50 protein-coding genes and 1 pseudogene (1 of these 51 running past the window's edge) are annotated in these 56,273 nt (G+C 71.9%); 25 read left to right on the top strand and 26 right to left on the bottom strand.

Annotation, left to right across the window (positions count from 1 at the left end):
• A protein-coding gene (locus AB0912_RS20170) for a helix-turn-helix domain-containing protein (RefSeq protein WP_366701519.1) crosses the window boundary here: on the top strand, positions 1-579 show its 3' portion. Its footprint begins 72 nt before the window's first position; only the last 579 of its 651 coding nucleotides appear in the window; its start codon lies beyond the left edge, outside the window; its stop codon occupies positions 577-579.
• Between the two features lie 82 nt (positions 580-661).
• Here the strand turns inward: AB0912_RS20170 and AB0912_RS20165 are convergent, their stop codons facing one another.
• The 3 genes from AB0912_RS20165 to AB0912_RS20155 all read right to left on the bottom strand — a co-directional run bounded on the left by AB0912_RS20165 (position 662) and on the right by AB0912_RS20155 (position 3,723).
• Complete coding sequence (locus AB0912_RS20165) at positions 662-1,234, bottom strand: YbhB/YbcL family Raf kinase inhibitor-like protein (RefSeq protein WP_366701517.1); 573 nt, start codon at positions 1,232-1,234, stop codon at positions 662-664.
• A gap of 96 nt (positions 1,235-1,330) precedes the next feature.
• Positions 1,331-3,001, bottom strand: a complete 1,671-nt coding sequence (locus AB0912_RS20160; protein ID WP_366701631.1) for an MFS transporter — start codon at positions 2,999-3,001, stop codon at positions 1,331-1,333.
• Positions 3,002-3,261: 260 nt separating this feature from the next.
• On the bottom strand, positions 3,262-3,723 hold the full coding sequence (locus AB0912_RS20155; RefSeq protein WP_366701515.1) for a MarR family transcriptional regulator: 462 nt from the start codon (positions 3,721-3,723) through the stop codon (positions 3,262-3,264).
• A 403-nt stretch (positions 3,724-4,126) separates the two neighbouring features.
• Between AB0912_RS20155 and AB0912_RS20150 the strand changes: the two genes are divergently transcribed.
• Positions 4,127-4,546, top strand: a complete 420-nt coding sequence (locus AB0912_RS20150; RefSeq protein WP_366701629.1) for a GNAT family N-acetyltransferase — start codon at positions 4,127-4,129, stop codon at positions 4,544-4,546.
• A 134-nt stretch (positions 4,547-4,680) separates the two neighbouring features.
• Here AB0912_RS20150 and AB0912_RS20145 read toward each other — a convergent pair whose 3' ends face one another.
• Positions 4,681-5,874: a GNAT family N-acetyltransferase gene (locus AB0912_RS20145; protein ID WP_366701513.1), complete on the bottom strand. Its 1,194-nt coding sequence runs from the start codon at positions 5,872-5,874 to the stop codon at positions 4,681-4,683.
• 793 nt (positions 5,875-6,667) lie between these two features.
• Here AB0912_RS20145 and AB0912_RS20140 point away from each other — a divergent pair.
• Positions 6,668-7,981: an MFS transporter gene (locus tag AB0912_RS20140; RefSeq protein WP_366701511.1), complete on the top strand. Its 1,314-nt coding sequence runs from the start codon at positions 6,668-6,670 to the stop codon at positions 7,979-7,981.
• Between the two features lie 119 nt (positions 7,982-8,100).
• Entirely contained in the window at positions 8,101-9,141 is a 1,041-nt protein-coding gene (locus AB0912_RS20135; protein ID WP_366701509.1) for a hypothetical protein, read from the top strand.
• Between the two features lie 141 nt (positions 9,142-9,282).
• Here AB0912_RS20135 and AB0912_RS20130 read toward each other — a convergent pair whose 3' ends face one another.
• Both AB0912_RS20130 and AB0912_RS20125 read right to left on the bottom strand, forming a co-directional pair.
• Entirely contained in the window at positions 9,283-10,131 is an 849-nt protein-coding gene (locus AB0912_RS20130; protein WP_366701507.1) for an NAD(P)H-binding protein, read from the bottom strand.
• Positions 10,128-10,550: a nuclear transport factor 2 family protein gene (locus AB0912_RS20125; protein ID WP_366701505.1), complete on the bottom strand. Its 423-nt coding sequence runs from the start codon at positions 10,548-10,550 to the stop codon at positions 10,128-10,130. Before AB0912_RS20125 ends, AB0912_RS20130 begins: the two co-directional genes overlap by 4 nt.
• Positions 10,551-10,783: 233 nt before the next feature.
• On the opposite strand from AB0912_RS20125, the gene AB0912_RS20120 reads away from it, so the two are divergent.
• Entirely contained in the window at positions 10,784-11,365 is a 582-nt protein-coding gene (locus tag AB0912_RS20120; protein WP_366701503.1) for a TetR/AcrR family transcriptional regulator, read from the top strand.
• Between the two features lie 152 nt (positions 11,366-11,517).
• On the opposite strand, the gene AB0912_RS20115 is transcribed toward AB0912_RS20120, so the two are convergent.
• Positions 11,518-12,105 carry a TetR family transcriptional regulator gene (locus tag AB0912_RS20115; protein ID WP_366701501.1) on the bottom strand — a complete coding sequence of 196 codons (588 nt, stop codon included), beginning with the start codon at positions 12,103-12,105 and terminating at the stop codon, positions 11,518-11,520.
• 96 nt (positions 12,106-12,201) lie between these two features.
• Between AB0912_RS20115 and AB0912_RS20110 the strand changes: the two genes are divergently transcribed.
• Positions 12,202-13,245: an NAD(P)-dependent alcohol dehydrogenase gene (locus AB0912_RS20110; protein WP_366701499.1), complete on the top strand. Its 1,044-nt coding sequence runs from the start codon at positions 12,202-12,204 to the stop codon at positions 13,243-13,245.
• Positions 13,246-13,275: 30 nt separating this feature from the next.
• Here the strand turns inward: AB0912_RS20110 and AB0912_RS20105 are convergent, their stop codons facing one another.
• Positions 13,276-14,019: a VOC family protein gene (locus tag AB0912_RS20105; protein WP_366701497.1), complete on the bottom strand. Its 744-nt coding sequence runs from the start codon at positions 14,017-14,019 to the stop codon at positions 13,276-13,278.
• Between the two features lie 333 nt (positions 14,020-14,352).
• Between AB0912_RS20105 and AB0912_RS20100 the strand changes: the two genes are divergently transcribed.
• Positions 14,353-16,545 carry an MMPL family transporter gene (locus AB0912_RS20100; RefSeq protein ID WP_366701495.1) on the top strand — a complete coding sequence of 731 codons (2,193 nt, stop codon included), beginning with the start codon at positions 14,353-14,355 and terminating at the stop codon, positions 16,543-16,545.
• Positions 16,546-16,706: 161 nt separating this feature from the next.
• Here the strand turns inward: AB0912_RS20100 and AB0912_RS20095 are convergent, their stop codons facing one another.
• Both AB0912_RS20095 and AB0912_RS20090 read right to left on the bottom strand, forming a co-directional pair.
• Positions 16,707-16,994, bottom strand: a complete 288-nt coding sequence (locus AB0912_RS20095) for an STAS domain-containing protein (RefSeq protein ID WP_366701493.1) — start codon at positions 16,992-16,994, stop codon at positions 16,707-16,709.
• The gene (locus tag AB0912_RS20090) at positions 16,994-21,232 is read right to left on the bottom strand and encodes a SpoIIE family protein phosphatase (protein WP_366701627.1); all 4,239 of its coding nucleotides are present in this window, start codon (positions 21,230-21,232) and stop codon (positions 16,994-16,996) included. The genes AB0912_RS20095 and AB0912_RS20090 overlap by 1 nt, the downstream gene beginning before the upstream one ends.
• 261 nt (positions 21,233-21,493) lie before the next feature.
• Between AB0912_RS20090 and AB0912_RS20085 the strand changes: the two genes are divergently transcribed.
• Together AB0912_RS20085 and AB0912_RS20080 are read left to right on the top strand one after the other, a co-directional pair.
• Complete coding sequence (locus AB0912_RS20085; RefSeq protein WP_366701491.1) at positions 21,494-21,661, top strand: hypothetical protein; 168 nt, start codon at positions 21,494-21,496, stop codon at positions 21,659-21,661.
• A 135-nt stretch (positions 21,662-21,796) separates the two neighbouring features.
• Positions 21,797-22,153: an STAS domain-containing protein gene (locus AB0912_RS20080; RefSeq protein WP_366701489.1), complete on the top strand. Its 357-nt coding sequence runs from the start codon at positions 21,797-21,799 to the stop codon at positions 22,151-22,153.
• An 18-nt stretch (positions 22,154-22,171) separates the two neighbouring features.
• On the opposite strand, the gene AB0912_RS20075 is transcribed toward AB0912_RS20080, so the two are convergent.
• Positions 22,172-23,005: an endonuclease/exonuclease/phosphatase family protein gene (locus AB0912_RS20075; protein ID WP_366701487.1), complete on the bottom strand. Its 834-nt coding sequence runs from the start codon at positions 23,003-23,005 to the stop codon at positions 22,172-22,174.
• 439 nt (positions 23,006-23,444) lie between these two features.
• Between AB0912_RS20075 and AB0912_RS20070 the strand changes: the two genes are divergently transcribed.
• The 4 genes from AB0912_RS20070 to AB0912_RS20055 all read left to right on the top strand — a co-directional run bounded on the left by AB0912_RS20070 (position 23,445) and on the right by AB0912_RS20055 (position 28,978).
• Positions 23,445-25,208: an endonuclease/exonuclease/phosphatase family protein gene (locus tag AB0912_RS20070; RefSeq protein ID WP_366701485.1), complete on the top strand. Its 1,764-nt coding sequence runs from the start codon at positions 23,445-23,447 to the stop codon at positions 25,206-25,208.
• A 29-nt stretch (positions 25,209-25,237) separates the two neighbouring features.
• Positions 25,238-27,208: a phosphocholine-specific phospholipase C gene (locus AB0912_RS20065; protein WP_366701483.1), complete on the top strand. Its 1,971-nt coding sequence runs from the start codon at positions 25,238-25,240 to the stop codon at positions 27,206-27,208.
• 182 nt (positions 27,209-27,390) lie between these two features.
• On the top strand, positions 27,391-27,969 hold the full coding sequence (locus AB0912_RS20060; RefSeq protein WP_366701481.1) for a dihydrofolate reductase family protein: 579 nt from the start codon (positions 27,391-27,393) through the stop codon (positions 27,967-27,969).
• 115 nt (positions 27,970-28,084) lie between these two features.
• Entirely contained in the window at positions 28,085-28,978 is an 894-nt protein-coding gene (locus tag AB0912_RS20055; RefSeq protein ID WP_366701479.1) for a GNAT family N-acetyltransferase, read from the top strand.
• Positions 28,979-29,155: 177 nt separating this feature from the next.
• Here AB0912_RS20055 and map read toward each other — a convergent pair whose 3' ends face one another.
• Positions 29,156-29,926 (bottom strand): type I methionyl aminopeptidase, encoded by a 771-nt coding sequence (map, locus tag AB0912_RS20050; RefSeq protein WP_366701477.1) that lies wholly within the window; start codon positions 29,924-29,926, stop codon positions 29,156-29,158.
• A 66-nt stretch (positions 29,927-29,992) separates the two neighbouring features.
• Between map and AB0912_RS20045 the strand changes: the two genes are divergently transcribed.
• On the top strand, positions 29,993-30,295 hold the full coding sequence (locus AB0912_RS20045; protein ID WP_366701475.1) for a helix-turn-helix transcriptional regulator: 303 nt from the start codon (positions 29,993-29,995) through the stop codon (positions 30,293-30,295).
• A gap of 156 nt (positions 30,296-30,451) precedes the next feature.
• On the opposite strand, the gene ltaE is transcribed toward AB0912_RS20045, so the two are convergent.
• Positions 30,452-31,585 (bottom strand): low-specificity L-threonine aldolase, encoded by a 1,134-nt coding sequence (gene ltaE / locus AB0912_RS20040; protein WP_366701473.1) that lies wholly within the window; start codon positions 31,583-31,585, stop codon positions 30,452-30,454.
• A 345-nt stretch (positions 31,586-31,930) separates the two neighbouring features.
• On the opposite strand from ltaE, the gene AB0912_RS20035 reads away from it, so the two are divergent.
• Positions 31,931-32,452, top strand: a complete 522-nt coding sequence (locus tag AB0912_RS20035; protein ID WP_366701471.1) for a hypothetical protein — start codon at positions 31,931-31,933, stop codon at positions 32,450-32,452.
• Positions 32,453-32,663: 211 nt separating this feature from the next.
• Here AB0912_RS20035 and AB0912_RS20030 read toward each other — a convergent pair whose 3' ends face one another.
• Together AB0912_RS20030 and AB0912_RS20025 are read right to left on the bottom strand one after the other, a co-directional pair.
• A complete protein-coding gene (locus AB0912_RS20030) occupies positions 32,664-33,689 on the bottom strand; it encodes a DUF6745 domain-containing protein (RefSeq protein ID WP_366701469.1) in 1,026 nt (341 codons plus the stop codon).
• A 180-nt stretch (positions 33,690-33,869) separates the two neighbouring features.
• Complete coding sequence (locus AB0912_RS20025; protein ID WP_366701467.1) at positions 33,870-34,196, bottom strand: hypothetical protein; 327 nt, start codon at positions 34,194-34,196, stop codon at positions 33,870-33,872.
• Positions 34,197-34,384: 188 nt separating this feature from the next.
• Here AB0912_RS20025 and AB0912_RS20020 point away from each other — a divergent pair, with 188 nt between their 5' ends.
• The 6 genes and pseudogenes from AB0912_RS20020 (at position 34,385) to AB0912_RS19995 (ending at position 40,749) form a co-directional block, all read left to right on the top strand.
• Positions 34,385-35,353 (top strand): STM4015 family protein, encoded by a 969-nt coding sequence (locus AB0912_RS20020; protein WP_366701465.1) that lies wholly within the window; start codon positions 34,385-34,387, stop codon positions 35,351-35,353.
• A gap of 41 nt (positions 35,354-35,394) precedes the next feature.
• Positions 35,395-36,465, top strand: a pseudogene (locus AB0912_RS20015) (STM4014 family protein); the annotation flags it as partial.
• Positions 36,466-36,967: 502 nt separating this feature from the next.
• On the top strand, positions 36,968-37,774 hold the full coding sequence (locus tag AB0912_RS20010) for an STM4013/SEN3800 family hydrolase (RefSeq protein ID WP_366701625.1): 807 nt from the start codon (positions 36,968-36,970) through the stop codon (positions 37,772-37,774).
• On the top strand, positions 37,771-39,147 hold the full coding sequence (locus AB0912_RS20005) for an STM4012 family radical SAM protein (protein WP_366701463.1): 1,377 nt from the start codon (positions 37,771-37,773) through the stop codon (positions 39,145-39,147). Before AB0912_RS20010 ends, AB0912_RS20005 begins: the two co-directional genes overlap by 4 nt.
• 7 nt (positions 39,148-39,154) lie before the next feature.
• A complete protein-coding gene (locus AB0912_RS20000) occupies positions 39,155-40,009 on the top strand; it encodes an STM4011 family radical SAM protein (RefSeq protein ID WP_366701461.1) in 855 nt (284 codons plus the stop codon).
• Positions 40,010-40,023: 14 nt separating this feature from the next.
• Positions 40,024-40,749 (top strand): transporter substrate-binding domain-containing protein, encoded by a 726-nt coding sequence (locus AB0912_RS19995; protein ID WP_366701459.1) that lies wholly within the window; start codon positions 40,024-40,026, stop codon positions 40,747-40,749.
• 109 nt (positions 40,750-40,858) lie between these two features.
• On the opposite strand, the gene AB0912_RS19990 is transcribed toward AB0912_RS19995, so the two are convergent.
• Positions 40,859-41,578 carry a TetR/AcrR family transcriptional regulator gene (locus AB0912_RS19990; protein WP_366701457.1) on the bottom strand — a complete coding sequence of 240 codons (720 nt, stop codon included), beginning with the start codon at positions 41,576-41,578 and terminating at the stop codon, positions 40,859-40,861.
• Positions 41,579-41,697: 119 nt separating this feature from the next.
• Here AB0912_RS19990 and AB0912_RS19985 point away from each other — a divergent pair, with 119 nt between their 5' ends.
• Together AB0912_RS19985 and AB0912_RS19980 are read left to right on the top strand one after the other, a co-directional pair.
• Complete coding sequence (locus AB0912_RS19985) at positions 41,698-42,915, top strand: saccharopine dehydrogenase C-terminal domain-containing protein (RefSeq protein WP_366701455.1); 1,218 nt, start codon at positions 41,698-41,700, stop codon at positions 42,913-42,915.
• Between the two features lie 107 nt (positions 42,916-43,022).
• Entirely contained in the window at positions 43,023-43,769 is a 747-nt protein-coding gene (locus AB0912_RS19980; RefSeq protein WP_366701453.1) for a DUF1838 family protein, read from the top strand.
• A 101-nt stretch (positions 43,770-43,870) separates the two neighbouring features.
• On the opposite strand, the gene AB0912_RS19975 is transcribed toward AB0912_RS19980, so the two are convergent.
• From AB0912_RS19975 to AB0912_RS19955, 5 genes are all read right to left on the bottom strand, one after another.
• Positions 43,871-44,842 (bottom strand): GNAT family N-acetyltransferase, encoded by a 972-nt coding sequence (locus AB0912_RS19975; protein ID WP_366701451.1) that lies wholly within the window; start codon positions 44,840-44,842, stop codon positions 43,871-43,873.
• 150 nt (positions 44,843-44,992) lie between these two features.
• A complete protein-coding gene (locus AB0912_RS19970; RefSeq protein WP_366701450.1) occupies positions 44,993-46,570 on the bottom strand; it encodes a peptidoglycan-binding protein in 1,578 nt (525 codons plus the stop codon).
• 456 nt (positions 46,571-47,026) lie between these two features.
• Entirely contained in the window at positions 47,027-47,776 is a 750-nt protein-coding gene (locus AB0912_RS19965) for a D-Ala-D-Ala carboxypeptidase family metallohydrolase (RefSeq protein ID WP_366701448.1), read from the bottom strand.
• Positions 47,777-47,828: 52 nt separating this feature from the next.
• Positions 47,829-48,254 (bottom strand): hypothetical protein, encoded by a 426-nt coding sequence (locus AB0912_RS19960; protein WP_366701446.1) that lies wholly within the window; start codon positions 48,252-48,254, stop codon positions 47,829-47,831.
• 69 nt (positions 48,255-48,323) lie between these two features.
• Positions 48,324-48,722, bottom strand: coding sequence for a hypothetical protein (locus AB0912_RS19955; protein WP_366701444.1), 399 nt, complete (start codon positions 48,720-48,722; stop codon positions 48,324-48,326).
• Positions 48,723-48,901: 179 nt separating this feature from the next.
• Here AB0912_RS19955 and AB0912_RS19950 point away from each other — a divergent pair, with 179 nt between their 5' ends.
• Both AB0912_RS19950 and AB0912_RS19945 read left to right on the top strand, forming a co-directional pair.
• Positions 48,902-49,915: an ArsR family transcriptional regulator gene (locus tag AB0912_RS19950; RefSeq protein ID WP_366701623.1), complete on the top strand. Its 1,014-nt coding sequence runs from the start codon at positions 48,902-48,904 to the stop codon at positions 49,913-49,915.
• 118 nt (positions 49,916-50,033) lie between these two features.
• Positions 50,034-51,374 (top strand): DUF1254 domain-containing protein, encoded by a 1,341-nt coding sequence (locus AB0912_RS19945; RefSeq protein WP_366701442.1) that lies wholly within the window; start codon positions 50,034-50,036, stop codon positions 51,372-51,374.
• Here the strand turns inward: AB0912_RS19945 and AB0912_RS19940 are convergent.
• The 5 genes from AB0912_RS19940 to AB0912_RS19920 form a co-directional block, all read right to left on the bottom strand.
• Complete coding sequence (locus AB0912_RS19940) at positions 51,371-52,006, bottom strand: GNAT family protein (RefSeq protein WP_366701440.1); 636 nt, start codon at positions 52,004-52,006, stop codon at positions 51,371-51,373. The two genes, AB0912_RS19945 and AB0912_RS19940, sit on opposite strands and share 4 nt — an antisense overlap.
• Entirely contained in the window at positions 52,003-53,094 is a 1,092-nt protein-coding gene (locus AB0912_RS19935) for a ThiF family adenylyltransferase (protein ID WP_366701438.1), read from the bottom strand. Before AB0912_RS19935 ends, AB0912_RS19940 begins: the two co-directional genes overlap by 4 nt.
• A 206-nt stretch (positions 53,095-53,300) precedes the next feature.
• Positions 53,301-53,633: an N-acetyltransferase gene (locus tag AB0912_RS19930; RefSeq protein ID WP_366701436.1), complete on the bottom strand. Its 333-nt coding sequence runs from the start codon at positions 53,631-53,633 to the stop codon at positions 53,301-53,303.
• 262 nt (positions 53,634-53,895) lie between these two features.
• On the bottom strand, positions 53,896-54,456 hold the full coding sequence (locus tag AB0912_RS19925) for a TetR family transcriptional regulator (protein WP_366701434.1): 561 nt from the start codon (positions 54,454-54,456) through the stop codon (positions 53,896-53,898).
• Positions 54,453-55,988, bottom strand: coding sequence for an MFS transporter (locus AB0912_RS19920; protein ID WP_366701432.1), 1,536 nt, complete (start codon positions 55,986-55,988; stop codon positions 54,453-54,455). Before AB0912_RS19920 ends, AB0912_RS19925 begins: the two co-directional genes overlap by 4 nt.
• Positions 55,989-56,273: the final 285 nt, after the last annotated feature.

Genomic DNA, 56,273 nt, shown 5'->3' with positions numbered 1-56,273 from the left:
GCCGAGTCGTTCAGCGTGCGCAAACTCGCCGCGACCCTCGGGACCGACTCCTCCAGCCTCTACCGGCACTTCCGCAGCAAGACGGAACTGTTGCGCGCGGTGGCCGACCGGATCCTGCTGGCCGCCGTGGAGGGCTATCGCCCCGAGGGCGACTGGAAGCAGCGCATCACCGCACTGGCCCTGCGGGTGAGGGACGCCTTCGACGGGCAGCCCCAGCTCGCCGCGGTCTGGGGGCGCTACGCGTCCAGCGGTACCGGCTCGCGACTGATCATGGAGGAAGTGCTGCAAGCGCTCCGGGCCTCGGGGCTGGCCGACGAGAAGATCCCGGCGCACTACCACCGGATGGCGGTGCTCCTCACCGCGCTGATCACCTCCGAGGCGGGCGTCGGCAGCATCTCCCCCGAGGAGCACGAACAGGGCCTGGAGCTGTTCCGGGTGGCGGTCCTCGGCGCCGACCCCGAGCGCTTCCCCGCCCTCGCCCACTTCGCCCGCGAGGTGCGCCCGCTCGGGGTCGACCGAAGCGCCGCGTTCGAAGACATCCTGGCCGCCCAACTCGCCTACGTGGAAGCCTCGGTCTGACCGAGAGGGCCGGGCGGTGCGCGTCGACGGCGGGAGGAGCGGTGGCCGTGACCAGGGCCGCGTCCGAGGGCCGGCGGCGCGGTCAGCGCTCGTAGACGCCGGTGAGCCTGCCGCGCGCGAGGACGGGCCCGGTGACGGCGGGCAGGAGGGTGCGCGGGCGCGCCCGGTCCGGTGATGTGGCGCCGGGTTCCCTGTCCAAGGGGGCGGCGAGGGCGAACAGTTGGAATACGTAGCGGTGCGGGCCGTGGCCCTTGACGGGGGCGGGGCCGTGGTAGCCGCGGCCGATGGTGGACCTCAACAGCCGCACTCCGGGAGCCGGTTGACGTGCGTTGAGGGCGCCGGCTTCGAGGTGGCCGGACGCGGGGTCCACGAGGGCGAGGCAGTGCACCGCCGGTTTGCCGACCGGCACGTCGATGTCCTCGACGACCAGAAGGAGTTGGGCCGTTCCGGCCGGTGGCGGGGTCCAGGCGAGGTGGGGTGACAGATTGTCGCCGCCGACGTACTTCTCGGCGTGCGCGAGCGGCATGGCGTCGCCGTCGCCGAAGTCGCGGCTGGTGAGGTCGAGCGCCCGCTCGGCTCGCAGGTTGGGCAGGTTCCAGGCGAGGTGGGTGTCGCCCGCCCGCCGGTTGGCCAGCAGCCGGCCCAGCAGGCTCATCGGGTCGCCTCGATCGGCGCGGCCACAGGGTAGGTGGTGGTGGTGAGGGGCATGGTTCTTCTCTCCTGAAGGGGTGGGGCAGGGCAGTCGGGCGGGTCAGCTACGCGTGGACCCTCCTGGAAGCACGGGTCGAGCGTCACCGCCGGCCACCGAACCCGCCGTAGGCGTCTTGGAGGTGCGGCCGGTCCCCCGCAGCAGGGAGGCCATGGCGGCGAGGAACGCGAGGACGGCGCCGAAGGCGAAGACGACGACCAGGCCGGAATGGAACGGCCCGGCTATCAGGCTCGGGAAGAACTCCCGTCCGGTCAGGGTCTGTTGCTGCGCCGTCGTCAGGTGGTTCAGGACGCCGCTGGGCTGCAGGAGGTGCTGGACCGGGTTGACGCCGAGTTGCGCGGCGAACAGGGACGCGACCGGCGGCAGGCTGCCGACCTGGGTGGCGACATCGGCCGGTACGCCCTGCTGTTGCAGTCCGCTGGTGAGGCTCTGCGGGAGGCTGTTGGCCAGTCCGGCGATCATGAGGGAGAAGAACACGCCGATGGAGACGGCCGTGCCGGAGTTCTGGAAGGTCGCGCGCATACCGGAGGCGACGCCGCGCAGCCTGGGAGGCACACTGCCCATGATCGAGGAGGAGTTGGGCGAGGCGAACATACCGCTGGCGATCCCGTTGAGCGCGATCAGCACCGCGAAGATCCAGTAGCCGAAGTCGATCGGCAGCGCCATCAGACCGAGGAAGCTCGCCCCGAACAGCAGCGCCCCGCCGGTGGCCAGCCCCCGGGAACCGAGCCGGTCCGACAGCCAGCCGGAGACGGGCCCGGCGGCGAGGAATCCGGCGGTGAGCGGGAGCATGAAGATGCCGGCCCACAGGGGTGTGTCGGCGTAGTCGTAGCCGTGCAGGGGGAGCCAGATGCCCTGCAGCCAGATGATCAGCACGAACTGCATTCCGCCCCGGCCGATCGAGATGGCCAGGCCCGCCAGGTTGCCGAAGGTGAAGGCACGTTGGCGGAAGAGGCTCAGTTGGATCATCGGGGCCGAGGTGCGCTTCTCGATGGCGACGAACGCCGCCAGGAGCAGCAGGCCGCCGACGATCAGGGCGACGGCCCAGGGGTTGGTCCATCCCATGGTGTGTCCGCCGTAGGGCTGGAGGCCGAAGGTGACGGCGATCAGGACCGCGCTCAGTCCGACCGCGAAGGTGATGTTGCCCCACCAGTCGATCCGGCCGCCGCCGCTCTTGCCGGTCTCCCGCAGCGTGCGGTACGCCCACACCGTGAAGAACACGCCCACGGGCACGTTCACCCAGAACACCGCCCGCCAGTCCCAGGCGGCGAGCAGCCCGCCCACGACCAGGCCGATGAACATGCCGGCGAGGGCGGCGACCTGGTTGATGCCCAGGGCGAAACCGCGCTGCTCCTCCGGGAAGGCGTCGGTCAGGATCGCGGCCGAGTTCGCGGTCAGCATCGATCCGCCGACGGCTTGCAGCACGCGCCAGGCGATCAGCCACATCGCTCCGTGGCCGCCGTCGAAGGGGTCGAAGGACAGCAGGACCGAGGCGAAGGTGAAGACCGCGAACCCGGAGTTGTAGATGCGGACGCGGCCGTACATGTCGCCCAGGCGCCCTACGGTGACCACCAGGACGGCCTGGACCAGCCGGTACCCCATGATCATCCACAGCAGGTAGGCGATGTTCCCCGGGGCCAGCGGGTCCAGGTGCACGCCACGGAAGATCGCCGGGAGGGCGATGAGCACGATCGAGCCGTCCAGCGCGGACATGAAGACGGCGGCGGTCGTGTTCGACAGCACGGTCCACTTGTAGCGGTCGCCGTGCGGAGGGGCCTTGTCGCCAGGTGGTACGAAACCGTCGCGGGGCGGGGTGGACTCGTCGCCGGGTGGGGTGGAGTCGTTACCGGACAGGGCGGGTGGGGCGGAATCGTCGCCAGGCGCGGCGGGCCGGTCACCGGGTGGGCGGTTCCGGTCGGCGGGCTGCTTGGGGGGAACCTTCATCAGGTCGCTTCCTCGATGGTCCGGGGGCGTCAGATGTTCTGGGCCAGTCGCTCCAGCAGCGGCGCGGCAGCGGCGAGCCGCTCCAGCTCCGCCGGGGTGAAGGCGCCGCTGGTCAGGGCCTGGGCGAGGAGTTCGGTCCGCGCGTTGCGCTTGTCCTGGAGCGCCTGCCGGCCGGCGTCGGTCACCGTCAGCACCACACGCCTGCCGTCGTCCGGATCGGGCCGGCCCTCGACCAAGCCGCGGTCCCGCAGCGCACTGAGGGTGGCACCCATGGCCTGTGCGGTGATCTGGGCCTCGCGGGCCAGCGCCGAGGAGGTGGTGGGACCCGTGCGGTGCAGGTTCGAGAGGGCGCTGCGCTCGGGCATGGTCAGTCCGCCGCCGACGGGCACTTGCCGAATCCGGCGCACCAGCAGGCTGAGACTCGCCAGCAGCGCGGAGGCGACCGCGTCAGGGTCCGAGTTCTCCGTGCCTGGGTCCAGGTCCTCGTTCATAAGCTAAGGCTACTTTATCAATCTGCCTTAGTAGATAGCGCACCCATGACGGGCTCGGCCCAGCGCGGGTCTGCGAGGGCGTCCGCGCCGCAAGCCGCAGCGCCTTGGAGGTCGATGGATCATCGACCCCGTCAACAGCACCATGTCGTTCACTCGCCGGTGGCCAATGTTCTCGGACGACATCGCCTACGAGGACGAGTCGGACGGTCGGTCGCCCCGTCGAATCCGGATGCCTGCCTGTCGGGCGCGTGCGGGGGGCTGCGATACTCCCGCCGTGAACGCCGAGACGCTGAAGAGCGGAACGCGACCGGAGTCGGGGGCGCCCGCGCAGGGGTTGTCCGCGTATGAGGAGAGCGGCGCGCCGCGCCCGGGCTGGACGCTGCGCCCCGCGGTGGCGGCCGACATGGACGCGATCGCGGAGTTGCGGGCCGTGGTGATGCGCCCCGACCTGGAGCGCCTCGGCCGCTTCGACGAGCACCGGGTCCGGCAGCGCTTTCGGGATGGCTTCTCCCCCGAGCACACCTCGATCGTCGTGGTCGACGGCGAACTCGCCGGTTGCGTCGCGGTCCGGCCCGCCGAGGGCGGCCAGTGGCTGGAGCACTTCTATCTGGACTCCCGGCACCAGGGGCTCGGGCTCGGAACCGCCGTCCTGCGAACGGTGTTGCGGGGGACCGACACACAGGGCACGACCGTCCGCCTGAACGTCCTGCAGGGCAGCGCGGCCCGCCGGCTCTACGAGCGCCTCGGATTCGTGGCCTACGGGGAGGACCAGGTCGACGTCTTCATGGTGCGCCGGCCGGGTGCCTCCAGCCTCAATCCGTAGATCCAGTCTCTCTCCCCCCCGTGAGCCACGGAACTCCTCGCGAACACAGGGGGATCGCGAGGGCCAGGTCCGCGCCGAGGCGAGTTCTTCGTGGCCAAGGACGTCGGCGGACCGGGGCGGAACGGATGCCGTACTCAGCCGGCGGACCCCGTCGTACGGACGTAGGCGTACTGCTCCGAGCCCAGGCAGCCGCGTGAGGTCTTGGCGGTGCCGCTGCCCGTGCCGTAGTGGATGACCGTGGCGCCGGCCTCGGCGGCGGCCTCGACCAGGTGGTAGAAGAGCAGTTCGAAGTAGAGCGGCAGGCCGCGTTGGGCGGTGTAGTCGAAGCCGGCGCGGTGTGCGAACCAGCGGTCGTGGTGGACCACGATCAGCGCGAAGCCGATGATCTCGCCGTCGAGGCGGGCGGTGGCGGCCAATACGTCCGGGCCACAGGCGGTGAGTGCGCGCTCCAGGATGGCGGCCGAGCGTGCGGAAGTCCAGGTACTCATCCCGTACTTGCCGAGGAGGGTGGTCTCCAGCTCCGCGAAGCGGGGGATGTCCGCCGGGTCGAGGGGAGCCGTGGTGACCCGGACACCGGCGTCGCGCACCGCCCGGCGTTCGGCGCCGATCCGACGGCGCCGGTGGGCGGAGAACCCGGCGAGGTACTCCGCGAAGCCGCCGGACGGAACCGGCAGCCAGTGGTAGCTCTCGGAGTGGAAGGAACGGTAGCCACGGCGGCCCAGCAGCGTCCGCAGCGCGGTGTCGTGCTCGTCGACGTGCAGGAACGCGACGCTCTTCAACGCCTCCTCGTCGGCGAGCCGTTCGGCGGCGTCCAGCAGCAGTTCACCGGCGCTGCCGTGGCCGTCCCGGGTCAGCAGGGCGGTGCGGCCGAGGTGCCGGCCTCCGCAGACGAGGCCGGGCAGCAGGGCGCCGGCCAGGTCGTGGGGCAGGTCCGTGGCCAACTCCCGTGCCCCTTGCCGCCCTTCCTCCGCGCACCGCCGCAGCACGGTGTCGGTGCGCCCCGCGAGCCAGGGGGCGTTCGGGTCGGCGACCGCGGTGGCCAGCGCCCCGGCCAGGCCCTCGCCGTCGGTGAGGGTGAGGTAGCGCATGGCCGCACCGGAGGTGTCCTCCACCACGTCGAGCCAACGGGTCCCCAGGTAGGCGCGGTCGGGGCCCGCGAGACGGTCCCAGGCCACGCGCGGGAGGTGTGCGGCCTGGCGGACGAGGCCGAGGGCCGGGGGAAGGGCGGATATTCCCTCGAAGGCCGGGAGTTGGCCGACCTGGTGCGGTAACGGCGTTGTCAGGTGCGCTCGTTGGGCGGTCCGGATGTCGCTCTCCGGAGTCTGCATGGTGTCTCCTGCTCGACGTCACGACGCCACGACGTCCGGTGCCGATGTCGGTGTCGGCGCCGTCGGGTACGGGCGCGGCGGCGGGTGCTTCCAACTGGGGCTGCGTTGCCGGTCGATGGCGCGGTCTCGTCGGGCCCCGGCCACAGCGAGGCGCCGCGAGGCATTCGAAGGCATGGGGCTGTACGGGGGTGTCGGGAGGTGTCCGGCGAGCGCCGGGAGATGCACCGCACGGGCACACGGCGGGGAGCGCCGGGGTCAGGGGTGCGGGAGTACCGAGGTGCGGGAGCGCAGGGGTGCGGGAGCGCAGGGGTGCGGGAGCGCAGGGGTGCTGGGATGCAGAAGTCCGGGGATGCAGGGGCACGGGACTGCGGAGGCGCGGGAGAGCCGGGGTGCGGGGGTGCGAACCGCGGTTGAAGTGGTCGGTCGTGCCGTCACCGCTGAGCGATGGCGAGGACAACGTAGGCCAGCGCCCCCTGCGACGCAAGCTCCCGTATGCCACTGTTGGGGCGTCTTCGCCATCGTCACCGTTCGTCGGCGGAAATCGGCGGAAAACCGATGGAGAAGGTGACCTGCCGCCATAGCGGACGAGGTCATGGGATTTCGCCAACTCCGTTACAGGTGAAGCCATTTCGGTTCTCTTCACCCGCTCTTCGCCCCCTCTCCCCCGCTTGCGGCACGCCCGTACCGCCTCTAGCGTCGTCGCGCTCCCCGGCGGGACCCGGGTGGTCGCGCTCCGTACCGCGGAGTCCGTCACCCAGGAGCCCGCCGTCGGTGTGCGCCGTACCGCGGTTCCGTGACGGCACGGTTCCGCGCCCTTTGGAAAGGCCTGGTGATGGTCGGACCACCCCGTTCCACCGCCGGCGCGGGCGAGGCGGGCGCTCTGCGTCTGCTGCTGGCCGCCCAGGCGCTGAGCCAACTCGGTTTCCGGCTGCTGGGGTTGGCGATGCCGATCCTCGCCACCACCACCCTGCACGCCTCCGCCTTCGAGGTCAGCGCCGTCGCGGCCTGTCAGACGGCGGCGTTCCTGATCGTGGGGCTGCCGGCGGGCGTGTGGGTGGACCGGATGCGCAAGCGGACGGTGATGGTCGCGTGCGACCTCGGCCGCGCGGTCGCGCTGGGCAGCATCCCGCTGGCGTGGACCCTCGGCACCCTCGACGTGCTTCACCTGTGCGCGGTCTCGCTGGTCACCGGTGTCCTCACGGTGTTCTTCGACGTCGCCGAGCAGAGCTATCTGCCGCACGTGGTCGGCGGCGACCGCCTCGTCACCGCGAACGCCCGGCTGACCGGCGTCGAAGAGGTGGCCGGCGTGGTCGGCCCCAGCGCCGGCGGTCTGCTCATCCAGCTCGCGACCGCGCCCTTCGCGATCGTCGCGACGGCTTTCGGGTACGTGTGGTCGGCGGTGTGCGTCGCCCTGATCCGGCGGCCGGAACCGCTGCCGCCGCGCGCGGACCGCCCGCAACTGATACGCGGTATCGCCGAGGGGGTGCGGCTGGTGACGCGGGACGCGCTGCTGCGGCCCATCGTGCTGTGTTCCACGACGCTGACCCTGTTCTGGAGCATGTCCTACGCGATGCTCCTGGTGCTCCTCGCGCGAGATCTCGCCGTACCCGCCACCACCGTGGGCCTGTTGCTGACGGCGGGCAGCCTCGGCGGCGTGCTCGCCACGCTGGTGGTGCGCCGGCTCATCGAGGCGGTGGGGGACGCGACGGCGGTGAAGTACAGCGTGGCGTGCGGCGCCCCGCTCACCCTGCTCGCCGCGCTCGTCCAGCCCGGCTGGCGGCTCGCGCTCGTCAGCGTCTCGCTGTTCGGGCTGGGCGCGGCGCTCGTGGTCTACAACGTGGCCCAGGTCAGTTTCCGCCAGCGTGCCGTGCCGCCCGACCGGCTGGGCCGGGTCAATGCCACGGTCCGCTTCTTCGCCTGGGGAGCCCGGCCTGTCGGCAGCCTCTGCGGGGGTGTGCTGGCCGAGGTGTTCGGCGCGCGGGGTGCCGTACTGACGGGTGCGGTCGGTACCTCGCTCGCCTTCCTCTGGCTCTTCCTCTCCCCACTGCGCCGGATGCGGACGCTGCCGACCGGCACCTCCACCGCCGAACCCCTCGCGGCCACCTGACCCACCCGTACAGGCCACCGCCCCGCCCCGCCGGCGCCAGCACCCCACCGCCCCACCGAACGACGACACCGAGCCGTTCACCCCGTCCGCCCCGTCCGCCCGACGAACGGAAACCTGCCGTGACCGACGCACTCCCCCCGACCGACACACCCCTCACACCCGACGAGCCCGGCACACCCGAGGCACCCGAGGCACCCGAGGCACCCGACGCACCCGACGCACCCGCGATCGTGTGGATCACCAACCCGGACAACTACGACCCCCGACGCCACCTCCTGCTCCAGAAGGAGGGCTCCGACCGGGTGAACCTCTTCGAGAGCAACGGTCTGCCCGTGCGGGTGGTGCACTCCGGGGACCTCGTGCCGGCGTGGTCCGGCGGAGCACCGCGCCTGTACCTGGACGAGGAGGACCTGCTCGACGGCGGTCACGCCTTCCTGCTGTCGGACTGGACATGGGACGCGGGGATCGGCCGTCACGTCCAGGCGATCACGCGGACCATCAGAGCGGCCGGCCGGGTGATCCTCAACGACGGCATCCGTGACCCCGAGTCGCTGGGCTCGGACAAACTCGCCATGTGCCACGAGGCCGCGGCACTCGGCGTCCCCGTACCCCCGACGGTCGCGGTGCCCTTCGGACGGTACGCGCGCCGCGTACTCCCGGTTGTCGGCAGGGAGTTGGGGGCGGGTCCGTACGTCGTCAAGCCCCGCGCCATGGCCATGGGCTTCGGGGTGCTGAAGGCCGAGGGCCCGGAGCAACTGACCGCCGCGGTCGACCTCCTCACCCCGGCCGCGCTGGGCGCGGTGGTGCACCCGTTCCAGGAGAACGACGGGGACGTACGGGTGTACGTGCACCGGGGCCGGGCCGTCGCGGTGATGCTGCGCCGCCCGAAGGAGGGCTCCTACCTCGCCAACGTCAGCGAGGGCGGCTCCTGCGCGTCCTTCGACGGCGACGACCGGGTCCGCACGCTCAGCGAACGGCTGGCGGTGGGCGTGGACGCCGGCTACCTGTGCGTGGACTGGCTCCTCACCCGCGAAGGCCCGGTCTTCAACGAGTGGATGACGGTCTCGGCGGCCTACGAAGACCTCCCCGAACCGGACCGCTCACGGGTGGCGACGGCACTCGTCACCTACGTACGGGACCGGATCACGACGGGCGCCTGACCGCCACCGTCCGACACCCGCAGCACCCGCAGCACCTGTGGCTCCCCTGACTCCGGTGGCGCCTGGAGCGGCCCCTTCCCGGGCCGCTCCGGGCTCCCGGACCGCCCCGCACTCTCAGCGCGACGTGTCGGCACGGGCCCGTCACCCGCCGAGCCGCACCTCTCTCTCGACCAGCGCACGGAAGGTCTGTGCGGGCCGGCCGGTGAGGCGTTGGACCGTATCGGTGGTGCGGTTCTCGGACCCCTCGGCGATGGCCCGGTCCATGTCGGCCAGCATCGTCGCGAACTCCGGCGGAATCCGCGTCGCGAGGCGGTCTCGCAGGTCCTCGTGGGAGAGGTTGCGGTGGGTCACGTGTCTGCCGGTGACCTCGGTGATGATCGCGGCGATGTCGTCGTAGGAGAGCGCCTCCGGTCCGGTGATGACGAGGTCGCTGTTGGGGGCGTGGTCGGCGGTCAGGACGTGTGCGGCGACGGCCGCGATGTCCTCGGCGTCGATGAAGCCGACCCGGCCGCTTCCGGTCGCCGTACGCAGGACGCCGTCCTCTCGGATGCTCACGGCGTGCGCGTGGGTGCCGGTGAAGTTCTGCATGAACCACGACGGCCGCAGCACCGCCCACTGCTCGAACAGGCCGGGCAGTGCCTTGTGCACCAAGCCGACCGCCGGGCCGCCCTCGGGGATGGCCGAGGAACCGAGCAGCACCGCGCGCCGCACCCCGCCGGAGCGGGCCCGCTCCAGGAACGGCAGCATGACCGCCGCCGGGTCGGCGTCGCCCAACGGCGGTACGAGGTAGACGCGGTCGACCCCGTCGAGGGCGCCGGGGTGGGTGGCGGGGGCGTACCAGTCGAAGATGACCGGCTCCGTGCCGGGGACCGCGGTGGCACGACGGCTCGCGGCTCTGACGCGGTGACCGGCGGCTGTCAGCCTCGCCGCGGTGCGGCTGCCCGTGGTGCCGGTCGCACCGATGACCAAAATGGTGCCGGTGCCGGTCATCGGCCGCTCCCGACGAAGTCAGCGCCGGGTTCGCGTACGGCCAGGGGGTTCCAGTAGTCGCGGTACGACGTGAAGCGGCCGTCCTGAACGGTCACCACGGCGATGTAGGTCATGTCGAAGGGGCTGTCCGTCCGCACCAGGCGGCCGACGCCACGCATCTCGACCACGATCGTCTCCGGCGCTGTGGTCTGAAGGATGCTCAGTACGGGGAAGTCGCGCAGGTCCACGTGGTCGGGGTAGTGGCGCATGTAGTCGGCGATCGCCCGCCTGCCCTCCAGCCGCGCCGGCCAGCCGTCGGGAGCGAAGGGGAACTCCATGACCCCGTCCTCGGCCCACAGGGCGATCCAGCCGGGAATGTCCTTGTCCAGGAGCAGCCGCAGGCTGTGGCGGTAGAGATCCGCCGCGGTGTGGTGAGTCACCGCGCCACCGGGAGGCACCGAGGTATCGGGAGTCGGCGCGGTATGGGGAGTCGGCGCGCTCTCGGGGGTCGGAGCGGTGTCGGAAGTCGCGGGGGTGTCGGGAGCGGGATCGGGCGTCGGAGCGGTGTCGGAGATCGACGCGGGCATGGGTATTCTCCATCCATAGAATCCGGACCAGGGGTCCGCTTTGACAATACGGACCCGTGGTCCGCTTTTGCAACCGGAGGAGCAGCATGCCCGAACGCAGGCCACGCAAAGACGCGGTCCGTAACCGGGAGGCCGCCCTGTCGGCGGCCGACGATCTCTTCGCCCGCTGTCGGCACCCCGACGACGTCACCATGGCCGACATCGCGGCGGCCGCCGGCGTCGGCAAGGGCACGCTCTTCCGCGCGTTCGGCGACCGTCCGGGCCTGCTCCGCGCGCTGTACGAGGCACGGCTCGAACCGGTGCGGGAGGCGATCGAGGCGGGGCCGCCCCCGCTCGGCCCCGGCGCGCCGGCGCGCCTGCGCGTGCCCGCTCTCCTCGACGCCATCCTCTGCTTCAAGCTCGACAACCGCCGTCTCGCGGTGGCCCTGGAGGAAGCGGGAAACGGCAACAGCCCCTATCAGGCGGAGCACTACGAGCGGTGGCATGCCCTGCTGCAAGGCGTCCTGGAGCAGATCCCCGGCCTGGGCGGCGACAGCGCCTTCACGGCCCACGCCTTGCTCGCCGCGACCCGGGCAGACCTCGTAGAGCACCTGGCCGAACAGGCGGGCACGTCACGGGAGAGCCTGCGCGCCCAGTTGGCCGACTTCACCGAGAGAGTCCTGAACTAGCCGGGCCCCCACCGGCCGCACCCCACACGGGCCCTGAGCCGCCGGCCCTGCGTTCGGTTCGCCTCTGAGGCATCCGCGCGGCCGACAGCCGGAGATCCCACCGGTGCCCGGCGCCACGCGGGGGGGAGTTCAGGAGCCCGCGCTCATCCGGTTCATTTGGCGGCGATGGCGTCGCGGACGCTCTCTCGCAGCAGGGCGCGGCGGCGCTCGTGCACTTCCGAGGGCTCCTGCGCCGTCGCCGCGTAGACGTTGCTGACCGGCGACCAGGCCATGGACATGGCGATCACCAGGGCCATCACGTCGAAGGGGTCGCCCTGGCGCACCAGGCCGTCCGCCTGGGCCTGAGCGATGGCGGCCAGCTTGCGGTCGTCCCGACGCTCGGCGCCCTCGACCAGATGGCCCTCCGGGCGCCGCTCCAGCCGCGCCCAGGTGGCCAGCCGGATCAGGTCGGGGCGGCGCAGGTACTCGTCGTAGAGGCGTACGGCCCAGTCCGCGAGGTCCTCGGCGTTGATCGGGACGACGTTCACTATCCGATCGAGCGAGCTGAAGAAGATGGCATCGAAGAGCCCTTCCTTGTTGCCGAAGTACGCGTAGAGCTGCGCCTTGTTGGTACGCGCCGCGACCACGATCCGCTCGACACGCGCGCCCGCGATTCCGTGCTGGGCGAACTCCTGGGTCGCCGCGTCGAGAATGCGCTGGTACGTCGCGGCTCCGCGCGAGTTGAGGGGCTGATCGGCCATTCCTCCAGGATAACAAACAGAACAGTTGGTTTGCCTGGCGCCCCGACTCCGTTTAGCCTGGACAGACCGAACAGTCTGTCTATGAGGAGTCATTTCATGAGGAGCACGGTTGGCTGGATGGCGGACGGTCCGTCGTCGACACTGCGACGGGGGCCGCTGAAGCGGCGTGACCTGCGCCCCGACGACATCGCGGTCCGGGTGGACTACTGCGGTGTCTGCTACTCCGATCTGCACGCGATCGGCAGCCGGGACGGCGAGGGGAGCACGCCTCTGGTGCCCGGGCACGAGTTCACCGGTGTGGTGACCGAGACCGGTTCCGCCGTCTCTGGTTTCGCCGTCGGCGACCCGGTGGCGGTGGGCAACATCGTGGACTCCTGCGGCGAGTGCGCGATGTGCCGGGCCGGCCAGGAGAACTTCTGCTACGACTTTCCGACCCTGACCTACAACGGCACGGACCGGCAGGACGGATCGGTCACCCAGGGCGGCTACTCCCGCGAGTACATCGTCCGCGACCGATTCGCCTACCCGCTCCCCTCCGGCCTGGACCCGGCCGCCGCCGCTCCTCTGCTGTGCGCCGGAATCACCGTCTGGGAGCCGTTGCGCGCCCTCGGCGTGGGGCCGGGAACGCGCCTGGCGGTCGCTGGACTGGGCGGCCTGGGCCACCTGGCGGTCAAGATCGCCGCGGCGCTCGGCGCCGAGACCACGGTGATCAGCCGCACACCGGACAAGGCCGAGGACGCACGCCGGCTGGGCGCCCACGATCTCCTCGTCTCGACGGACCCGGAGCGGATGGCCGCCGCCCGCGACCGTTTCGACGTCGTCATCGACACCATCTCCGCACCGCACGACCTCGGCCCCTATCTGCGCCTGGTCGCCATGGACGGAACGCTCAGCCAGGTCGGGTACCTGGGGCCCGTCACCATCGAGACCGTGGACCTCCTCGTGGGCCGCAAGAAGCTCAGCTCCGCGGGCAGCGGTGGCCGGCCCTCGACCGCCGCCATGCTGGAGTTCTGTGGGGAGCACGGCATCACCGCCGACATCGAGCTGCTCCCCTCGGCCCAGGTGAACGAGGCCCTCGACCGCCTCCAGCGCAACGACGTCCGCTACCGCTTCGTCCTCGACCTGTCCGACCTGGACTGACCGGCGGCCGAACAGCGCTGTCCTGGCCGGTCACCCGCCTGCGAGGACGCAGAAATCGTGCCCCTCCGGATCGGCCAGGACCCGCCACGGAACCTCGCCCTGGCCCACGTCGAGATCCGTGGCACCGAGGGCACGCAGCCGGGCCGCCTCCGCCGCGTTGTCGTCCACGGGGTGCGGCAGCAGGTCGAGGTGGACGCGGTCCGCTCCGGCCTCGGCTCCGGGGACACGCAAGAACTCCAGGTACGGTCCGCCCCTTTCGGTGGAGCGGAGCCTCGCCTGATCGTCGGTCACCTCGCGCGGAGCGCAGTCCAGCGCCTCACCCCAGAACCGGGCCATGGCACGCGGATCCACGCAGTCGACCACCACCGCGGCGATCGGTCCGGTGTCCCGGTAGATCTCCCGCGGCTCCAGCACGCAGAACTCGTTGCCTTCCGGGTCGGCGAGAACCGTCCACGGCACATCTCCCTGGCCCACATCGGCAGATGTCGCGCCGAGAGCCCGCAGGCGCGCGACCAAGTCCGCTTGACCGGCGAGTGAGTCGGTGGCGAGGTCGAGGTGCACACCGTTCTTCGCGGCCGGCTTGGCCCGCGGAACGGGAACGACGTTGACGCAGACGACGACCGGGTCCGGCCAGACGAAGCCGACGGGTGCGACGAGTCTGGTCACACCGCGCGCCCCGGCGGAGGAGCGCCAGCCGAGGGCCTCCGCCCAGAACCGTCCGACAGCTTCGACGTCAACGGCCTTGATGTTCACCTGAACAGGGCGCACAGTCATGCCTCCGATCCTAGGCACCGGCGCGGCCAGGGTGTCCGCACCGCGAGGCGGCCCGTGGATGTGCGTCTCTGCGGGACGCCGGTCCGGTTCCGCCTCGCGCCGTGGATTGGTGAAGTCGCCGCCCCTGCGGGGCACCGCCGCCGCGCGGCCGGTGGAATCGCCCGCCGGCCCGGCGGCCCGGCGGCCCCGTGCCGCGAACGCGGAGCGTGGTCACTACGATCAGAGCCCAAGACAACCATTCGACCGGCTCGATGGCAGGGCCGGTCAGGGTCGCCGATGCCGGGGTCCGCTCCCCGGGCTGCGGTGATCTTCCTGCCCAGGAGGACCCCCCGCATGTTTCGACGTATTGGGATCACCGTCGTCCGACATCCCGTCTGGACGATCGTGGCATGGCTCATCGCGGCGGTGGCCATCGTCGCCACGGCTCCGAGCCTGCCCTCGAACAGCGACGAGAGCAGCTTCCTGCCCAAGAGTTACGAGTCCATCAAAGCGGCGGATCTCCAGGCGGAGGCGTTCCCCGGCGCCTTCACCCCGTCCGCGATCGCGCTGTACCAGCGCACGGACGGCGGCAAGCTCACCGCCGCCGACAAGAAGGACATCGCCCGGATCACCAGTGAGCTGGGCGAGAAGAAAATCGACCAGGTGCAGAAGGTCGTCCCCGGCCGGCCGTCGAAAGACGGCCGGTACGACCTGACGCTGGTCCAGATGGACAGCAAGAACGCCGGCCAGCCCAAACAGGCGGACGCAGCCAAGGTGTTGCGGGACGACGTCAAACAACTGGCCAAGGGCACCGATCTCGACGTCAAGCTCGGCGGCTCCGCCGCGCAGGCACTCGACCAACAGGACTCGTCCGAACGAGGTCAGGCGCTGATCGGGATCGGTACCTTCCTGATCATTCTCGTGACCATGCTGATCATCTTCCGGGCGCCGATCCTGGCCGTTCTCCCCCTGGTCCTCATCGGGGTCGTCGCCGCCATCGCCAACGGGCTGATCGCGTACGCCACCAAGCTCTTCGACCTCCAGGCCAACAGCTCGGTGTCCTCGATCCTCATCGTCGTGCTCTTCGGCGTGGGCACGGACTACTTCCTCTTCCTGATGTTCCGCTACCGGGAACGGCTGCGGGCGGGGGACGAGTCGAAGGAGGCGATGATCAACGCGGTGGGCCGGGTCGGCGAGGCCATCGCCTCGGCGGCCGGAGCCGTCATCATCGCCTTCCTGGCGCTGGTGCTGTCCACGCTGGGCTTCCTCAAGCAGATGGGCCCGGCCCTGGCCATCGCGGTCGCCGTCACTCTGGTGGCGGGACTGACGCTGGTCCCGGCCGTGGTCTCGCTCATCGGCCCGAAGGTCTTCTGGCCCTCGAAGTCCTGGCAGCGCGAGCCGGAGAACGCCCGGTTCGCCGCCCTCGGCCACGGTGTGCGGCGCCGCCCGGCGCTGACCGCCTCGCTCTCCGGCCTCGTCCTGGTCGCGCTGTCGGTCGGCGTGTTCGGGTACAAGGCCACCTTCGACCTGGCCTCGGGCTCCATGCCCAAGACCAAGGAGTCGATGGTCGTCCAGGACGAGATGCAGAAGGCGTACTCGGCGGGCGCCGCCGCACCGACCGACGTCTACCTGTCGAGCACCGACGGCAAGCCGCTGGACAAGGCCGCCTTCCCCGCGTACGCGAAGAGCCTCGGCGCGGTGGACGGGGTCGCCAGCGCGAACATGACCCAGGTGAACAAGGACGGGACGACCGCCGACTTCACGGTCACGCTCAAGTACGAGGCGTCCACGGACCAGGCGATCGACACCGTGGGCAGGGTGCGGGACGTCGCGCACTCCGAGGCGCCACAGGGCACCGAGGCCCTCGTCGGCGGCATGTCCTCGATCTACAAGGACATCGACACGGCGGTCAACCACGACTACCGGACGGTCTTCCCGGTCGCCGCGATCCTGATCATGGTCATCCTGGGGCTGCTGCTGCGCAGTGTGGTCGCGCCCCTGTACCTGATGGCCTCGGTGGGTCTCGGGTTCGGCGCGACGCTCGGCGCCACCGTGTGGATCTTCCAGGACGGGCAGGGGCACTCGGGCCTGATGTTCATGCTGCCCGTGATCATGTACCTGTTCGTGGTGGCCATCGGCACCGACTACAACATCCTCATGATCGCCCGGCTCCGTGAGGAGGCACGGGAGGGCCGGGACCCACGGGAGGCGGCCGGCATGGCCCTGCGGCACGCCGGGCCGACCGTGGCCGCGGCCGGCTTCATCCTCGCCGCGACGTTCGCCACGATGATGCTGGCGGGCAACGCGCTCCTCACCGAGATGGGCTTCGCGGTCTCGTTCGGCATCGCGGTCGCCGCGTTCGTGATGGCGATGTTCTTCACGCCGAGCCTCACCGCGCTGATCGGCCACGCGGCGTGGTGGCCGGGGCACGCGGACCGGACCCAGACCGCACCGGCCGGCGCGGGAGACGAACCCGCCGGTTCGGGACCGGCCGCCGACGAGGACCGGGACGCGCTCGCGCACGATCCCTCGGGGCGGCGCGGCTAGCACCCGGAAGGACGAAGGACGAGGCGGGTCTGCCGGGCCGGCGCACGAGTCGGCCCGGCGGACGGGCCTGCCCGGCGGACAGGCCCGTCTGCGGTCGACCCATCGGCGGTCGCTCCGTCGGCGCCGGACGGCACGACTCCCGCCTGCGGGCGCGACCCCGTCTACGCGCCGTGGACCGTCGTCAGGTCGGTGAGGCCCGAGATGGTCAGGACGGGTTCCAGCAGGGGGTTGGTGACCAGTTCGAGCCGGTCGGCGTGCGCGAAGAGCACGCTGAGGCCGGCGCTGTCGAGGTACTCGACGCCGGTGAGGTCCAGGACCAGCGGGCCCGTCATGTCCGTGAGGGCGTCGGCCAGTTCCTCGGTGTTGCTCATGTCGATCTCGCCGACGGCCGTCAGGAGGGCGGTGCCGTCGGGCCGCCGTCCACGGGTGAGGGTCAGGGAAGTGGTCATCAGGCGATCCTCGTATGCATGTCGACGGTGGTACCGGACGGGCCGGGGGTGACGGTGACCTGCTGCATCAGCGCACGCATCAGGCGCATCCCGCGACCGCGGTGGGTGTTCAGCTCCGGCTCGGGGGCTTTCCAGCGTCCGGTGTCGGCGATGGTCAGGTGGAGGTTGTCGACGAACGCCTCGGCCCGGATGTGGATGACGTCGCCGGGCGCGTCCCGGTGACCGTGCTCGATGGCGTTCGCACACGCCTCGCCCGCCGCCACCAGGACGTTCTGCACGGTTCTGGGCGGCAGATCGCACTGGTCCAGCCAGCTCCGCAACGTCTTGCGGACCGGGGCCAGTTGGGAGGACTCGGCGGGGAAGGACATCTCCAGCGGGGCCGGGTGACGGTACAGGAGCAGGGCGACGTCGTCGTCGTAGCCGTCGGCCGGCGCAAGCCGGGACATGACGTCGGTGGCGAGGACGTCGACGGCGGTGCCCCGCCCGTCCTGGAGGGCCTCGCTGGCCTGGTCGATGCCCGCGCTGAGCGGGCGGCGCCGCCGTTCGACCAGCCCGTCCGTGTACAGCAGCAGCGTGGACCTGGCCGGGATCGTGCAGTGGGCCTCGGGCCGTTGGTTGCCGGGGCGCACCGCCAGGGGCAGGGAACGGCCGTCCTCGAGCAGCCGGGTGGTGCCGTCGGGATGGACGAGGATGCCGGGCGGATGACCGGCGCTGGAGTAGGTGAGCCGGCCGGTGTCGGTGTCCAGGACTCCGCAGAAGACGGTCGTACAGGCCGCGCCCGGAACGCCGGCGGCGAACTGGTCCAGGGCCATCAGGGTCTGTGCGGGGCTCGCGTCCTGGAGCATCAAGGCGCGGCAGGCGCTGCGCAGTTGGCCCATGACGCTGGCGGCTTCGAGCCCGCGTCCGACGCAGTCGCCGACGACGATGCCGATCCGGCCGTCGGGCAGGGTGACGGTGTCGTACCAGTCGCCGCCCACCTCCAGGGGCCGGGTGGCGGGCTCGTAGCGGACGGCGAATCCGTCGGGGAGCCGGGAGGGGCCGAGGATGGCGCGCTGGAGGGCGATGGCGGTCTCACGCTGCTGGTCGATCTGGTGCGCGCGCTGGAGTCCCTGGGCGAGGTGGCCGGCCAGCAGGGAGAGCAGCAGTTCGTCCTCGCCGGTGAAGGGCCGGTTCTCCCCGAGGTCGATCCACAGGGCGAGCGGACCGTTCGGGAACTCCAGGAGGATCCCGGCCCCGGTGTGGTCGGCGACCGGGGTCAGGATCGGCCCCTGGCGCAGGCCGTCGAGCTTCTCGCGGCGTTCGGCGGGCAGTTCGGGCCAGGTGAGCGGTGCGCTGGTGGAGGTGAGGGTGGGCTGGTCGCCGTGTTCGTAGACCGCCGCCAGGACCGAGTGGGCGTGCCACAGCTTCTTCAGTTCGCCCAGCGCGCCGGCCAGCGCCTCGGGGAGGCTGGTGGCCCGGGACAGGCAGGTGCCGAGGGCCGCGAGGGCGCTCTCCCGCTGGATGGCGTAGTGCTCGGCGGTGACGTCGCGGAAGGTGCCGACGGTGACGCGGCGTCCGGTGTCGGGGTCGTCGACCTGGTTGAAGGTGGCCGTGGCCCACAGCCGGCGTCCGTCCCGGTGGGTGATCGGGATGGTGTACGACCCCTTGGTGTTGCCGAGCAGCAGCGCGAACGCCTCGCTGACCTGCTGGTGCGCCGCCGCGTCGGTGGTGGCGTCGGGCCACCAGGGGTGGGTGGGCCGGTACGGGAGGCCTTCGGGCCCGTATCCGAGGATGTCGGTGAACGCCGCGTTGATCTCGATGACGGCGCCCTCCTCGTCGCAGACGAAGAATGCCTCCTGCAGGGAGTCCACGAGCGCGGTGCGCCAGCGGGCGTGGTGGCTGCGCAGCCGCGCCAGCTCGATGTTGGCCCGGACGCGGGCGAGGAGTTCGGCGGCCGCGAACGGTTTCACCAGGTAGTCGTCGGCGCCGGCCTGCAGTCCCTCGATGGAGGCCTCCTGTCCGGCCCGGGCCGACAGCAGCAGGACCGGGAGGGAGGCGGTGCGGGGGTCGGAGCGCAGTGCCGCGACGAGGGCGAGGCCGTCCAGGTGGGGCATCATGACGTCGCTGACCACGAGGTCGTAGGTCTTCGCGCGGATCGCCGCCAGGGCCTGGCGGCCGTCCTCGACCGCGCTGACCTGGTATCCGGCGGCGCGCAGCAGCCGGATGAGGTAGTCGCGCATGTCGGCGTTGTCGTCGGCGACCAGGACGTGGGCGGGCAGTGCGGGGCCGGGGCCGTCGGCCGGCCCGTCGGTGACCCGCGTGACCTCGGCGGACTCCGTGGCGGCCCGCCCGCCGGTGTGGTCGTCGGACCGTTCAGCGGACGGGTCGAGGGGCTGCCGGCCGGGCAGCCAGCGAAGGGCCTCCTGGACGAACGGGTCGGGCGAGGTGGCGGCCGGTCCGGTGGCCGGTTCGGGCAGGACGGCGTCGGGGGGCAGGTGCGCGGAACCGTACGGCAGCCGGATGGTGAACCGGGTGCCCTGGCCTTCGGTGGAGGTGGCGTCGATGTCGCCACCGTGCAGTCCGACGAGTTCCTTCACCAGGGCCAGGCCGATTCCGCTGCCTTCGTTGGAGCGGGAGCGCGCGTTCTCTATGCGGTGGAAACGCTCGAACAGCCGGGGCATCTCGTGCGCGGGGACGCCGATGCCGGTGTCGGCGACGGTGACCTTTGCCGCGCCGTCCTCGGTCCGCACGGTGACGCGGATCGAGCCCTCGAAGGTGAACTTGACCGCGTTGCTGAGCAGGTTGAGGACGACCTTCTCCCACATGCTCCGGTCGACGAAGACCGGTTCGGGCAGGGAGGGGCAGTCGACCTGGAAGTCCAGTCCGGCCCGGTCGACGGCGGAGCGGAACACGCTGGCGAGTTCACCGGTGACGGCGGCCAGGTCGACCGGCTCGTAGCGCGCCTGCATGCGGCCCGCCTCGATACGGGAGAAGTCCAGGAGCGTGTTGACCAGCTTGCCCAGGCGCAGCCCGTTGCGGTGGATGACGTCCAGTTCCTCGCGGACGGACGCGTCCGCGTCCGCGAGCCGGTCCCGCAGTTCCTCCACGGGGCCCATGATCAGCGTCAGGGGGGTGCGGAACTCGTGGCTGATGTTGGAGAAGAACGCCGTCTTCGCCCGGTCCAGTTCCGCGAGTTCCTCCGCGCGCCGCTGCTGCGCCTGGTAGCTGCGGGCGCTGGCGACCCCGGTGGCGACATGGCCGGCGACGAGTTCGACGAATCCGCGGTAGGCGTCGTCCAGGGCCCGGTAGCGGTTGAGGCCGACGACCATAAAGCCGAAGGGTGAGCCGCCCTGCTGTCTCAGCGGCACCACCAGCGCCTGGACGGGGGGCTGCGGCCACTTCCCCGTCGGCAGCTCCGTGAACACGGGGCCGTCCAGGGGCATCAGCACGGACTCGCCGAGGGCCGCGGCGGCCGTCGGCCACACCGTCTCGGAGCCCGGCGGAAGGAGCCGCGGGGCGGCGGGGTGATCGTCCTGGATGCCGGAGACCGCGGCCAGGGCGGCGCTGCCGTCGTCCTGGAAGAGGTAGGTGAGGGTGAAGGGCAGGCTGTACGGGTTGCGGCCGAGCTGTCTGCGGGCGAAGTCGAGCATCTCCTGCTCGGTGCGTACCACGCTGGGGTCGGAGCCGAGGTCGCGGAGGGTGCCCATCCGTCGTTCGCCGATGACCCGTTCGGTCTCCTCGCTGACGACGCAGAGCATGCCGACCACCTGGCCGGCGTCGTCGCGCAGCGGGCTGTAGGAGAACGTGTGGTAGCTCTCCTCCGGGTAGCCCGAGCGTTCGAGGAACAGCAGGAGCGCCTGGTCCCAGGTCGCCTCGCCGGTGGCGAGGACGGTGTCGATACGGGGCCCGATGTCGTCCCAGATCTCCGCCCAGACCTCGCTCGCCGGGCGGCCCAGGGCCCAGGGGTACTTCCGGCCGAGGGTGTCGCGCCGGTAGGCGTCGTTGCAGAAGAAGGTGAGTTCGGGGCCCCAGGCCATCCACATGGCGAACTTGGACGACAGCAGGATGCTCACCGCCGTCTTCAGGCTCTGCGGCCAGTTCTCCGGGTCGCCGAGCGGGGTGGCCGTCGCCCAGTCCACCAGCGACAGATCCCGGCCGACGGCCGCGTCCGCGGCGAACACACCGGCGCCGGCCGCACTGACTGCGCCGCCCGCACTGCCTGGGCTGCCGGCACTGCCTGCGCTGTCTGTGGCGGACATGTCGGTGCCGTCCGCCGTTGTCCTCTCCGGCCCGGCGTCCTCGGATCGCGTCACTGCCCACCCCTTCGTTCACAACGGGCCGATGCCGGAGCGCGGCCTGTCGGTGTCCGGCGTGCGGTCCCCTCCGCGCGCGTGGTCAGCCTATCCGTGGGAATACGCGAGCTGCGGGGCCACCACCCGGGGAAGCGCGTTGACGCGCTCCGTAGGATAGGACAGCCGCGCGTCGGAGCAACAGGCGCGGTCAGCGGGAGGGGGAACGACATGACGGGGTCCGCGCGCGCCCTTTCCCAGGACGCGAACACCACCTCGGTGGACGCCGTCTCGGTGGACACCGCGTCGGACGACGCCGTCTCGGTGGATGCCGTCTCGGTGGACGAGCGGTGGCCGCTCCCGGCGGTGCCTCGCCCCGCGCGCCGAGGCCCGTCGTGATCCGGGCCGGCGCGCCGACGCGCGTGAAGGTCCGCGCACCGTCACGGTTCCCCGCCCTCGACGACCCGACCCCCCACGCCGCCCCGCCTGTTCCCGTTCCCCCTGCCCCACACGCCCACCCGCCCAGGAGAACCGGTGTACGACCGCACTCTGACCGTCACCCGACACGCCCACGCACGCGGGGCCACCGTTCTGGTCGTCGTCGGTGAACTCGACCACCACACCACACCGGAACTCGCCCGGGCCGTCCAGGACACCCCCTTCGGCCCGGACACCCCGCTCCTGCTGGACGTCTCCGACCTCACCTACTGCGACTCCACCGGCCTCACCGTGTTCGTGGGTGCCTACGACCGCGCGGTCAAGTCCGGGACGAGCCTGCTCCTCGTCGGGATGAACGCCGATCTGATGCACCTGTTCCGCATCGTCGGCCTCGACCAGCTCTTCACCTTCCAGCCCACGGTCGACGACGCCATCAACACCCTTCCCGCCTAACCGGAGCCCCGGGGCCGCTCAGGGGATGTCCAGGTCGGCCTGGAGCATGTGGTGGTCCGAGTAGCGGGACGGGTGGACGGCGTGGCCGAGCGGGGTGATGCCGCGCAGGAAGACGTAGTCGAACGTGGACTGCCAGTCGGTGGTGGCCTCGCAGTCGCCGGTGGGTGACGGACCGCAGTGCGGGTCCGCGTCCTTGGCCACGGCCCACATCCGGGCGAGTTCGGGTGACTCGGGCACGGCGTTGAAGTCGCCGAGGACGATGACGCGGTCGTACCGGGACACCTCCGGGGCGAGGACCGCGGTCTGGCGTGCCCGGACGGGTTCCTGCCGCCGTTCGGCGAGGTGGGTGTTGAGGACGCGGACGCGCCGGCCGTCCACCGTGGTGGTGACGGCCATGTACCCGCGGGCCTCCGATCCGCCGTCGGGATAGCGCGCGGTGACGGCGTCCGACATCGGTGCCGCCGAGAGAATCGCCTGCCCGTACCCTCCCGGCCTCCAGGGCGCTCCCCCGCACCGGCCCCAACTGCGCAGCACCGCGCCGTACTTGGCGTGGTAGGTCAGCCCGAACAGGCTCTTCAGATAGTCCCGGATCCTTTCGACGTCCGGCACGCACGCCTCCTGCAGCGCGATGACCTGGGGTGCGTAGGCGGCGATCTCCGCCGCGCGGTCGGCGTTGCTCGCCCCGCAGGGGTTGCAGAGGTTCCACGTCATGACGCGGTTCGGGACGAGGTCCGCGGCTTGGACGGCGCGCGAGGCGGTGAACGGGGAGCCGCTCGGGGTGCTGGGACCGATCAGCAGCAGGCAGACGGCGATCACGGCGCCCACGAGCAACTGGGTGCGCCCACCCGACATCTGCCCTCCCTCACAGCGGACCTTCATGACGCGTGTGCCTCCCCTCCCGAGGATATGGGAGGGGCTCGCCGGTCGGCGGACGGGCCCTCCGGTTCTCCTGTGCTGTGCACAGCGCAGAGGCGCCCCGGCAACGGAGTACCGCCTTCCGTTCTGCCGTCGGCCGTCGCGCGCCGGACCGCCGGGTCACCCGTCCCGCCGCACCGTCCACCGGCTCGCGGAAATGGAATGCGCCAGGTCAGGAGCCCATGTCCCGGTCGGACGCACGGCTGTCGACCCGGGCGGGCAACCCCAGAGTTCCGCCTTCCTCCCATGCCGGCGCAACCTCGCGTTCACGGTGCCGTCGCCAGGGGACGGCTTGCTGTGGAGCGAAGTTATCTAGACAACTTTGCTCACCCGGGTGCCGCCGAGGCGGTTCCCGGGGCGGAGAGGAACCAACACCGTGTCATCCCTCTCAGAGGCCGCCGCATCCGGGAGCAGCGTCGCGATCGGCCCCACGACGCCCCCGCCGCGTGGCACCAAACTCGCCGTCACCTGGTCGACGGACGCCCCCGACCCGAAGAACTGGATCGGCGTCTACCCCGCCGACCGGCTGCCGGCCGGCGGCAGCAGCTCCCTCGTGTGGGCGTACGTGCCCGGCGCGTCCGGGGAGACCACGCTCGACACCTCCGGGCTGAGCGGCGGCCCCTACATCGTGTATCTGCTGGCCAAGGACGGTTACGGCGTCCTCGCCAAGACGGAGCCGTTCAGCTTCGCGGGCGCCCCCGGCGGCGACTCCGTCGTGCTGACCACCCCGGCGCCGCGCGAGGGCGACGAGGTCTCCTTCCACTGGACGACGGACGCGCCCGATCCGAAGAACTGGATCGGCGTGTACGACGGAGACCGGCTGCCGGGGCACGGCTCCGCCCTCGCCTGGGCCTACACGCCCGGCGCCGCGGGTGACATCACCATCGACACCTCCGCGCTGAGCGACGGGCCGTACACCGCCTATCTGCTGGCGAAGGACGGCTACGGCGTCCTCGCCAAGACGGCGGCCTTCAGCTTCGCGGTCGCCCCGCGGATCCCACGCCCGCACGCGGCCGTCGACGCCCTCACCACACAGGCACAGACGGCGGGCACGAGCTTCTCGGTGAAGCTGGGCGGCCTGTGGATCCGGCCCGAGGGCAACCCGGCGGGCAGTCCGGTCTTCAAGCGGGCCGGGGGCGATTCGTGGCTGTCGGTGGCCGCGGACGGCACGGTCGGCGGCCGGGCTCCGCTCGTCGCGCCGCGCAGGCCGGGCCGGTTGGTCGCGGAGGTGACCGACAGCGCCGTCGGCCGCGACACGGTCACCGTCCAGGTGCCGGTGCGCACCGCGCGGGAACGGCTCCGCCTCAAGGTGGCCACGCTGAACCTCTGGGACGGCGGCAGCCATGTGGACGGCTCCCGGGAGAAGCTGCTGCGGCTCGTCCTCACACAGGGCCTCGATGTCGTGGCGCTCCAGGAGTGCGGGGACAGGACGGCCGACGACCTCGCCGACGCGCTCGGCTGGCACGCGCACCAGTCCGGCGGTCTCGGGATCGTGAGCCGCTGTCCGCTCGGCGACGTGGCCGGCCCGACGGCGGCGCTTCCGGCCATGGCGGCGACGCTGCGGCTGACGGCCGACCGCGCGGTGCGGCTGTGGACGGCCCAGTTGGACGAGGCGGACTACGGGCCGTACGCGCTGTCGGCGGGCCGGACGCCCGCGCAGGTCGAGGCGGCCGAGAAGGAGTCGGTCCGCTACCGGCAGGTGCGGGCGCTGGTGGCCGCGCTGCGTCCGGATCTCGCCTCCCGCGTCCCGGTCGTGCTGGCCGCCGGGCTCGCCTCGCCGTCCCACCTGGACTGGACGAGCCGCACCGCCGCCGCGCACGGGGGTGTCGGCCGGGTCCGCTGGCCGGTCACCGAGGCGCTGGAGAAGGCGGGCCTCACCGACGCCTTCCGCGACGCCCACGGCAACCCGGCGAAGGCCCCCGGCATCACCTGGTCCCCCGTCAGACCGCGTAACGAGAACGGCGGGGCGGAACCGCAGGACCGCGTCGACCAGATCCAGTACGCGGGCGGGCTCAAGGTCGTCGAGGCGCACAGCCTGTTCACCGGCCGGCCCCGGCCGGTGCCGGACACCGCGGCCAACGGCTGGCCCTCCGACCACGCCGCCGCCGTCGTCACCTTCTCCCTCTCCGCCCGCGGCTGACCGCCGACCTTCCGAAGGACCTTCTTCCCATGACCGAGATCAGCCGCCGCACCTTCATCGGCACCACCGCCGCCGGAGCGGCCATAGCCGCCGGAATCCCCGGCACCGCCGAAGCCACGGGACGCGACAGCCGCAAGGGCGGCATCGAGGACGTCAAGCACGTCGTCATCCTGATGCAGGAGAACCGCAGCTTCGACCACTACTTCGGCACCCTGAGCGGGGTACGGGGCTTCGGCGACCGCCAGGCCGCCGTCCTCCCCGGCGGCGACCCCGTGTTCCGGCAGCCCGCCAAGGGGCGCGAGGACGGTCACCTGCTGCCCTTCCGCATGGACACCACGAAGTACAACGCGCAGAACGCGGGCGGCCTTCCGCACGACTGGGACACCGGGCACTCGGCCGTGGGCGGCGGCGCCATGAACAAGTGGGTGGCCGCCAAGGGCGAACGGACCATGGGCTACTTCACCCGGGAGGACATCCCGTACCAGTACGCGCTGGCCGACGCGTTCACCCTCTGCGACGGCTACTTCTGCTCCCTGAACGGCCCCACCGACCCCAACCGCCTCTACCTGTGGACCGGCACGGCGGGCCCCGGCGTGGACGGCACCACCGGTCCGTGGACCGACAACACGCCGGTCACGAACAACCCGGTGGCGGACTGGACGACGTACGCCGAACGCCTGGAGGAGGCGCGCGTCACCTGGCGCGTCTACCACAACCCCGATGGCTCCGACGACCGTTACGGCGACTACGACGACAACGCCCTGTCGTACTTCAAGCAGTTCCACGCGTTCCCCAAGGACGATCCCCGGTACATCAACGCGATGACGAAGTGGGACCTGACGGCGTTCGACAAGCACTGCAAGGACGGCACGCTGCCCACGGTGTCCTGGCTGGTGGCGCCCTACCTGTTCTGCGAACACCCGGACGCCAGCCCGGACTACGGCGCCCACTGGGTGGACACGGCACTGCGGTCGCTGTTCTCAAACCCGGACGTGTGGAAGCACACCGTCTTCCTCGTCATGTACGACGAGAACGACGGCTACTTCGACCATGTCATCCCGCCCATCCCCGAGCCCGGCACCAAGGACGAGTTCGCGGGCGGCAAGCCCATCGGGCTGGGCAGCCGGGTGCCGCTGTGGGCCATCTCCCCGTGGTCGCGCGGTGGCTGGGTCAACTCCCAGGTGTTCGACCACACTTCGGTGATCCGTTTCCTGGAGCGCGTCACCGGCGTGCGGGAGCCCAACATCTCCGAGTGGCGGCGCACCGTCTGCGGCGACCTCACCAGTTGCTTCGACTTCACCAAGCCCGACTACAGCATTCCCCGGCTTCCCGACACCGTCGCCCTGATGGCCAAGGCGGACGCCGGCGCGTCGCTGCCGGCGGTCAAGGTGCCGGACCAACAGGCCATGCCCGCCCAGGAGAAGGGATCGAGGCCGCACCGCCCGCTGCCGTACCGCCCGTGGGCCGATGTCACGGTCGACCGGACGAGCGGCAAGGTCACCTGCGCGCTCACCAACGACGGCGGCGTCGGCTACCACTTCACCGTCCTGCCGAACACCCTTCTGCCCTTCGTCGGCACGCCCTTCACCGTGCTGCCGCGCTCCTCGCGCACCTATGTGTGGGACACCGCCGAGACCGACGGCCGCTACGACTTCTCGGTGTACGGCGCCGACGGGTTCGTCCGCCGGTTCTCCGGGACGGTCGTCCGCGCGGAGCAGGACGACGTGGCGGTGCCGTCGGTGACGGCGGCCCTGCGGCACTCCGGTCGCCCGGAGAACGCGTCGGTGGAACTGGAGCTGCGCAACGCCGGCGGGACCGAGGTGTCCTTCACGATCACGCCGAACGACTTCGCCGGTCAGGAGCGGACCGTGTGGGTGGGGGCGGGCGACCGTAGCCGGGTGAGCTGGCGCACCGACGCGGGGCGGTACGACGTGACGGTCACGGCCGGTACGGGGACGCGGTTCGTCCAGCGTTACGCCGGGACCGTCCACCCGTTGTGACCGTCGCCGGTCGCCGGGTGAGGGCCGACGCCCCGGACCGGAGCGGGCGACCTGGGCAGCCGTCCAGGCAGGCCGTTCCGGCACCGGGGCGTCGCCGTGCGATGAGTTCCGCCGGTGTCGCCGGTCTGTACTGACAGCAGCGCTGCTCACCGGAGCGTTCGATCGCATTCGAGGAGATCATCATGACCGCGGCCTACACCTTCGACGTCTTCTCCAGCCTCGACGGCTTCGGCGGCGCGAGCGGGGACTGGACCGGCTACTGGGGCAAGCAGGGGCCCGAGCTGCTCGACCACCGCCTCGCGCTGTACGACGAGGAGCAGCGGATGGTCTTCGGCGCCACCACCTATCGGGCGTTCACCGAGATGCTCGCCGGGAGCAGCGAGGACTCCGACGTCCGGGACCCCTGGGTCACCAGGATGCGGAACCTGCCGGCGACGGTGGTGTCGAGCACCCTGGAGGGTCCGCTCGACTGGCCGGACGCGGAGATCGCGAGCGGCGACGCCGTCGACGTCGTGGCCCGGCTCAAGAAGGAGTCGGAGGTACCGCTGCGCTCGCACGGCAGTCTGTCGATGAACCGGGCGCTGATGGCCGCCGGGCTGGTCGACCGGCTGCAGGTGACGGTCTTCCCCGTCATCACCGGCCGGAGCGGTCTGGCACCCGTCTTCCGGGGAGCGGCGGACTTCGATCTCGAACTGATCGAGCAGCGGACGCTCGACGGCCACATCCAGGAACTCGTCTACCGGCCCGCCCTGCACGGCTGAGCGCGCGGGCCATCACGGGTCGATCCGGGTGAACGGCTCCCTCCGGCCGTCGAGTGCGACGGCGGATGTCCGGCGAAGCACTCCCCCTGGCGGGCCGCGTCCGGGATCATGAGGCATGCTCCCGGACGACTGGCACCTCGCCGACGACGGCCACTGGCACCTCACCGAGGACGTGGACGACTTCCTCGCCCGAGCCGGAGACTTTCTGCGTTCGCGGGCCGCCCTGCACAACACTCCGCTGACGGACATCGAGAAGCTTCGGCTACGCCGGGCGAGTGGACGGGATACCGAGGGCGCCGACGTCTTCGGCCGGCTGGACGCGGCGGGCGAGGCGCGTGCCGTCTTCTACCTGACCGCGCGCGGCCGTCTGGGGCTGACTCCCCTGCCCACCCGGCAAGTCGGCCGTCTCGCCGCCCAGTTGACCGGCCTCGGGCTCTCGCCGGCCCATGTGATCGCGGACCACGACACCGCCACCGCCTTCGCCGAGGCCTGGCAGCGGCACACGGCCGCCGCGCCGGTGCCTTTCTGGAAGACGCACCTCTACCGTCTCGGCACCCTCACCCCGCCCCGCCCGCTCCCGGCGGGCCGTGGCCACCTCGCCGACGACAAGGACCGCGACCAAGTGGTGCGCTGGTGCCGGGAGTTCTGCGTCGCCGTCGGAGAGACCGCCTCCATCGAGGCGATCGACGCCGGGTCCTGGGCCGAATCGCGCTTCGGTGACCGGCACTTCACGTTCTGGGAGGCCCCGGACGCCACTCCCGTGTCCATGGCGGCCACGACCTCGATGCTCGGCGGCATGGTCCGGGTGGACCCCGTCTACACCCCGGCCCCTCTGCGGGGACACGGCTACGCGGGGGCGGTGACGGCCGAGGTGAGCAGGGCCGCGCTGACGGCGGGCGCGAGGGACGTCGTCCTGTTCACCGACCCCGCCAACCCCACCAGCAACGCCCTCTATCAGCGCCTCGGATACGTCCGGATCGCCGGCTTCGCCGGCTACCGGTTCAGTTGAGCCGGGCGGGGCACGGGCGGACGGGTCCGGTTGACCGGTGGCCCGGCGGGCGCATCTCGGGGCCACGCTCGCTCACCTCGGAGCCACGCTCGCTTACCTCGGGACCGGGCTCGCTCACCTCGGGACCACGCTCGCTCACCTCGGAGCCACGCTCGCTCACCTCGGGACCGGGCTCGCTCACCTCGGCAGGGTGAGGATCTCGGCTCCGTCGTCGGTGATCGCGATCGTGTGCTCGCTGTGCGCCGTCCGGCATCCGGTCGCGCTGCGGAGGGTCCAGCCGTCGGCGTCGGTGACGAGTTCGGCGGTGTCCGCCATGACCCATGGCTCCAGGGCCAGCAGCAGTCCGGGGCGGAGTTTGTAGCCACGGCCGGGTCGGCCGGTGTTGGCGACGTGCGGGTCCTGGTGCATGGTCGATCCGATGCCGTGGCCCCCGAACTCGGTGTTGATCGGGTATCCCGCCTCGGTGAGGACCGTGCCGATCGCATACGAGATGTCGCCGATGCGGGCCCCGGGGCCGGCGGCGGCGATCCCCGCGGCGAGGGCGCGCTCGGTCGCCTCGATCATCGCGACGCTCTCCGCCGGCCGCGTGTCGCCCACGATGAAGCTGATGGCGGAGTCCGCGGCCACACCGCCCTGGGAGACGGCGAGGTCGAGGGTCAGCAGGTCGCCGTCGGCAAGCGTGTAGTCGTGCGGGAGGCCGTGGAGGACGGCGTCGTTGACGGCCGTGCAGATGTAGTGGCCGAAGGGCCCGCGGCCGAAGGAGGGTGCGTAGTCGACGTAGCAGGACTGGGCGCCGGCCTCGGTGATCATCTCCTTGGTCCACCGGTCGATGTCCAGGAGGTTGGTGCCGACCACGCTTCGGCTCCTCAGCGTCCGCAGGATGCCGGCGACCAGGGCGCCGGTGTCCTTCGCCCGGGTCAGCAGGGTGGGGTTCAGAATCTCGATCATGCGGCGCCTTTCTCATGGAACCAATAACTATACCGGCCAAACTATACCGGTACTAGAATCACGGTCATGGTCAGGACGCCGCTCACTCCCGCAGAGGTCGCCCGTGGACAGCGCCTCGGCGCCCTGCTGCGCCGGGCCAGGGGAGAACGCTCGATGCTCGCCACCGCGCTCGCCGCTCGGATCTCTCCTGAGACCCTGCGGAAGATCGAGACGGGCCGCGTGGCGACGCCCGCCTTCTCGACCATCGCGGCGATCGCCGACGTCCTCGGCCTGTCCCTGGACGCGGTGTGGGCCGAGGTGAGCCGGCCCGAGCGGGTCCCCGGCGGCCGGGTCGCCGCGTACAACGCGCCGGAGCCGCTGACCTCGTAACCCTCAACTCACCGGGGTTCATGGGGCGTTCGGCGGAGCGGCACGGGCGTTCGTACGGGAGGGCGCGGGGGCTGTCGCCGGAACGGGTGGGGGCGCGGGTTGTCGTCGGCGCGGGAGGCGTAAGAGCCCCTGCGAGATCAGCGAGTTGACACCTCGTCAGCGTGCCGTCGTCTCCATCTTCGTCAGCGTCTCGCGGACGATCCGTACCGCGCGTTCCGTGTCGGCGCGTGTCACGTCGAGGTGGAACACGAAGCGGAGTTGGCCCGGGTATCCGCCGCACAGCAGGCCGCGGCGCGCCAGCCGGTCGCATACGTCGTCGACCTCAAGGCCGGGGGCCGTCTTCGCGAAGACCATGTTGGTTCCGCTGGGCTCGATGGTCAGGCCCTCCAAGCCCTTCAGCCCCTCGGCGAAGAGCGCGGCGTGCGCGTGGTCGTCCGCGAGCCGTGTGACGTGGTGGTCGAGGGCGTGCAGCGCCCCGGCCGCCGGCACGCCGGCCTGCCGCATCCCGCCGCCCAGGACCTTGCGCCAGCGCCGGGCGCCTGCCACGAACTCGCGGGAGCCGACGAGCGCCGAGCCGATCGGTGCGCCCAGTCCCTTGCTGAAGCAGACGGAGACCGTGTCGAAGTGTCCGGCGATCAGTCGTGCCTGCTCGTACGGGTCGCCCCCGGCGGCCACCGCGGCGTTGAACAGCCGGGCTCCGTCGAGGTGCGTGGCGAGTCCGTGGTCGCGGGCGATCCCCGTCGCGGTCTTCAGGTAGTCCAGGGACACGGCCCGGCCGCCGATGGTGTTCTCCAGGCAGAGCAGCCGGGTGCGGGCGAAGTGCGGGTCGTCCGGCTTCACGGCCGCCGCGATGTCCACCGGGTCCAGCGTGCCGTCCGCCCGGTGCGGGAGCGGCTGGGGCTGGATGCCTCCGAGCACGGCGGCGCCACCGCCCTCCCAACGGTAGGTGTGGGCCAGCTGGCCGGCGATGTACTCGTCCCCGCGTCCGCAATGGGTCAGCAGAGCGCACAGGTTGCTCTGTGTCCCCGAGGAGACGAAGAGCGCGGACTCGAATCCGAGGATGCCGGCGATCCGCTCCTGGAGCGCGTTGACAGTGGGATCGTCGCCGAAGACGTCGTCGCCGACCTCGGCCTCGGCCATGGCCCGGCGCATGGCCTCGGTGGGCCGGGTGACCGTGTCGCTGCGCAGGTCGACCGGGCGGCCGGGCCCGCCAGGGGCGGCATCCGTCCCGGTCTGGTCGCGGGGGACGTCGTCGGCGTCGATGGCACGGGAGGTATCAGTGGTCGGCACACGGACACTCTGCCACGCGGGGAACGGCCCCGGCTGTCGGGGTCGTTGACGATCCGACCGTCGGCGTGGTGGACGATTCACGGCGGTGCCCAGGCCACGGAGGTGACCCGCAGGGGCACCTCCGGAGCCCCGCGACCCCGCATGCGGCGTCCTTTTTACTGTTACTTTCCTCGCGCAACTACAACCGTTCGCGAATTCACTTCCTCACGAAGACCCCGCCCTCCGGGAGCGCAACCTTTGGGCGGTCCCGGAACTCTTACACGGTGACCGAACGCCCGCGGGAAAACGCGGGAATCACTGGAATCGCGAGAAGTACGGGATTCCGAACGGGGAAGGTTCCATTCCATGCGCAGTCGTACCCGCATCACGCTGTTCGCCGCCACCGGTGTCGCCGCCGGGACCGCCGCGATCCTCGCGCTCGGCGCGGCCGATCCCGCCCTTGCCGTCACCGACTCGACGACGGGCACGCACAAGGTGGCGGCAGCCGCCGCCCCCGCCACTCAGGGCGACCCGCGTGCGGCCGCCACCCGCGTCTCCGACTTCTACGGCGCCTACATCGACTCCATCTGGGACAACGAGGACCCGGCGGCGTCCGCGAACGCCAAGACGCTGCGCCACTTCTACCTCAGCGCCGCGGAGCAGAAGACCGTTGCCGCCTATGAGGCGAAGGAGCACGCCGACGGGATCCTGTTCGCCCAGAACGTGCCGGTGAAGTGGAGCGTCGCCTCCACCGGCTCCGGCGCCGGGCACGCCACCGCGCTGGTCACCCTGACATGGAGCGACGGCCAGAACCCGGAAGTCACCAAGATCAAGGTGCAGACGGACCTGAAGACCCGCAAGATCACCGACCTCCAGCCGGCCGGCTGAGCTTTCCGGCCGACCGGCTGAAAAGGCGAGGGCGGAGCCAGCGCGTCTCGACTGCCGGCGATCACAAGTAATCACCGGCGTTCGAGGCGCTCGCTTTCCTCTCCCCCTCCGCCGCCCATTCAGCACGGCGAGCGGCACCGAATTCATCAGGTGAGGTATCACCTCGGGAGTGAAATCCGCGCCGCTCCTCCGGGATTCCATTCGGGCCGTTTCACGTCTGCTGAGCCGGCGCGTACGCCTCGGCGCCGAGGCCGAACGTCCAGGCCACTCCCTCGCGCGCGGTACGGGTGGTCGGCGGCACCCGCAGCCAGTACGTACGGCTCGTACCGTCGGGTTCCGGCGTCGAGTTCACGACCTCGACCATCACCACGTCCTCGTCGCCGACCAGCTCGACCCTCCACAGCACGCCGGTCTCGTCGCGGTGCACGGGGACCGCGCCCGACTCCTCCAGGTAGCGGTCGTAGCCGTAGAACTCCAGCATCACGCGGCGCAGTTCGGCGTTCTCCTCGCCGCGGATCCGCTCGGGGGTCAGCGCGGTGAGTTCGTCGAGGAAGGTGCTCGGGACGGGCATGCCGCGCCACGCGTACAGCTCGAAGCCGTCTCCGTAACGCAGGGCGGGGCCGTCGCCTCTGTCCAGGCGCCCGGCCTCGTCGCGGTGGAGGCTCAGCGGGCGCTCGCTGACGACGGCCACCTTCTCGTACGGCCACCACCAGCCCGCGTCACGGGCCACCGCGGCGACTCCGGCCAACGAGCCGGTGCCGTCGGGGTCGAACGCGCTCAGCCACGGCGCGTCGTGCTGCCCCAGCGCCGCGTCCAGCAGGAGCAGCCGGACCCGGCTCTCCTCCGCCCGGCCGGTCGCGAGGTCCTCGACGATTCCCGCCCGCACGCGCTCGGTCAGCGCGCGCGTCGACTCCCACAGGGCCGCCCCGGTGGCACGCCAGTGGCCGCTCCAGCCCTCGGGTCCGAGCCGTTCGTGGGCGCGGTGGCGGGCGGCTGCCCAGGGCTTGCCGACGACCGCCTCGCGGACACTGGGCCCGGTGTCCCCGAGGGTCACGCCCTCGCCGGTCGTGGCGCCCATGAGCAGGCGTACGGCCTCATGGGGCGAGCGTGCCCAGACGATGCGCTCGGGTGCGTCCAGGCCGGCCTGCCGGTAGGCGAGCCGGACGCCCTCCTCGGCCGCGCGCCGGTCGCCCGGCCCCGTCCGCGTCGCCACACCGCGCCAACTTCCCTGTTCCATCGGACCGTTCCTCTCCCATATCCCCTGTGCGCGGGCGACACGGTGGTCCGCCCGCCTCCTGCCGTCCGGGGTGCTCTCGGCGCACCCCGCAAGCCGTTCCGCCTCGGCCGCGTACGTCGCCGCCGGTCAGCTCGGTCGGCGTGTCAGCCGACGTGTCAGGCGGCATGTCAGTCGGGCGTGTCAGTCGGCGACGATCCGTACCGAGCCCGGCACGTACTCCCGCTGCCGGATCACCCGGTACCAGCCCTTGTGCAGCGAGATCGCCCCGTGCTCCTCGTGGACGACCCGCGCGCCGTCGGGAACGTGCAGCAGCATCGGGCCGAACACCCCCGCTTCCCGGATCAGCCGTCCCGGACCGACCACGGCGTGGGCGTGTCCGGTGACCTCGCCGAGGGCCAGGACGAGCCGTCCACGGCCGTCCCTCGGCTCGGACGGCGCGGCGCGGGCGTGCTCCGGCACCGCCGTCTCGTCCAACGGCACGATCAGCACGTCTCCTTGGCGGAACATGGGTCTCCCTCCCGTCGCGGCACGGAGTGTGCCGTGCGGAGGACAGTAGGGGCGACCACTGACAACGACCCCTGTTCGCCTTGATGTCAGTGGGCCTTGGTACAACTCCTCTACCTGGGTGCGGTCCGCGGGGCGGGGCCCACCACGTTCGTCGAATCACCGGAAGCAGTACGAAGGAGCGGGTCCGCATGACCATCGGTAGCCACCTCACGGAGTTCCACGGCCTGCCGGCCTTCACCTTCCCCGACGCCGACGAGTCGTCGGCTCACGCGGCTTCGCTGCCCGCGCCCGAATCGGTGGCCTGGCGCGTCGCCGTGGACTCCTACGACAGCCGGGAGCCGTGGCAGGACGCGTTCGCCCGCTTCCTGGCGGCCGTGGACACCCGGCAGGTGCGGGCGCTGGTCATCGGCGCGTGGAGCGAGGCGTACGAGACGGGCCCCGACAAGGTGATCGAGGCGGTGGTCGCCGCCCGGGACCGGCTGCCCGCGCTGCGCGGCCTGTTCCTCGGCGACATCGTGATGGAGGAGGCCGAGATCTCCTGGATCGTGCAGGGCGACGTCTCCCCGCTCCTGAACGCGTTCCCCGCGCTGGAGGAGTTCGGCGTGCGGGGTGGCAACGGGCTGGTCTTCCCGGCCGTCCGGCACGAGCGGCTGCGGAGTCTGACCGTCGAGAGCGGCGGACTGCCCGCCGAGGTCGTGCGCGGTATCGCCGGCAGCGACCTGCCGGCCCTGGAGACGCTCGACCTGTGGCTGGGCACCTCCGAGTACGGCGGTGACGCCGATGTCGCCGACCTGGAGCCGTTCTTCGCGGGCGACCGTCTGCCCAGCCTCACCCATCTGGGCCTGCGCAACAGCGAGATCCAGGACGACGTGTGCCGGGCGCTGGCCTCGGCTCCCGTCGTGGCGCGCCTTCGGGTTCTCGACGTGTCGATGGGCGTTCTCACCGACGACGGCGCCACCGCCCTGCTGTCCGGCCAGCCGCTCACCCACCTCAAGGTGCTCGACCTGAACCACAACTACCTCAGCGCGGAACTGCGCACCCGCCTTCTGGAGACGCTGGAACCCGCCGGTGTGCGGGTCGACGCGGACCGGGGCAATGCCGACGCCGACGAGGAGGAGGACGGGACGGTCTGGCGTTTCGTCGCGGTGGGCGAGTAGCGCGACCGCGACCAGAAGCGACGAACACGGGGGGAAGCGGGATGCGGGAGCACGGGACGCCGGTGAAGTGGGCGGTCGTCGCGAACGGCGAGAACCGCCGGGTGGACCTGTTCGCGGCGGCGGCCGAGGCGGCGGGCTGGGGCACACCCCGGGTGGTCGAGTGGCTCGACGTGCTCCGCGACGGCGGGCACGACTTCGCCGACGACGAGGTGGTCCGGCTGGACTCCCCCGGGGAGAACGCCGCGGTGGACCGTCTGCTGCGCGGCGCCGAGGACCCGACCAGAGTGGAGGGCTCCGCCCGTTGGTACGCGCGCTTCCTGGACGGTGTCCGTTCGCTGCGCGGCGGCCTGCGCCTCGACGACCCGGACGACCTGGCCGTGCTCTTCGACAAGCGCCTGTGCCACGCGCGCCTCGACGCGGCGGGCGTTCCGGTGCCGCCGTCACCCACCTCCGGGGTCCTCGGGCCCGTGGACGGCTGGCACGGCGTGCGGAGCCTCATGGCGGAGGCCGGCCTGCGGCGGGCGTTCGTCAAGCTCGCGCACGGTTCGTCCGCCTCGGGGGTGCTGGCCGTCGAGACGAGCGGCACCGGCCGGGTCCGGGCCACCACCCCGGTGGAGCGCACCACGGACGGCCGCCTCCACAACTCCCTGCGGATCCGCCGCTACACGGACGAGGCGGAGGTCGCCGCGATCGTGGACACGCTCGCACCGGACGGCCTGCACATCGAGCGCTGGCTGCCGAAGGCCTCGCTCGGCGACAGGTCCGCGGACCTGCGTGTCGTGGTGGTCGCCGGGCGCGCGACCCACGCCGTGGTCCGGACGAGCCGCTCGCCCCTCACCAACCTGCACCTCGGCGGGGCACGCGGCGATCTGGCGGCCGTACGGGCGCTGGCCGGGGACCGGTGGGCGCGGGCTCTCGATATCAGCGAGCGGGCCGCCGCCTGTTTCCCCGGCACCCTGTGCGTGGGCGTCGATCTGCTGCCCGCCGTCGGCTGGCGCCGCTTCACCGTCGGGGAGGTCAACGCCTTCGGGGATCTCCTCCCCCGGCTCACCGGGCTGCCCGGGAGTGGAGCGGAGGGGCTGGACACGTACGCGGCGCAGGTCGCGGCGGTCCGAACCGCCTCGGCCGGTCCCGGGGGCTTCGCGGGGTTCCCCGCACCCTCGCCGCACCGGCCGGGGTCCAGGCCCTCGCCGCACCGGCCGGGGCCCGGACCCCGCGCCGCCGGAGACCGGGGGCTCTCGTCCGTCACAGGCCCGGCACTCCCGCCGGACGCGGACGGGGACGCGGACGGGGACGGGGACGCGGGTCCGGCTGTCCCGCTTGACGTCGGCCCGGCTGTCCCGGACCCGGACCCGGACGCGGCCGTCCCGATCATCGAAGGCCCCGCCATCCCCTTCACCCCGAGCCCGGCCATCCCCCTCGACGCCGGCCCCGCCATCCCCATCACCCCAAGCCCGGCCATCCCCTTCAGCCCAAACCCAGCCACCCCGCCCGACCGGGGCCCGGCTGTCCCGCTCGACGTACCACCGAGGACCGCACATGACCTCGCCTGATCCATCCCAGGCCGCTCCGCACCCGGCGCACCCCACCCCCGGCACGGCCGACGCGCCGGACATGAACGAGGTGGTGGGCCGCGACGACCTGCTCCTGCTCACGCTCGACACCCTGCGCTACGACGTGGCCGTGGAACTCGCCGCCGCCGGCCGCCTCCCGAACCTCGGCGCGCAGCTGCCCGGCGGCACCTGGGAGCGGCGGCACGCCCCCGGCAACTTCACCTACGCCTCCCACCAGGCGATGTTCGCCGGTTTCCTGCCCACCCCGGCGTCACCTGGACCGCATCCCCGGCTGTTCGCGGCCCGGTTCGCCGGCAGCGAGACGACGGCGGGGCGCACCTTCGTCTTCGACACCCCGGACCTGGTGTCCGGCCTCGCCGCCCACGGCTACCGCACGGTGTGCGTCGGAGGCGTCGGCTTCTTCAACAAGCAGGGGGCGCTGGGCGGCGTGCTGCCCGGCCTGTTCCAGGAAAGCCACTGGGAGCCGGAGTTCTCCGTGGCCTCTCCGACGTCGTTCGAGGCGCAGGTGGCCCGGGCCGAGCAGGTGGTCTCCGAACTCCCGCCACAGCAAAGGTTGTTCCTTTTCCTGAACGCCTCGGCACTGCACCAGCCGAACTGGTTCCATCTGCCCGGCGCGACCCGGGAGACGGGCGACAACCGCGCCACCCACGCGGCGGCGCTGGAGTACATCGACCGTCATGTGGGACGGCTGTTCGCCGCCATGAGTTCCCGGCGCCGCTGTTTCGCCATCGTCTGCTCCGACCACGGCACCGCCTACGGGGACGACGGCTACACCGGTCACCGCCTCGGCCACGACTGCGTGTGGACCGTGCCCTACAGCCACTTCTTCCTGGAGCCGACCGCATGACCCGCACCGACGACCTGATCCGCACCCCGGCGGCGGCCACCGCGACCGAGACACCGCGCCCCTACCAGAGCTACACGTACGCCTACCCGCACAAGACCGCCTATCGCCCCCTCAGCCCACGGCCCGCGTTGAAGGACCTGTGGGCGGGCGAGTCCCGGCAGTCGCTCTCGCTGTACGTGCACATCCCGTTCTGTGAGATCCGCTGCGGGTTCTGCAACCTGTTCACCCGGATCGGGGCGCCGGACGACCTGACCGGACGCTATCTGGACGCGGTACGCCGTCAGGCCGCCGCGGTGCGCGAGGCCCTCGGCGACGCGGAGGCACCCCGGTTCGCCAACGCGGCGTTCGGCGGCGGCACACCGACGTTCCTGGAGCCCGCCGAGCTGGAGCGGCTGTGTGACATAGCGGAGCAGGAGATGGGGGCGGACCTGCGCGCGATCCCGCTGTCCGTCGAGGCGTCACCGTCGACGGCGACCGCCGACCGGCTGGCCGTACTGGCCGCGCGGGGGACGACGCGTCTGAGCCTGGGAGTGCAGAGTTTCATCGAGGAGGAGTCCCGCTCCGCCGTCCGACCGCAGCGGCGCTCCGAGGTGGAGGCGGCCCTCGCGCGGATCCGCGAGGCGGCCGTGCCCGTCCTCAACATCGACCTGATCTACGGGATCGACGGCCAGACGGCGGCGAGTTGGCGGTACTCCCTGGACGCGGCGCTGGCCTGGCGGCCGGAGGAGATCTACCTCTACCCGCTCTACATCCGTCCGCTCACCGGGCTGGGCCGGCAGACGGACCCGGACCGCGCCGACCGGGAGTGGGACGCGCGGCGCCTGCGCCGCTACCGGGAGGGCCGCGATCACCTCCTGTCGCAGGGCTACGAACAGGTGTCGATGCGGATGTTCCGCCGCGCGGACGCGCCGCCCCAGGGGCCGGACGACTACGCCTGCCAGACCGACGGCATGATCGGGCTGGGCTGCGGCGCCCGTTCGTACACCTCGACGCTGCACTACTCCTTCGACTACGCGGTGTCGATGCGCGAGATCCGCGGCATCATCGACGACTACACCGCCACCGAGGACTTCTCCCACGCCCTGGTCGGCCGCCATGTCGACGAGGACGAGGCCCGGCGCAGACACCTGCTGCAATCCCTGCTCCAGGCCGAGGGCCTGCCCGTCGCGGACTACCGGCAGCGCTTCGGCCGCGGCCCGTGGGACGACTTCGCCTCCGAGCTGGAGACGCTCGCCGCGAGGGGCTGGCTGGCGGACACCGGCGCCGGCCGGCTGCGCCTCTCCGCCGAGGGACTGGCCCACTCGGACGCCATCGGACCCGAGTTCTTCTCCCCGGCCGTGCGCGGCGCCATGTCCGCCTACGAACTGAAGTGAGACCCGCGTGGACCTGACCATCCTCTACCGCGGCCCGCTCGCCTCCTGCGACTACGACTGCCCCTACTGCCCGTTCGCCAAGCGGCGCGACACGACCGCCCAACTCCGCTCCGACCGGGCAGCGTTGGAGCGCTTCACCGGCTGGGCCGCCGAGCAGCGCGAGGACCGGCTCTCCGTGCTCTTCACCCCGTGGGGCGAGGGCCTGGTCCGCTCCTGGTACCGGCGCGCCCTGGTGGAGCTGTCCCACCAGCCGCACATCGAACGCGTCGCCATCCAGACGAACCTGAGCTGCCGCACCGACTGGCTCAAGGAGGCGGACCGGGACACGGTGGCGCTGTGGTGCACGTATCACCCGGGCCAGACGCCCCACGATCGTTTCCTGGCCAAGACACACCAACTCGCCTCCCTGGGCGTCCGGTTCAGCGTCGGTGTCGTCGGCCTGCCCGAGCATCGGGAGCCGGCGCTCAGGCTGCGCGAACAGCTCCCGGAGCACGTGTATCTGTGGGTCAACGCCGCGGAGGGGCACACCTATACGGACGAGCAGGCGGCCGAGTGGACCGCGCTCGACCCTCTCTTCCCCTTCAGCCGCCACCCGCACCGCTCGGCCGGCCTGCCCTGCCGCACCGGCGAGTCCGTGGTCTCGGTGGACGGCGACGGAGTGGTCCGCCGCTGCCACTTCGTCCGCGGCGAACTGGGCAACCTCTACGACGGTTCGTACCGGGCCGCCCTCGCCCCCCGCCCGTGCCCGCTCACCACCTGCGACTGCCACATCGGCTATGTGCATCTGGAGACGCTGCCGCTGTACGACGTCTTCGCGGGCGGCGTCCTGGAGCGCATCCCCCAGGGGGCCGGGAGAGGGTGACCTACACTCCGCCCATGGAGATCGCGACCGCTTCCGTCAGGGACGACCTGGCGCCGACCGGTGTGCTGCGGGCCTCGATCAACCTGGGGAACCCCGTTCTCGCCCAGGGCACACCCGCCGAGCCGGGCGGGGTCACGGTGGACATCGCACGGGAGGTCGGCCAACGCCTCGGGCTGCCCGTGGAGTTGACGTGCTTCGACGCGGCGCGCAAGTCGTTCGAGGCGATGGCGACCGGCCGCGCGGACATCTGCTTCCTCGCCGTCGAGCCCGCCCGGGCGGCCGAGGTGGCCTTCACCGCCCCCTACGTGCTCATCGAGGGCGTGTACGCGGTGCCCGTCGACTCGGGGTTCCGCTCCGCCGCCGACGTGGACCGGCCCGGTGTCCGTGTCGGCGTGAAGGAGGGGTCCGCGTACGACCTGTTCCTGAGCCGGACCCTCCGGCACGCGACCCTGGTGCGCGGCGACGAGGGCGTGGACGTGTTCCGTACCCGAGGCCTGGAGGTCGCTGCCGGGATCCGGCAGCCGCTGACCGAGTTCGTGGCCGGGCACGCGGGCGAAGTCCGGCTGATCGAGGACCGGTTCATGGAGATCCGGCAGGCGGTCGGCACGACCCGGAGCCGCGCCGCCGCGACCGTACGGTTTCTGCACGACCTGGTGGAGGAGCTGAAGGCGAACGGCTTCGTGGCCGACGCGCTGCGCCGCTCCCACCAGTCCGAGTCGCTGGTCGCGCCACCCGCCTAGCGCCGACGCCCCCGGTCCGTACCGGGGGCCGTCGATCCCGTACGCGCAGGGAAGAGACCGGGACTGGCGCCGGGAGAACACCCGGGGCCCCGGACGCGTCGGGACGGAGTCAGGCCTGCCCCCGGGAGGACAACCCCTCCAGTTGCCCGGCCGCGCTGTCCAGGAGCATGTCCAGGGCCGTCGGGTAGGCGCTGGTGACCATGCGGGTGGCCAGGAGCGGGGCCGCCTCGGCGATACGGGGATGTGTCGTGGCGGGCAGCCGGGCGTAGGTGGAGCGCCACATGGCCTCGTCGGCGCGGAGCGCGGCGCTGGGCAGGGCGAGGGAGGCGGCGTCGAGCGCGGCGAAGGCGAGCGTCTGGTCGATGAAGGCGTGGTAGATCCGCACCGTGTCGGGCAGCGGGAAACCGGCCGTGCGGAGCACCTCCAGGACCGCCTCGTCGGCGGCCAGCTCGTTCGCCCGGCCGCTGACACGGCTGGTGGTGAGCTGGGCGGCCTGGGGGTGGGCGACGTACGCGGCGTGGATGCGCAGCCCCATGGCGCGCAGATCGGCCCGCCACTCCCCCGTCGGCTCCCAGCCGCGCAGGGCCTGGCCTATGAGCGCGTCGGCGATGGCGAGGGTCAGATCGTCCATGCCGCGGAAGTAGCGGTAGAGGGTGCTCGGGTCGCAGTCGAGTGCGAGGCCGAGGCGGCGCGCGGTGAGACCGGCGCTGCCGTGCTCGCGCAGCATGCGCAGCGCGGTCTCCACGATCAGGTGTTCGGAGAGCACGGTGCCGCTCCGGGTGGGGCGGCGGCGTCGCCGCTTCTCCTCGGGCACCACGGGTTTCGCCACGCTCACCTCCACGGTAGACCTCTTATGCCAACGCCATTGACCTTACGTGACGCCGGGGCGTTTTATCTGCGGCGAGGGGCGCGCCTCGTTCTCCGTAGGACCGACAGGGAGTTCTTGCCATGCGTGTACTGCTCGTAGGAGCCGGTGGTGTGGGTACCGCGATCACCCGGATCGCGGCCCGTCGCACCTTCTTCGAGGCGATGGTGGTGGCCGACTACGACCCGGCGAGGGCCGAGGCCGCCGTCTCGGCGGTGGGCGACGATCCGCGGTTCGTCGCGGCGCGTGTCGACGCGAGCGACACCGCGGCGGTGGCGGAGCTGCTGGACCGGCACCGCTGCGATGTGCTGCTGAACGCCACCGACCCGCGTTTCGTGATGCCGCTGTTCCAGGCGGCGCGGGCGAGCGGCGCGAACTATCTCGACATGGCGATGTCGCTGTCCCGGCCGCACCCGGAGCGTCCGTACGAGGAGTGCGGGGTCAAGCTCGGGGACGCCCAGTTCGCGGAGGCGGCTGATTGGGAGAAGGCGGGGGCGCTCGCGCTCGTCGGCATGGGTGTGGAGCCCGGGCTCTCGGACGTGTTCGCCCGGTACGCGGCGGACGAGCTGTTCGACGAGATCGAGGAGGTCGGCGTCCGCGACGGCGCGAACCTCACCGTGGACGGCTACGACTTCGCGCCGTCGTTCAGCATCTGGACGACGATCGAGGAGTGCCTGAACCCGCCGGTCGTGTACGAGGCGGAGCGCGGCTGGTTCACCACCGAGCCGTTCAGCGAGCCCGAGGTGTTCGACTTCCCCGAGGGGATCGGCGAGGTCGAGTGCGTGAACGTGGAGCACGAGGAGGTGCTGCTGGTGCCGCGCTGGGTCGACGCCCGTCGCGTCACCTTCAAGTACGGGCTGGGGAACGAGTTCATCGAGACGCTGAAGACGCTCCACCTGCTCGGACTCGACCGCACGGAGCCGGTGACGGTGGCCGGGGCCGACGGCCCGGTCGCCGTGTCGCCCCGGGATGTCGTCGCGGCCTGTCTGCCCGACCCGGCGACGCTGGGCGAGCGGATGCACGGCAAGACCTGCGCGGGCACGCTGGTGCGCGGCAGCAAGGACGGCGCGCCGCGCGAGGTGTACCTGTACCACGTGGTCGACAACCAGTGGTCGATGGCGGAGTACGGGTCTCAGGCGGTGGTCTGGCAGACGGCGATCAATCCGGTCGTGGCCCTCGAACTCGTCGCGTCCGGCGCCTGGTCCGGTGCCGGCGTCCTTGGACCCGAGGCGTTCCCGGCCCGCCCCTTCCTGGACCTGCTGACGGAGTACGGCTCTCCCTGGGGCATGCGCGAGCAGTGACCCGTAAGGGCGGCGACGGCCCCGTGAGCGGTGTGTTCAGGCCGCTCACGGGGCCGATTGCGGTGAACGGTCTTCGCGCGGGGCGGCGGTCGCGCAGAGTACTCCGTATGACGACACCCGCTGAGCTGCTCCGTTCCCTCGCCCGCACCCGGGCGTCGCTCGACGGGGAGGAGGTCACGTACTGGTGGACGGGAGACGTGTACGCCTGGTCGCCCGACGCGCCGTACGAGCGCGTCTTCGGCTTCGAGGGCGTCAATGTCGCCCGCCTGGTGCGCGACGCCGAGGACGGGCCGGACACCTACCGGCTGCTCACCCGTGAGGCCGCCTTTTACCTGGACCCCGACACCCGGGAGATTCTGGAGACTTGGCAGGGTCTGCCGGTCATGCACGTCTGGAACGACCCGGCGAACCAGAAGTGGCGGCCCTTCGCGGTCCCGGTGACCGAACTCGGCGGCCAGGTGTGCTTCAGCCTGGAGATCCCCCTCGCCTATCCCTCACCGCTGCCCGTCGCGGAGTACCCCCTCAACTCGGCCGGGGACACGTACAAGGCGCTGGAACTCTTCCAGTTCTTCGCGGCCGGCGCCGACCTCGCCGGTCCGGCGCCCGGTGTCCCCGCGACGATGTCGTGGACCCGGATGTCCCCGTGGCTGCCGTGGATGGAACGCGGGCAGCGGCCGGGCGGCCTGACGTATCACTGCCGGGGCCGCAAGCTCGGCTCGTACTCCGAAGTACCCGAACGCACCCGCGCCCGCATCGCGGCCCACCACCCGGAGTACGCCCACGCTCCGGAGCAGTGGAGCGAGCCGAACGAGACGAGCTGGACGTACTTCCGCAAGCTGAACCCTCCGGAGTAGGGCGCGCCGGCCGCAGGGGGCTGGTCCGCTCCCCCTCCCCGCTCGGCTCCACTCACGCCTCTCCCCTCTCCGCTCACCCCTCTCCGCTCGCCCCTCTCCGCTCACCGCTCGGCGATGGCCTGCGTCGCCGGGGCAGGGCCCTGCTCGGTCCCCGCGGATTCGGGGGCGGGAAGCTCGATGGAGCGGGTCTCCTGCAAAATCCGGTAGCCGGCGCTGGTGTACAGGTTCATGGCCACCTCGTTGCCGCCCCACACGGTGAACATCAGGACCGAGTCGCCGGCGGCGAGCGTCGCCTGTTCGCCGACCGCCATCGCGGCCCGGCCGTAGCCCTTGCCCCGGTACCGCTCCTCGACGTTGAGCGAGTAGCCGTAGGTGACTTCGGGGAGGAACCCGTGCTTCAGCCAGCCGGTCCCTATCGTCTCCCCCTCCGCTTCGAGCACCAGGAACGTGTTGTCCGGCGTCGCCAGGCCCTCCGGAACGAGTTTCGCGAAGTCGGCGTCGGACTTGGCCCTCGCCTCCTCGGGGCTCAGAACTCCCGTCCGGATCATGCCTTCCGCGTAGGAGGCCTTTTCGGAGGCCAGCCACTCGGGGTACTCGGTGTCTGTCATCGACCGAGCGGTGACGCCGGCGCGCGACTCCCCGGCAGGACCGACCCGCCGTGTCCTGAGCTGGCCGCGAACACGGTAGTGACCGAACAACTCACCTGCGGGATCGGCGAGTCGTACGTCGACGTCGATCCTGCGGGCACCGCGCTCCGCGCACCAGGCCTCGGCCCAGTCGCGTGCGGCCCGCTCATGCTCATGGCCCGCGTGGTGCGCTTCGACGTGCAGGTCGACGATCCGGCCGCCGGGGATGCCGCGCTCCTCCACGACCGTCACGGCCACGTGTCCCACGCGGGTACCGAGGTCGGTGATCTCGGCGACGGTCCAGCCGCTCCTACCGGCACGCAGGTCTTCGAGTCTGCGCTCCACCGCCGCCGCGCCGAGCCCGCCCGCGGCGTAGGAGGCCCGGCGCCGCCGCTCGAAGTCCCGCTGCCACTCCGTGACGTCGTCAAGAACGGTGAACTCTGTCATCGGGTCACTTTAACCAGGTCGCCGAGGCAGTTGCCGGGAGCGCGTCATGTACTGAACCCCAACTTCCTTCCCCTCCAGGACAGTTCGCCGGGTCGGCCCAGGGCCGCGGCGGATGACCTCACCGCCGCGGCCCTCTGTCTCAGCCCGCCCTCATCGTCCTGCCTGAAGCGCCCCCCACGTCGCCGGGCCGACCTGGCCGTCCACGCTCAGGGAGCGGCTGCTCTGGTAGTCGCGGACCGCCTGTTCGGTTCCGGGCCCGAAGTCGCCGTCCGCCGAGACGGTCCGGCCCAGTGCGGCGGTGAGGGACCTTTGGAGGCGTTCGACGGCGGAGCCGGTGCTGCCCTGGCGCAGGGCCGGCACGGTGCCCGCGGAGAGCAGCGCGGTCCAGGTGTGGGCGCCGACCACCCCGTCCGCGCCGAGCCCGCGCGCCTTCTGGAAGGCCGTCACCGCCGCGGTCGTCTTCGAGCCGAAACTGCCGTCCACGGTGCCCGCGTCGAAGCCCTGCGCGTTGAGGAGCGACTGCGCCGCCGACACCTGGGGGCCGGACGAACCCGCCCGCAGGGTGTCGTAGGAGGGGAACGTCACCTGGACGCCGCCACCACCGCCTCCGCCCGTGCTGCCGCCCACCAACTGCATGTAGTACGTCCAGTTCCAGTACGGCCCCGGGTCGGTGTGGTCGTTGCCGGGCACCTCGGCGTGTCCGACGATGTGCGCGCGGTCCTTGGGGATGCCGTAGCGGTTGCAGAGGTAGGCCGTCAGCGCGGCCGAGGAGCGGTACATCGCGTCGGTGAACCAGGTCGGGTCGTCGATGTAACCCTCGTGCTCGATACCGATGCCGGTCGCGTTGCCCGAACGGGCGTGCCAGGCCGTGTCCTTGTCCCGGACCGTCTGGGTGATCTGGCCGTCGGAGGAACGCACCACGTAGTGGGCGCTGACCTGGGCCGAGGGGTTCTGGAACCAGCTGATCGTCCCGGCGTAGGAGCCCTGGGTGACATGGATGACGATCTTGCTGATGGCAGCCGTGCGGCCGACGGCGTAGTTGGCGGTGCTGGCCGGCACCCAGAGCGCCGAGGGGTAGTCCGGGCTCTGCGCGGCCGGGGCGACGGCGGTCTCGTACGTGCCGCGTTCGGGGGCCACGCGCCGGGCGGGCACGGTCAGTTGCTCGCCGTCCGGGGTGCGGGCGGCCACGCCGTCGGCCAGGAAGGAGTAGACGGTGTCGGCGTAGAGCCGTGCGGAGGAGGGGTCGGTCGCGCCGCCGTACCGGGCGACGGCCGGGTACCAGGCGTCGGGGTCGTGCCGTTCGGCCCGTCCGAGACCGGCGTCGTCGGCGTACGCGCGCAGCACGGCCGCTCCGCCGCGGATGTTCGCCGCGGTGTTCCGGCGCAGCGCGCGGGGTGTCTCGCCGGTGAGCCGGGAGGCCAGTTCCAGGGTGTGCTGGTCGGGGTTGCTCACCAGGTGCATGACGCCGTAGCCGCCCGCCTGGCTGGGCAGGCCGTCGTGGTCGTCGAGGTGGGTCTCGCCGTAGCCGAGGGCGATGAGGACGTCGCGCGGTACGTCGAACTCGGCCGCCGCCCGGGTGAAGTCGCGGCTCACCGGTCCCGGCGCGCCGGCACCCTCCGGACGGGGCCCGGCCATCGCGGGCTGCACGGCGGCGGCGAGCACGGTCAGGGTGCCCAGGACGGACACGGCTGCGCGCAGGTGGAGAGGGCGGGACGGTCTGCGGTTCATGCGGGTGCCTCCGGTGGGGGCTGTGGCTTCGGGCACGCGCGATCGCAGAGCCCGGGGCGTCAGAAGGGGCGGGAGGGGGGCGTGAGGTGCCGTTCGTGGGGCGCCGACACGAGGGGCCCGACATGGGGTCGGCGGCGGGGGTATGGGAGGGGCGGCCTGGGGGCGCGCAGTTGGCGACGGAGGGCATACGAGGGGGGCAGACTCCGACACACCTACGTCCGCCGGCGACAGCGGCGACGCAATTGACGCCGGCGCGATCGACCCGGAGCCCCCTGACACGCCCGGGCGCCCCGCCCGGCACCACTCCCCTCCCGACACCGGACCGGCCCGGTCGTCAGGACCGGACCGGTACGGCAGGTCCGAACCGACCCGAACCGGCGAGGCAGGACTGGACCGGACCGGACCGGACCGGACCGCCAAGGTCACCCAAGTCGTACGACCCCGAGCCGCCAAGCCTCAGATGGTGCCGTTCTCCCACCACCACGCCCGGCCGAGGTCCGCGCGGCTGTCGACGTGCTGGTGGTCGACGGTGTACGTCTCCAAGCCGGAGAACCCGCAGGTCTCCGCCTTCTGGTAGACGGTGCGGTTGGCGACGCCGGGGACGTCGAGGTCGGCGGCGGTGCCGTAGAGGTGCATGCTGTCGCTGGCGCCGCCGATCTCCGCGTTGTGCGCGATGCTGCGGAAGCCGGAGTTGACGGTGATCGGCACGTTGCCGAGCTTCTTGCGCAACGCCTCCAGCTTGTACATGGCCCGGCGGGCGTTCTCCTTGACCGTGGCCGCGCTCACCTTGCCGCCGTTGAAGTTGCCGCTCGAACGGTCGTAGAACTCACTCCAGTTGAAGTGCAGCGTCGAACCGTCCGACTGCTCAAGGGCGTTGAGCTGTGCCTGCGTGGCGGGCCCGGCGCTGCCGTCGACCGACAGGCCGTAGGCGGCCTGGAACCGGCGGACGGCCGCGGCCGTGCCCGGGCCGAAGTCACCGTCGATGCTGACCCGGGAGTGGCTGGGTGAGTCCGCGGCCCAGCCGGCGATCCGGATCTGCAGCTCCGTCACGTCCGCGCCGTTGGCACCCTGGTTCATGGTGCGGGTCCAGTTGTAGGCGTGAGCGGTGCCCGACAGCAGGAGGGGACCGGCGAAGGCGCCGATGGTCGCGGCGAAGGTTCCGCGCAGGACGGCGCGACGGTTCGGGGTGCGCTGGGGGGTGGTCATCGTGATTCCTTCGGGGACGTGGGCGGACTGGACGATCGGTGAACGGGGTTGATCAGTAGGCGAGTTGGAACGGAACCACCTGCGCGTCGGTGTCGTAGGCGTGGACGCGCAGCTTGAAGCGGGTGCCGTCCTTGACGTCGGTGGCGACCGTGGCCCACTGGGGCCCGAAGGTCGAGTAGGTGTTGCCGTGGTTGCACAGCGTGGTGTGGTCGACGAAGACGACGCAGGCGTCCAAATACACGCCGGAGGCGGTGGTGTTGAGCTTGATGTTGATGTCGGAGCAGCGCGAACTGGTCGTGTAGGTGCCGAACTCCACGGCGGCGGCCGAATAACGGTAGGTGTGGGACGTGGCGCCGCCGTAACAGGAGGTGGCCGCGGCGGACACGGCGGGCCGCGCTACGGCGGGCGTCGCGGCGGCGCCGGCCAGGAGTGCGGTGGCGGCCGCGAGGACGGCGGTGGTTCGCCGGGTGCGAGTCATCTGAACTCTCCGTTCACTGAGGTGACTTGGGGAGATGCCCCGGGCCCTGTCGGGCCGGTCCGGCGGCTCTCAGTAGGCGATCTGTACGCGCGCGGTGTTGCCTTCCAGGTCCACGCCGAGGGGAACGGTGAACCGGCTGCCGTCGAGGACGTCGGTGGCGATGGTCTTCCAGCTGCGGCCCACGTTGGTCCAGTAGTTGCAGGTGCCGTAGCGGACGAACTTCACGCAGGCGTTCACCGAGCCGGCGTCGCCGCCGACGATGCGGATGTTGATGTCCTTGCAGCGGGAGGAGGCCGTGTAGGGGCCGAATTCGAGGGCGTCGTCGGTGGAGACGGTGATCGCGCCGCCGTAGCAACTGGTGGCCGCCGCCCGGGCGGGAGCGGCCGAGGCCGGAGCGGTGGCGGGACCGAGGACGCCGAGCAGGGCGAGCAGGGCCGCGGCGGCCGGGCGGACGAAGGCGTGCGCCATCGGATTCCTTCTCCGTTCGGGGGCAGACGAGGAAAGCGGAAGAGCGGAAGGGACGGGGGAAACCGCGAGTTGTTCCGTGGGACCGGTGCGACGAAGCGAGTTCATGCTCCGGCCTCCGCCCCGAACTGTCATGCTCATTCGAACGTGCTGAAATGTCGCAGGCGGAAAGGGTGATGGCGATGCTGAACTTCCACTTCGCTGCCGAGGATCTGGCCCGGACCCGGGTCGCCGCCGCTCCGCACCCTTTGTGGGAGATCGCCGCGAGCCTGCACCGCTTCCAGACCCCGGCGGGCCGCTGGGCGTACGCGCACTGGTACCGCCTGGCGCGGGAACGCCTGCGGGAGGCGGGACTTGAGGACGTGGTGCGGCGGGTTCTGCTGCCGTTGTTCCCCCGTGCGTCCTACTTCCCCGACTTCCTGACGCCGTGGGAGGGCACCGCCGGTCTGGAAGCGGGGCTGGAGGCGATCCTCGGCACCCCGGCGGACCAGGTCGCGACGGAACTCGCGGCGCTCGCCCGGGTGACCCGGATGCCGGCCTGGCTCGGCCGGCTGACCGAGCCGGAGAGCCGGCGCGAGCTGGCGGAGATCCTGCGCGCCTACCACCGGACCGTCATCGCGCCGCACGAGGAATGGATGTACGAGAGCCTGCACACCGAGCGGATCCGGCTGGCCCGTCATCTGCTCGACGGGGGCACCGAGGGCCTGCTCGAAGGGCTCGGGCCGGCGGTGCGGTGGAAGCACCCGCGGCTGGAGATCAGCACGTATCCGACGGAGCACGACATCCGGCTGGAGGGCCGCGGGCTGCTGCTCATCCCGTCGTACTTCTGCTGGAAGGGACCGATCTCGCTGGCGGATCCCGGGTTACCCCCGGTCCTCATGTACTCCACGCATCACGAGGCACTGGCCGGACCGGCGAGGGCGGCGGCCGAGGGCCCGGGCTCGCCGCCTTTACAGGTGCTGCTCGGCCGCTCCCGGGCCGCCGTGCTCCAGGCGGCGGCAGCCGGGGCGACCACGACCGAGGCCGCTCACCGGGCCGGGGTCACACCGGCCACCGCGACCCATCACACGACGGCGCTGCGCGATGCCGGGCTCATCACCAGCCACCGGCACGGCAACACGGTGATCCACACGCTGACCTTGATGGGGGCGACCATGCTGAGCAAGAACCAGCCGGGGCCGCCCCAGGAATCCTGACGGGCACGCCGTCGCCCGTGCGGGTGCCTTGCGGGTGGCTTTCCGATCTCCGTGTGGCGGCTGCCCCCTGGCCGGGGAACGATGGCGGTCGGGACTGGTCACGAGAGGGCGGTACGGAGTGTCGGATCTTGCGGAGCTGGCGGCGGAGGCGTACGTCTACGGCTTTCCGATGGTGTTCAACCTGGACGAGGTGGACCGCTTCACCCGTCAGGGCATGGGATCGCTGGGGCCTGCCCCGTTCAACCGGTTCAGCCACAGCGGCGCCCTGGCCGGGCCGAAGGACACCTTCGTCAGCATCAACAACGACACCGTCTACTCGCTGGCGCAGGTCGATCTGAGCGCGGGCCCGCTGCTGCTGCGGGTGCCCGAGACCGGCCGCCGCTACTACGTGTTCCAGTTCGTCGACGCGTGGACCGACAACTTCGCCTACGTGGGCCGCCGCGCCACCGGCACCGGCGCGGGCGCTTTCCTGCTGGTCCCGCCCGGCTGGGAGGGCGAGGTGCCGCCGGGCATGACCCGGATCACGGCGCCGACGACGGTGGCCACGATCGTGGGCCGCTGGGCCTGTGACGGCGTCGGTGACCTGCCCGAGGTCCGCGCTCTGCAGGGGGCGACGACGCTGGAGCCGGTCGGCGACACCGCGCCCGTCGGCGGGCTGCCGGTGCCGGAAAGCGCCGTCGCCGGGGAGGAGTTGCGGTTTTTCGAGAAGCTGCGCACCTGGATGCGCGCCTTCCCGCCGGCGCCCGCCGATCAGGAGTACCAGAGCAGGTTCGCCCCGCTCGGGCTGCTGGACGACCGCAGTCCGTACGTCGAGCCCTCGGCCGAACTGGCGGAGGCCCTGCGCAGCGGCTACGAGCGCGGCGCCAAGCGCGTGGAGTACGCCACCACGCACGGCACCAGCCCCGAGCAGAACGGCTGGAAACTGACCTACGACGCCTTCAACTACAACCTCGACTTCTTCGAGGTCGGCACCGTCAGGTCCCCGCAGTGGGTCTTCGAGGACCGCGCCACCGCGCGAACCGTCCGCGCCGCCTCCGCCCGCGCCGGGCTGTGGGGGAACCACGGCTACGAGGCGGCCTACGCGATGGCCTGGAACGACGGGGACGGCGACCCGCTCGACGGGACCCGCGCCTACACGCTGCGCTTCGAGACGCCCCCGCCGGTGGACGCCTTCTGGTCGGTCACCATGTACGACATGCCGCGCTACTACCTGGTCGACAACCCCATCGACCGGTACTCGATCGGTGACCGGACCGCGGACCTGCACTACGACCGCGACGACTCGCTCACCCTCTACCTCCAGCCCGAGCGGCCCGCCGACCGGACGGCGGCGGCCAACTGGCTGCCCACGCCGCCCGGTCCGTTCCGCCCCATCCTGCGGATGTACCAGCCGCACCCCGCCGTCTTCGACGGCCGGTACACGCTCCCGCCGATCACCCGGCGGGAGCGCCCCGCCTAGACCCTCACGCGCTCACCCGGTCCGGCCGGTACGCGGGGCGGCTGTGCGTCGCCGTCGAGGATGCGCCGTTCGGCGGCGCTCGCCTGCGGGATCCACTCGGGCGCGACGGCCGCGTAGGTGGCCACGTCGTGCCAGGCGCCCTGGGTGTGGAACAACTGGCGCAGCGTCGCCTCGGGGCGCAGGCCCGCCGCGAGCATCACCTCGGCCATCCGCGCGTGGTCCGCCCGGTGTCCCGCCCAGACGCGGTGCAGGCCGAGCCGTCCGAAGCCGTACGCCATGAGGAGCCGGCCCGCCTCGTGACCGTGGCCGCTGACCGGCGCGCCCGGGAGCAGGACCAGGCTGGTCAGCATGGCGTTGCGGCCGTACTCCTCGATGAGCAGGCCCATGGTGCCGACCATGGCGTCGTCGCCCGGCGCGCACACTGCCAGGGTGTGCTTGCGGCGCGGCTGCACATAGGGCTGGGCGAGGCACTGGGCGAAGGCGTCCTGGGCCTGCCGGGCGTCCATGCGGTCGACGCCGAGGAAACGTGTCAGCAGGCGGTGGGTGTGGATGCGTTCGAAGGGGGCGAGGTCGGTGGCCCGCAGCTCCCTCAGCCACAGGTGTTCACCGTGCAGTTCGGGCAGGTGGCTCATGCGGAGGCTCCCGTGCCGGCGAGGGCCGGGGCGGTGCCGACCAGTTCTTCGAGGTCGACGTAGTAGCGGCCGGAGGCGACCGGGCGGCCCAGCAGGACGCGCCGGGCGGTGTCGGTCACCAGGGCGCCGCCGAGCATCACGCCGCTGGCCAGTTGCGGCCAGCTCGAAAGGGTGCGGCCGATGCGGCCGAGCGCGTCGGTCATGGCCGGGCTCAGGCGGCTCTCGTCGCAGACCTGGAGCAGATACGCCATGGTGCCGGCCGGGTCGAGCGCCCGTACCTCGCGGGCGGTGAGGTCGCCGCCGCGGCCGTGGAAGAGGGGCCGGTCCGGTTCCTGGTCGAAGCGCTCGACGTCCAAGAGCCCCCGGTCGTTCGCGTCCATGAGGACGGGTACGCGGCGGGCGCGGGCGTGCTCGCGGGCGGCGACCTTGACCCAGGGGGTGTCGCACTCCTCGATCAGGAGGTCCAGGGGACGCCCGGGGCCGCCGAAGAAGTCCTCGATGGACTCCTCGGTGATTCCCTCGCTCCACAGTTCGATGTCGAGGTAGGGGTCGAGTTCGTACATCTGCCGGGCGCACAGCACGGTCTTGGGAAGTCCGAGGTCGTGGACGCCGGCGCGCAGCCGGTTGAGGTTGCTCAGCCCGAGGGTGTCGAAGTCCGCCAGGCGGAACGATCCTCCTACGCCTTCCATGGCACAGGTGAGCGCGGCGCTGTTCCCCACGGACAGGCCGATGACGCCGATCCGGCGCTCCAGCAGGCCGCGCTGTTCGGCGCTGGTGATCTTGTCGCGGTTGCGGTCGGTCCGCACGCGCCGGAACTCGGGCTCGGGCAGGACGTGCACCAGCCGCCCCGACCACGGGTACCAGACCCAGGTGCCGTACTCCCGCCGGTCGGCTCCTTCGCACAACGCGTCGACGGCGGCGTCCCATTGCCGGCCGGCCGGGATCGCGCCGGGGTTGAGGCAGCGCACCAGTTCGGCGAGCTGTTCCTCGATGAGGTCGTGTGTCTCGCGTACCGCGCCGGAGGCGAGCAGCGCGTCGAGACGGGCGCGGTCGTCGCCCTCGGCCAGGCGATACAGGACCGGCCGCACTGCGGAATTCGAAAAGTCTCGCGACGCGGAATCGGGCCGCGCGTCACGGGGGACGGGAACGTCGGAATTGATCACGAGAAGGGAAGTTAGCAGCGGGTGATCTTGAAGAAATGCCGAATCGGGCGGAACGCAAACTCGAATTCATGCACGAACTTTCACCTCCGCCGCCCGTCCGCCGGGGCGGCGGACACCGGCCCGCGCGCCCGTCACGCTCCGGTGGTGACGACGACCCCGGGCCGGCCGTGCGAGCAGCTGCCGACCGCCGCCGACCGGGGGATGCGCATCCGGTGCAGCAGGTCGCGGGTGAGGCGGGCGTCGAGGGTGGTGCGCCAGGTGACGTCGGGGTGCAGGGAACGCAGATGCGACAGCGCCCGGGTGCCGAGCCCGCAGTCGCGGAACGGTTCGTCCAGGACCACGTCGGTGATCATGCCTTGCGCGCACAGGTCACAGGCCCGGTAGGTGACCCGCCCGATCACCCGGCGGATGTGCACCAGCAGCAGGCACTCCGCGCCGGGGCCGTCGGGGGACGACGAGGGCATGAACTCCACGCTGCGGTAGGCCAGTAGCCTGCGGTGCCACCGGCCTCGACGGCGTGCCGGGCGCCGGTGCCTGCCCTCGGCCGGCGGCGGGGTGTCCGACCGGCGCCCGGTCTCGTCAGGGGCGCTGCTCTCGTCGTGCGTCTGATTTCCCTGCATAGACATCGCGAGTGCCCCCTCGCGCCTCGGTCATGCCCCGCTTTCGCGGACCGCCCGGCCGGCCAGGGGTACGGAGCGTCGCGGCCGGGGGTGACCGGTTCGCGGCTCACTCCTCGCGCAGGAGGGTGTTCCGGAGCAGTTCGATCAGGTCGTCGGGGTCGGCGTCGGCCAGTTCGTCGAAGGCTCCCGAGTGCCGGCCCAGCAGGATGCCGGTGACGGCCGCAGCCACCAACTCGGCGCGCAGTCCCGGCCGTTCCGCGCCGTCCCGGGTCAGGCGGTCCCGCAGCGGATCGACTATGCGGGCGTGCAGGGCCGAGCGGGCGGCGTCCTGCGCGGCGGGGTCGCTCAGCGGCTGCACGGCGACCTGGAGCAGCGGGACCGGGCCGCGCCGGTCGGCCCTCTCGAAGACCTGGCGCAGCCGCCGCTCGTCGAAGAGGTCGGCCGGGGCCGTGTCGCCCTGTTCGGCGCTCAGGGCGGCGACGTACAGCAGTGTCTTGGAGCCGAAGTAGCGGGCGATCAGCGCCGGGTCGACGCCCGCGCGTTCGCCGATGTCGCGGATGGTGGTGCGGTCGAAGCCGCGCTCGGCGAAGAGTTGGCTCGCCGCCGTGAGCAGGAGTTCGCGGCTGCGGGCCGCGTCACGGCGGCGGCCGGGGGCCTCGGCGCTCATCGCTCGCCTCCGGTGTCCGCGACGAAGCCTTCGCGCCGGGCCCCGGGGACGCCGTCCACCCCGCGTGCGGGACCCCCGGTCCGGACCCGTGCAGAGGCGGTGCGCGCGCCGGTGCCAAGCCGTGTCGAGGCGGTGCGCGCGCCAGTGCGGACCAGGGCGTACGCCACCACGGCGGTGGCCGCCCAGACCGCGCAGCCGGCCAGGCCCGCCGTGCGGTAGCCGCTCTGCGGCGGGAGTTCCCGGCCGGGGGCGGTGGCGGCCTGGAGGATGACGGCGCTCAGGGCGCTGCCGGCCGAGTATCCGATGTACTTCACCACCTGATTGAAACTCATGGCGCTCCCGGTCTCGTGGGCGGGAACCCCGCCGACCACCAGACCGGGGGTGACCGCGAAGTTGACGCCGACGCCGAGACCGGCCACGGCCATCGTCACGAACACCTCCCACAGGGCCCCGTGCGCGAACACGAAGATCAGCAGGGCGGCGAGGGAGAGCAGGCAGCTCACGGGGAGCAGGCGGACCGGCGGCTGCGTGCGGACGAGCAGCCGCACCACACGTCCGGCGACCAGGCTGCCCGCCGAGAACGGCACCAGGATCAGTCCGGTGACGACCACCGAGGCTCCGAAGCCGTAGCCGACGCTCTTGGGCGTCTGGACGTACCGGGTCACCAGCGAGATCAGCAGGTACATGCCGATGCCGCCCATCATGGTGGTCAGGTGCGCGGCGAAGACCGTCCGGTCGCGCACCAGACGCAGGTCCACCAGCGGATGCGTGACCCGGAGCTGGTGGGTCGCCCAGCCGGTCAGCAGCAGCACGGAGACGGTGCCCAGCACCAGCAGCCGGGGCGATCCCCATCCCCAGTGCTCCGCCTGGGTGAGGGCGAACAGCAGGCCGCTCATGCCGAGGGTGAGGAGGACGGCCCCGGTCACGTCCATCGGCCGCGCCGGGCGGGGCGGGGCCGCAGGGAGGACGAGGACGGCCGCGACGAAGGCCAGGGCGGTGGCGATCACCGCGAACCAGAAGCCCGCGTACATGCCGAGACTCTCGGCGAGCAGGCCCGTGACCGGGTAGCCGATCCCGACGCCGGCCGCCGTCGTGAGGGAGAGCGTCGAGAGGGCCGACCGGGCGCGCTCGGGCGGTACGGAGTCCCGCGCGGTGGCGATCGCCAGCGGGATCAGGCCCATGCCCACGCCCTGGAGCGCCCGCCCCGTGATGAGGCAGGCGAAGCCGAGCGGCAGGGCCGCCAGCAGGCTCCCGAGGAGCACCACGGCGAGGCCGGCCAGGATCACGTTCCTGCGGTGCGGCCCGTCCCCCAGGCGTCCCATGGCCGGGGTGGCGACGGCTCCGACCAGCATCGTGACGGTGAGAGACCACTGCGCGTCGGAGACCGAGACGTGGTCCACGGCCGCGATCGTGGGGATCAGCGGGGCGCCGAGGCTGCTGATGATCGCGACCAGCATGCCCAGGGACACCAGGACGGGGACGAGCGCCCGCTGCCGCCAGGGCGTCGGGACGGGGGCGGATATCGGGGGCACGGGCTGGTCTTTCCTGTCGTCCGTCGTTGTCACCGCCTTGTGTGTCACCGGGTTGGTTGTCACCGGGTGATGTCATCGAGCGATGTCTTCATGCGATGACAACGAGTGTCGCATCCGGCGCGCGGGAGGGGAAGAGCGGGGCCGGGGCTGAGCGCCGGGGCCGGAACCGGGTTCGCCCGGCGGGCAGGAACGACAACAGCGCCGGCGAGTGAACGCCGGCGCTGACGCGCTGCTGTACTTGCTTTTCCCCAGTCCTGCTCCCGCCCGGCGGGGGCGCCGCGCGGT

It is taken from the genome of Streptomyces sp. NPDC007084, assembly GCF_040703595.1.
In the GTDB taxonomy this organism is placed as follows: Bacteria; Actinomycetota; Actinomycetes; order Streptomycetales; family Streptomycetaceae; genus Streptomyces.
This window is presented reverse-complemented; position numbering and strand designations above follow the sequence as displayed.

Excerpts from the sequence above, each read along its gene's own strand:
- AB0912_RS20165 (WP_366701517.1), bottom strand. The coding sequence starts at position 1,234 with ATGAGCCTGCTGGGCCGGCTGCTGGCCAACCGGCGGGCGGGCGACACC.
- AB0912_RS20160 (WP_366701631.1), bottom strand. The coding sequence starts at position 3,001 with ATGTCCGCGCTGGACGGCTCGATCGTGCTCATCGCCCTCCCGGCGATC.
- AB0912_RS20155 (WP_366701515.1), bottom strand. The coding sequence starts at position 3,723 with ATGAACGAGGACCTGGACCCAGGCACGGAGAACTCGGACCCTGACGCG.
- AB0912_RS20150 (WP_366701629.1), top strand. The coding sequence starts at position 4,127 with ATGGACGCGATCGCGGAGTTGCGGGCCGTGGTGATGCGCCCCGACCTG.
- AB0912_RS20145 (WP_366701513.1), bottom strand. The coding sequence starts at position 5,874 with ATGCAGACTCCGGAGAGCGACATCCGGACCGCCCAACGAGCGCACCTG.
- AB0912_RS20130 (WP_366701507.1), bottom strand. The coding sequence starts at position 10,131 with ATGACCGGCACCGGCACCATTTTGGTCATCGGTGCGACCGGCACCACG.
- AB0912_RS20120 (WP_366701503.1), top strand. The coding sequence starts at position 10,784 with ATGCCCGAACGCAGGCCACGCAAAGACGCGGTCCGTAACCGGGAGGCC.
- AB0912_RS20115 (WP_366701501.1), bottom strand. The coding sequence starts at position 12,105 with ATGGCCGATCAGCCCCTCAACTCGCGCGGAGCCGCGACGTACCAGCGC.
- AB0912_RS20110 (WP_366701499.1), top strand. The coding sequence starts at position 12,202 with ATGAGGAGCACGGTTGGCTGGATGGCGGACGGTCCGTCGTCGACACTG.
- AB0912_RS20105 (WP_366701497.1), bottom strand. The coding sequence starts at position 14,019 with ATGACTGTGCGCCCTGTTCAGGTGAACATCAAGGCCGTTGACGTCGAA.
- AB0912_RS20100 (WP_366701495.1), top strand. The coding sequence starts at position 14,353 with ATGTTTCGACGTATTGGGATCACCGTCGTCCGACATCCCGTCTGGACG.
- AB0912_RS20095 (WP_366701493.1), bottom strand. The coding sequence starts at position 16,994 with ATGACCACTTCCCTGACCCTCACCCGTGGACGGCGGCCCGACGGCACC.
- AB0912_RS20090 (WP_366701627.1), bottom strand. The coding sequence starts at position 21,232 with ATGTCCGCCACAGACAGCGCAGGCAGTGCCGGCAGCCCAGGCAGTGCG.
- AB0912_RS20085 (WP_366701491.1), top strand. The coding sequence starts at position 21,494 with ATGACGGGGTCCGCGCGCGCCCTTTCCCAGGACGCGAACACCACCTCG.
- AB0912_RS20075 (WP_366701487.1), bottom strand. The coding sequence starts at position 23,005 with ATGTCGGGTGGGCGCACCCAGTTGCTCGTGGGCGCCGTGATCGCCGTC.
- AB0912_RS20065 (WP_366701483.1), top strand. The coding sequence starts at position 25,238 with ATGACCGAGATCAGCCGCCGCACCTTCATCGGCACCACCGCCGCCGGA.
- AB0912_RS20060 (WP_366701481.1), top strand. The coding sequence starts at position 27,391 with ATGACCGCGGCCTACACCTTCGACGTCTTCTCCAGCCTCGACGGCTTC.
- AB0912_RS20055 (WP_366701479.1), top strand. The coding sequence starts at position 28,085 with ATGCTCCCGGACGACTGGCACCTCGCCGACGACGGCCACTGGCACCTC.
- map (WP_366701477.1), bottom strand. The coding sequence starts at position 29,926 with ATGATCGAGATTCTGAACCCCACCCTGCTGACCCGGGCGAAGGACACC.
- AB0912_RS20045 (WP_366701475.1), top strand. The coding sequence starts at position 29,993 with ATGGTCAGGACGCCGCTCACTCCCGCAGAGGTCGCCCGTGGACAGCGC.
- AB0912_RS20035 (WP_366701471.1), top strand. The coding sequence starts at position 31,931 with ATGCGCAGTCGTACCCGCATCACGCTGTTCGCCGCCACCGGTGTCGCC.
- AB0912_RS20030 (WP_366701469.1), bottom strand. The coding sequence starts at position 33,689 with ATGGAACAGGGAAGTTGGCGCGGTGTGGCGACGCGGACGGGGCCGGGC.
- AB0912_RS20025 (WP_366701467.1), bottom strand. The coding sequence starts at position 34,196 with ATGTTCCGCCAAGGAGACGTGCTGATCGTGCCGTTGGACGAGACGGCG.
- AB0912_RS20020 (WP_366701465.1), top strand. The coding sequence starts at position 34,385 with ATGACCATCGGTAGCCACCTCACGGAGTTCCACGGCCTGCCGGCCTTC.
- AB0912_RS20010 (WP_366701625.1), top strand. The coding sequence starts at position 36,968 with ATGAACGAGGTGGTGGGCCGCGACGACCTGCTCCTGCTCACGCTCGAC.
- AB0912_RS20005 (WP_366701463.1), top strand. The coding sequence starts at position 37,771 with ATGACCCGCACCGACGACCTGATCCGCACCCCGGCGGCGGCCACCGCG.
- AB0912_RS19995 (WP_366701459.1), top strand. The coding sequence starts at position 40,024 with ATGGAGATCGCGACCGCTTCCGTCAGGGACGACCTGGCGCCGACCGGT.
- AB0912_RS19985 (WP_366701455.1), top strand. The coding sequence starts at position 41,698 with ATGCGTGTACTGCTCGTAGGAGCCGGTGGTGTGGGTACCGCGATCACC.
- AB0912_RS19980 (WP_366701453.1), top strand. The coding sequence starts at position 43,023 with ATGACGACACCCGCTGAGCTGCTCCGTTCCCTCGCCCGCACCCGGGCG.
- AB0912_RS19975 (WP_366701451.1), bottom strand. The coding sequence starts at position 44,842 with ATGACAGAGTTCACCGTTCTTGACGACGTCACGGAGTGGCAGCGGGAC.
- AB0912_RS19970 (WP_366701450.1), bottom strand. The coding sequence starts at position 46,570 with ATGAACCGCAGACCGTCCCGCCCTCTCCACCTGCGCGCAGCCGTGTCC.
- AB0912_RS19965 (WP_366701448.1), bottom strand. The coding sequence starts at position 47,776 with ATGACCACCCCCCAGCGCACCCCGAACCGTCGCGCCGTCCTGCGCGGA.
- AB0912_RS19960 (WP_366701446.1), bottom strand. The coding sequence starts at position 48,254 with ATGACTCGCACCCGGCGAACCACCGCCGTCCTCGCGGCCGCCACCGCA.
- AB0912_RS19955 (WP_366701444.1), bottom strand. The coding sequence starts at position 48,722 with ATGGCGCACGCCTTCGTCCGCCCGGCCGCCGCGGCCCTGCTCGCCCTG.
- AB0912_RS19950 (WP_366701623.1), top strand. The coding sequence starts at position 48,902 with ATGCTGAACTTCCACTTCGCTGCCGAGGATCTGGCCCGGACCCGGGTC.
- AB0912_RS19940 (WP_366701440.1), bottom strand. The coding sequence starts at position 52,006 with ATGAGCCACCTGCCCGAACTGCACGGTGAACACCTGTGGCTGAGGGAG.
- AB0912_RS19930 (WP_366701436.1), bottom strand. The coding sequence starts at position 53,633 with ATGCCCTCGTCGTCCCCCGACGGCCCCGGCGCGGAGTGCCTGCTGCTG.
- AB0912_RS19925 (WP_366701434.1), bottom strand. The coding sequence starts at position 54,456 with ATGAGCGCCGAGGCCCCCGGCCGCCGCCGTGACGCGGCCCGCAGCCGC.